This window comes from Streptomyces sp. 7R007 (assembly GCF_054850255.1).
Genome location: NZ_JBTWMV010000009.1, coordinates 222,754 through 274,670, shown reverse-complemented (window position 1 = coordinate 274,670; position 51,917 = coordinate 222,754). Strand labels below are relative to the sequence as shown.

The window sequence follows — 51,917 nt, the reverse complement described above, 5'->3', positions numbered from 1 at the left end:
CCCCTCCTCGCTGCTGCACTGGACCCGCCGCATGATCGAGATCCGCAAGCAGAACCCCGCCTTCGGACTCGGCTCGTACACCGAACTGCCGTCCTCCAACCCCGCGGTCCTGGCCTACCTGCGCGAGTACAAGGACGACCTCGTCCTGTGCGTGAACAACTTCTCCCGCTTCGCCCAGCCCACCGAGCTCGATCTGCGCGTCTACGACGGACGCCATCCGGTGGAGCTCATCGGCGGGGTGCGCTTCCCCGCCATCGGTGAACTGCCGTATCTGCTGACCCTCGGCGGCCACGGCTTCTACTGGTTCCGGCTCACCCGGGTCGCCTCCCGTATCGGTCGCCGGCATTGAGAGTGTGCCGGGGAAAGGACGCGTCACGATGACGAAGACCGTCTCCCTCCGCCAGAGAACCGCCGGCGCGACCGGGCCCATGGCCTCGCTGGCCGGGCTGTTGCGCGAGTGGCTGCCCCGGCAGCGCTGGTTCGCGGGCAAGGACCGGCCTGTCACGGACCTCGCCCTGCTCTCCATGACCGAGCTGTTCCCGGGCTGTCTGCACCTGCTGGTGCACGCCGGGCACTCCGGCGTGCCCGCGCCGGGCGGCGGCTCCCCGGCCGGCGACTGCTACCAGCTGCTGCTCGGCGTACGCGAGCACCTCACCCCCCGGCTCGGCCGGGCGCTGATCGGCACGGCCCAGGAGGGCCCGCTGGCCGGCCTGACGGTGTACGACGCCCTGCAGGACCCGCGCTCGGCCCAGCTGCTCCTGGAACGGCTGCGCCAGCCGGGCACCGCGGGCCCGCTGCGCTTCGAGACCGACCCGTCCGTCACCGTGCCCGCCGGGCTGGTCCCGCGCGTGCTGGACGCCGAGCAGTCCAACTCCTCACTGGTGTACGGCGACGAGTACATCCTGAAGGTCTTCAGGCGCATCCAGCCCGGCGTCAACCCGGACCTCGAAGTGCCGGGCGCGCTGGCCGCACAGGGCTGCGGACGGGTGCCGTCGCCGGTGGCGTGGTTCCGTACCACCCATCCGCAGGAGGCCACCCTGGGCGTCCTGCAGCCGTTCCTGCGGGACGCGTCCGACGGCTGGACGCTGGCCCTGCGGGCGCTCGCGTCCGGGGACGACTTCACCGCCGAGGCGCGTCAACTGGGCCGCGCCACCGCCGAGGTGCACCTCGCGCTGGCCTCCGCCTTCCCCTCGAAGCCGCACGGCGAGAGCGGGCGCACGGCGGCGGCGATGGCGCAGCGCCTGGACGCCGCCGCCCACTGCGTGCCGGCCCTGCGTCCGTACGTGCCGAGGCTGCGCACCGCGTTCGGCGCCCTGGTCGGCTGCGATCCGGGGCCGCCCGCGCAGCGCATCCACGGCGACCTGCACCTGGGCCAGGTGCTGCGGGCCGGCCGGGACTGGTTCGTCATCGACTTCGAGGGCGAGCCCTCGCGCCCGCTGGCCGAGCGGCGCGGCGCCCACTCCCCCGTGCGGGACATCGCCGGCATGCTGCGCTCCTTCGACTACGCGGCCCGCCAGCGCCGCCCCTGGCGCCCGGAGTGGGCCCGCCGCTGCCGGGAGGCCTACTGCGCGGGATACGCCTCCCGCGCCGGCTGGGACCCCCGCAAGAAGCACGGCCTGCTGCGCGCCTACGAAACGGACCGGGCCGTGTACGAGGTGCTGTACGAGGCCCGGCACCGTCCCGACTGGCTCCCTGTACCGATGGCGGCGATCGAGCGTCTCGCCGTGAGAGGAGGATGATGACCGTGGCTCTGCGTGAGAACACGCCGCCGGAGGTGGCCGGACCGGTTCCCTGCCGGGCGGCCCCGCCCCTGGACCCCGCCGACCGCGAGCGCCTGCTCGCCGGCCGGCACCACGATCCGCACGCCCTGCTGGGCGCCCACCCGGTCCCGGGCGGGATCGCCTTCCGGGCCCTGCGCCCCTACGCCCGCGCCGTGGGCGTCGTCGTCGGCGGACGGCGTCACGCGCTGATCTCCGAGGGCGACGGCCTGTTCAGCGGAGTGCTGCCGCTGGACGCCATCCCCGCCTACACCCTGCGGGTGACGTACGCGGAGGGCGAGCAGGAGACGGAGGACCCCTACCGCTTCCTGCCGGCGCTCGGCGAACTCGACCTGCACCTCATCCGCGAGGGCCGGCACGAGCAGCTGTGGAAGGCGCTGGGCGCCGAGCCGATGACCCACCAGGGCGTGACCGGCACCCGGTTCACCGTATGGGCGCCGAACGCCCAAGGGGTGCGGGTCGCCGGGGACTTCACCTTCTGGGACGGGACCGCGCTGCCCATGCGGTCGCTGGGCGCGTCGGGCGTGTGGGAGCTGTTCCTGCCGGGCATCGGCGAGGGCACCCGCTACAAGTTCGAGATCACCTCCCGCCACGGCGGCCGGTTCCTCAAGGCCGACCCGATGGCCCGCCGCACGGAGGAACCGCCCGCGACGGCCTCGGTGGTCACGGCCGCGCACCACGAGTGGGGCGACGCGGAGTGGATGGCGCGGCGCGGCGAGACCCCCGTGCACGAGGCGCCGTTCTCGGTGTACGAGGTGCATCTCCCGTCCTGGCGCCCGGGTCTGACGTACCGTCAACTGGCCGAGCAGCTGCCGCCCTACGTCAAGGACCTCGGCTTCACCCACGTCGAGCTGATGCCGCTGGCCGAGCACCCGTACGGTCCCTCCTGGGGTTACCAGGTGACGTCGTACTACGCGCCGACCGCCCGGCTCGGCACGCCCGACGACCTGCGGTACCTGATCGACGCGCTGCACCAGGCGGGCATCGGCGTGATCATGGACTGGGTGCCGGCCCACTTCCCCAAGGACGACTGGGCGCTGGCGCGCTTCGACGGGGACCCGCTGTACGAGCCCGGGGACTCGCGGCGGGCCGAGCATCCGGACTGGGGGACGTACGAGTTCGACTTCGGGCGCATCGAGGTGCGCAACTTCCTGGTCGCCAACGCCGTGTACTGGTGCGAGGAGTTCCACATCGACGGCCTGCGGGTGGACGCCGTGGCCTCGATGCTGTACCTCGACTACTCGCGCGACTCGGGCCAGTGGTCGCCGAACGTGTACGGGGGCCGTGAGGACCTGGACGCGGTGGCGTTCCTGCAGGAGATGAACGCGACCGTGTACCGGCGGGCACCGGGTGTGGTGACCATCGCCGAGGAGTCGACCGCCTGGGACGGGGTGACCCGGCCCACCGACAGCGGCGGACTCGGCTTCGGGCTGAAGTGGAACATGGGCTGGATGCACGACTCGCTCGGCTACATCGCGCACGAGCCGGTGCACCGCAAGTACCACCACAACGAGATGACGTTCTCGATGGTCTACGCCTACAGCGAGAACTACGTCCTGCCCATCTCCCACGACGAGGTCGTGCACGGCAAGCAGGCGCTGGTGTCGAAGATGCCCGGCGACTGGTGGCAGCAGCGCGCCAACCACCGCGCCTACCTGGGCTTCATGTGGTCCCACCCGGGCAAGCAACTCCTCTTCATGGGCCAGGAGTTCGCCCAGGGCGCCGAGTGGTCCGAGAAGCACGGCCCCGACTGGTGGCTGCTGGACCCACAGTACGCGGCCGAGGCGGACCACCGCGGGGTGCGGGACCTGGTCCGCGACCTCAACACCCTCTACCGGCGCACGCCGGCCCTGTGGCAGCGCGACACCTCGCCCGACGGTTTCCGCTGGGTGATCGGGGGCGCGGCCGAGGACAACGTCTTCGCCTTCCTCCGGTTCGCCGCCGACGGCAGCCCGCTGCTGGCGATCAGCAACCTCTCCCCCGTCGTACGCCACGACTACCGCGTCGGCGTCCCCGACGACGTACCCGCCTGGCAGGAGGTCCTCAACACCGACGCCGCCCGCTACGGCGGCAGCGACATCACCCACCCCGACCCCGTCAAGCCCGAGGACGGGCACCTCCTGCTCACCCTGCCGCCCCTGGCGACCGTCTGGCTCTGTCCCGCGTGATCACCCGGCAGGTGTTCGCCGGCCCCTTCCAGGGCAGTCGGAGTCATACATCTGCCAGGGGTCACAGGAGGGCGGCATCACGTGCGCACAGTCGGAGTGGAGGAGGAACTCCTCCTCGTCGACCCGGAGACGGGTGAACCACGGGCCCTGTCCGCCGCCGTACTCGCCCGCGCGGCGCACGACGGCCCGGAGGGGGAGCTCTTCGAGAAGGAGCTCCACAACCAGATGCTGGAGTTCGCCACCCATCCGCAGGCGCAGATGGCGGACCTCGGGGCGGAGATCGTGCGCTGCCGCAAGGAGGCCGCCCGGCACGCCGGCGAGATCGGCTGCGCCGTCGCCGCCCTCGCCACCTCGCCGCTGCCGGTCAGCCCGTCGGTCGGCGTCGGCCGGCGCTACCAGTGGATGGCGGAGGAGTACGGCATCGCCACCCGCGAACAACTCGTCCTCGGCTGTCACGTGCACGTCTCCGTCGAGTCGGACGAGGAGGCGGTCGCGGTCGTCGACCGGATCCGGCCGTGGCTGCCGGTGCTCGCCGCGCTGAGCGCCAACTCCCCGTTCTGGCAGGGCAAGGACACCTGCTACAGCAGCTACCGCAGCCGGGTCTGGCAGCGGTGGCCGTCGGCGGGCCCCACCGAGATGTTCGGCTCGGCCGAGCGCTACCACCGCACGGTCGCGGACATGGTCGCCACCGGCGTGATCCTCGACGAGAAGATGATCTACTTCGACGCGCGTCTGTCGCCGACCTACCCGACCGTCGAGATCCGCGTCGCCGACGTCTGTCTGCACGCCGACACCGCCCTGCTCATCGCCACGCTCGCCCGCGGCCTGGTGGAGACGGCCGCGCGGGAGTGGCGGGCGGGCCGCGAGCCGCTGGAGCACAGCGTGAGCCTGCTGCGGCTGGCCGCCTGGCGCGCCGCCCGCTCCGGCATCGAGGACGAGCTGCTGCACCCCGAGACGATGCGGCGCATGCCGGCCGACGCCGTGGTCCGCGCCCTCGTCGACCACGTCGGGGACGCCCTCGCCGACACCGGCGACCTCGACCGCGTCCGCGCCGACGTCGCCGCGCTGCTCGGGCGCGGCAACGGCGCCCGGGTGCAGCGCCGGCTCATGGAGCGCACCGGGAACCTGCACGAGGTCGTCGCCGAGTGCGTGCGCCTCACCCAGGAGTGAGGTGCGCCCACCGGCACGCTCACAGGATCAGCACGAGGGCGTAGGCCAGGAAGAACGCCGCGAACAGCACCACCAGGACGAGGATCAGCGTCAGCGGCCCTTTCCCCCAGCCCTTGGGGGGATTGTGCCGCTCCAGGGGGCCGGCCTCGGGCATGCTGCTCTCGGCGGGAGGCGTCTCACCAGGGGGAACACCACCGCCCGGCTCCAGTCCGGTGGTGCGTTCGGGCTCGGGATCGGGATTCACGTAACTCATGCCCACCGAGTCCCCCGAATGAGCCCGGATCACGAATGGGCCTAGTTGTCAGTTCCCGCCGCCGATCGCTCTCGCCTGGGCTAGATTCGAGCACCGCCGATAACAGTTCTCGTCGGCTGAGTCACACCCCGTACATGTCAGGAGCAGTGCAATGCGCGACTTCGCCCTCGCTCCGCCCACCGTCCCGCCCCTGACCGGCGGCCTCGCCGACAGCCTCTTCGACACGACGGCCGGAGATCTCACCCTTCCGCTGCTCGCCCGCCGCACCGCGCCCTCCGGCGCCTGGCAGGAGGTGACCGCGGTGGAGGTCCGCGACCAGGTGGTGGACCTGGCCAAGGGGCTGGTCGCCTCCGGGATCTCCCCCGGCCACCGCGTGGCGATCATGGCGCGCACCCGGTACGAGTGGACGGTGCTCAGCTACGCGCTGTGGGCCGTGGGCGCCGAGGTCGTGCCGATCTATCCCACCTCCTCCCGCGACCAGGTGGAGTGGATCCTGCGCGACGCGAGGTGCGTGGCGGTGGTGGTCGAGGACGAGCAGGCGGTGATGACGGTCGGCTCCGTGTGCGGGGCGCTGCCGCTGCTGCGGCACGTGTGGCAACTGGACGCCGGAGCCATGGACCAACTCGTCGAGCGGGGCCGCTTCATCCCGCTCACCACGGTCGACTCGCTGCGCCGCATCGTGCTGCCGGACTCCACCGCCGTCATCGCCTACACCTCCGGCACGACCGGCCGTCCCCTGGGCTGCGCGCTGACCCACCGCAGCCTGGCCAGCCCCTGCGACGTCATGCTCAAGGGCTGGCGGCACACGGTGGCCCCGCCCGGCCAGCAGCCGACCGTCCTCGCCTTCCTGCCCTTCTCCCATGTGTACGGGCTTCTGGTGCAGGGCCTGTGTGTCCGCGGCGGCATGATGATGGGGCACGAGCCCGACCTCAGCGAGGAGGCCCTGGCCTCGGCGCTGCGCTCGTTCAGACCCACCTACCTGTGCGCCGTGCCGTCGATCTTCGAGAAGATCTACAAGAACTTCCTGCGCGCCTCCCAGCAGGCGGGCCGCGGCGCGCTGTTCGAACGGGCCGCCGAGACGGCACGCGACTTCGCCATGGCGCTAGAACGCCAGCGGCTCGGCGAGGGCCCCGGCCCCGGCTTCGACCTGAGACTCCAACACGCCCTCTACGAGCGGACGGTGTACCGCAAACTGCGCGCCGCCCTCGGCGGCCGGGTGTGCCGGGCCACCTCCGGCGGCTCACCCCTCAGCCGCGAACTGTCCTTCTTCTACGAGGGCATCGGCATCTACGTCAACGACGGCTACGGCCTGACCGAGACCAGCGGCGGCATCACGGCGCAGCCGGTGGGCCGGGAGAAGTCCGGCACCGTCGGACAGGCGCTGCCGGGCACCGACATCATGGTCGCCGACGACGGGGAGATCCTGGTGCGCGGACCGTCGGTGTTCCAGGGCTACGTCAACGACGAGGCCGCGACCCGGGCCGCGCTGCGCGGCGGCTGGCTGGCCACCGGCGACCTGGGGCGGCTGGACTCCGAGGGCTATCTGACGATCACCGGCCGCAAGAAGGACATCGTCATCACCAGCAGCGGCAAGAGCGTCTCGCCGGCCGCCCTGGAGCAGCGGCTGCGGATGCACCCGCTGATCCACCAGGCGGTCGTCGTGGGCGACAACCGGCCCTGCGTGGGCGCGCTGATCACCCTCGACCCCGAGTTCCTGGCGTACTGGCGCGGCTCGCTGGCCCTGCAGAGCGACACGCCGAGCCGGGAGGCCCGGGAGGAGAACGCGCTGCGCGAGGAGATCACCCGTGCCGTGGCCGCCGCCAACAGCACCGTCTCGCGCTCGGAGTCGATCCGGGTCTTCCGGGTGCTGCCGGAGCCGTTCGACCTGTCCAACGGGCTGCTGACGCCGTCCATGAAGCTGCGCCGGGACGCGATCGTGAAGCACTACGCCCTCGAGATCGACGCGATGTACCAGGCACGCGCGCGTCCCTCGCGGCAGGGCGTGCCCGACGAGCTGTCCGCCTGGGACGACGCGGACAATGTCTTTCGCTGAGGGAGATCGTCCCACCCGGGATGAGTAGGGAGCCGCTGGTCGGGAACCGGGTAACAGCAGGGGCAAGTGAGCCATGACGACACCGCCGCCGACACAGGGCGGAAGGGAACATGACCACCGAACGGCGCAGGGACGGACAGCTGACTTCCGAGGACATTCCGCACCGCACCGTCCGTTTCGCGGGAGAGCCGCGCAACGTGACGGACGCACGGCTGCAGGCCGAGCGGTTCCTCGACGATCTCGCGCAGGCGACACCGCCCGCGGCGCAGGAGCACTGGGACGACGTACTGCTGGTCGTCTCCGAACTGGCGGCGAACGCCGTGCAGTACGCGCCCGGGCCGTTCGAGCTGCGGCTGCGCAGGACCTTCGACGGCGTGCACGTGGTGATGCACGACACCAACACCACACCGCCGGCGCCGCGTCCCTTCGACGCCCGCGGGGGCGGGGGCGGCATCGGCTGGCATCTGATCCACACGCTGTGCGACCAGGTCAGCGTGGTCACCCACGCCGACGGCAAGGACATCCACGTCTTCCTGCCCTGGTGAGCCCTCGTGGACGGGCGGCCGGTCAGCGCAGCGGGACGACCAGGCTGATGGTCTTGCCGCCGCCGGGGTGCCGGTCGATGGCGATGTCGCGCGCCAGGCGGATGATCAGCGGCCAGCCGTACCCGTTGCCGTGGTGCCCGACGGGCAACGCCCCGGACCCGTAGGCGACCCCGGGCACCACGTCGCTGTTGTCGCGCACGAGCAGCCGTACCCCCTCGGGAACCGGCACGACGTCGAAGCCCGCGAGACCGCCGCCGTGCCGGATCGCGTTGGTGACCAGCTCGGACACGACGAGCTGGAGGTCGATGACGGCCTCCTCGCTCACGGGGCGGCCGGGGGTCTCCCAGTGGTCGCCGACCACCGAGCGCGCGTAGGCGCGTGCCTGCGCCGCGCTCGTCACCGAAGGCGATGTCGATGTCCCGTCGTGGGTGCGGTGGTCGTCCGCGGGCGGGTGGTCGGCCTGCCTCACCGCTCGGTCACTGCCCGGGGCATGACCAGCGCTGCCTCGACGTCATCGGCGAGGACGAAGAACCCAGTGGTGCCTGTCACCTCAAACAGCCTTTCGATGATCTTGTGAAACGGTCCGGCCACCACCATCTCCGCGCCCAGTGCCCGGTGGGCCTGCTCCGCCTCCAGCAGGACGTGCAGGATGGCCGAGTCCGCGAAGGCGGCGCCGGAGAGGTCGACGACGGTACGCGAGGAAGCGGTGCGCGCCGCCGGGCCGAGGGCGGCCGCCAGCTGCGGTGCGCTCTCGGCGTCGACGTCACCGCTCACGCGTACCAGGACGACCTCCCGTCCGGCGTCTGTCACGGCGTGAGACGTGACGATCGTCTCCCCCTCGGTGGGCATGCGTGGTGTCCCGTTCGCTGCTCGGGCCGCGGCACGTCCGCGGCGCGTCGGTACGGATCGTCGGTCGCCCGGATCACGACGTGACGGACTTGCGCGGCGGAAGGTGCTGGTAGTACTCGCCGACGCTCGTCAGATACGCCGGGTCCAGGGTCTCGCTGTCGGTCCGGAACCGGGGCGCGGCCTTCACCTCCGCCTTGGTGCACGCCACGGTGATCGTCCGGTGCTCCGGGTCTATGACCTGTACGGTGCCGGCCGGCACGAGGACGCTCCGGCCGAAGACCCAGACACCGGTGTCGACCACCAGATGCCGCATCCCCGCGTGGTCGGCCTCGCGGTCCACATGCCCGATCGTGCCGTCGCTCGCGTCGACGGTGTAGCCGGTGAGGTCCACTCCCTCCTGATGGCCGGCGTCCGGTGCGTACGACCAGATTCTGCCGATGGTCACGCCGCTCCTTCCCTTCCCCCAGGGTCATGAGCCGCCGTGTCGCGAACGGTTCCGTCGACGTCCGCCGCGGCTCCACAGCAGCGGATACCCTGCTTGCCCGGTGACATTCGGCGGGCTTGACACACTCCTCAGCCGGTGCCGGGGCGGTCCTGGGCATCGGCGTCCTGGACGGAGGCGACGAGATGGTCATAGGTTCCCGTCAGGTCCAAGAGCCGGTCCAGGAAGGGCGGACGGTCCTCCAGGCGCAGCCGGCTGCCGCTGTCGTCGGCGCGGCGCCGCAGCAGCAGCAACAGCGCGGACAGGCCCCAGGAGTCGATGCAGCGCAGGCCGGAGAAGTCCAGGCGGAACAGACCGGCCGCCGGTGGCCCGGCGGCGTGCCGGGCGAGCAAGGGCGTCAGGGCGTCGACGAGTTCACCGTGTGAGGCGTGGTCCAGCTCGCCCTCGACATGGCGCCGGCCGGCACGCCGTGGCCCGGCAGCGGCGTGACGACGGCCGAGCCGACGCGCCCGGGGAAGTCGCCGGGCACGAGCCAGTCGGGGAGCGCGGCCGGGTCGATCCAGCGGGAGGGCACCGGCGGGAAGCCGCGCAGTGCCTCGCCGAGGCCGGGAACCGCGACCGGTTCCGCGGACACCACCCGGTGGACGCCGCGGCCGCTGGTCCGGCAGTGGGTGACGGGCAGCCCGCGTCCCCGGGCCGGCGCCACGACCACGGCGGCCTCCGCGAGGTGCTCGGCGGCCAGGGACGCGGTGACCTCCATGCAGCGTTCGAGGTTGAGGGAGGCGAGCAGGGCGCCGGAGGCGTCGGCGAGGAACGCCGTACGCCGGCGCTCGTCGTCGAGGGCCGTCTGCGCGGCACGGCGGTCGGTGTCGTCGACCAGCCACCAGATCACGTTCCCGTCCGCCGTACGCCGGGAGTGCGCCGCGAACGTACGGCCGCCGAGGCCGCCGTGGTGCGCCGGGGCGCTGCCGGGCCCGAGGGCGGCGGGGAGCGGCGCTTCACGCCGGTGCGCCTCGGCGATCCACGCCGGGGCGACGTCCGTCAGCCGCGCACCGGGCGTGGCGCTCGGCAGCAGCGCCGCCGCCGCGGGATTGAGGTCGATCACGTCGCCCTGCGGACCGGCGATGAGGACGGGACACGGCGCGGCCGTCCAGGCCTCGCCGTACAGCGCGCCGCTCAGGCCGGTGGGGGAATGGCGGGATGTGTCCACAAGCAAGGCGCGCCTCGACGCGCGCACCGCCTTCCGGTGGGAAACTGTTTCCGTCCGGCAACTCTCTCGTGCGGCGCACCGCGGAGGCAAGGGGCCCCGGTGAACCGGCCCGCCCGTCATCCGATGCGGGGACCGGGCGCATACGGTGCGGCTTCGGGGGTAAGCGCGGAGGCGCGGTGCATCACCAGGCACCCGACGTGCGGGCGACCACCCCGGACGCGCACTCATAGGAGGTACATGTGTCCCTTGCCCAGAACCCCCTGTCCGTAGACGTCTCCCTGCCCCGCGAGGACGTCGCGCTGATCACGGTGAAGGGTTACCTGGACATCGACACCGCGACGGAGTTCCAGCACCACCTGGCCAATCAGCTCCATCACGGGCGGCGGCACTTCCTCATCGACCTCTCGGACGTGCCCTTCATGGACTCCTCGGGCATGAACATCATCCTGCGGGTCTACCAGGAGGCGCGCGGTCTGCCCGGCAGCGTGCACATCATCTCGCCCACGCCCGCCGTGCGGCGGATCCTGGACCTGACGGGTGTGAGCATCACCGTGCCGGTGTCGCAGAGCGCCGAGGAGGCGCTGGCGCGCGTCGACCAACCGCACGAACCCGATACCGCGCCGACGGACGGGGGCGGCGCCTGACCCGCGCCCTCGCTCCGCCCCACGGCCGGATCCCAGGCCGTGCGGGCGGCGGCGTCCCCGCCGTCAAGTAGGCACGGCCGCGGCCGTTGCGCCCCGGCGACGGGCCCTGGCGCGGGCCGGCCGGCCGTGAGCGAGCTGTGTTCGTTCCCTCTCCGGCGGTGCGTTCGGGCATCCGTGCGGGCATGGTGGTCCTCGACGCGCTCGTCTGCCTGCCTCACCCGACTGGCGCCGGGCCGGTGGGCGCGGTGGGATCGATGTGGTGCTCGCAGCGATCCAGGGCAGGTGTAGGGCGTTGAACGACAGACCGCCTGGAGCCGCAGAAAGGGATGAACGACGTGACACGACCCAGGATCCTGGTGGTTGGCGCAGGCTTCGCCGGTGTGGAGTGCGTACGCCGGCTGGAGCGCAAACTCGCGCCCGACGAAGCCGACGTCACGCTGGTGACGCCGTTCGCCTACCAGCTCTACCTCCCCCTGCTGCCCCAGGTCGCCTCCGGTGTGCTGACGCCCCAGTCGATCGCGGTGTCGCTGCGCCGCAGCAAGAAGTACCGCACCCGGATCATCCCGGGCGGTGCCATCGGCGTGGACCTGAAGGCCAAGGTGTGCGTCATCCGCACCATCACCGACCAGATCGTCAACGAGCCGTACGACTACATCGTGCTGGCGCCCGGCAGCATCACCCGCACCTTCGACATCCCGGGGCTGACCGAGCACGCCTTCGGCATGAAGACCCTCGCCGAGGCGGCCTACATCCGCGACCACGTCATCTCCCAGCTCGACCTGGCCGACGCCAGCCAGGACCCGGCCGAGCGCGCCGCCCGGCTGCAGTTCGTGGTCGTCGGCGGCGGCTACGCCGGCACCGAGACCGCCGCCTGTCTGCAGAAGCTCACCCACGCCGCGGTCAAGCGCTACCCGCGCATCGACCCGTCGCTGATCAAGTGGCATCTCATCGACATCGCGCCGAAGCTGATGCCGGAGCTGGGCGACAAGCTGGGCCGCAGTGCGCAGGAGATCCTGGCCCGGCGCGGCATCGAGGTCTCGCTGGGCGTCTCCATCGAGAAGGCCGGCCCCGAGGAGGTCACCTTCACCGACGGCCGGGTGGTGCCCACCCGCACCCTGATCTGGACCGCCGGCGTGGTCGCCAGCCCGCTGATCGCCACGCTCGGCGCGGAAACGATTCGCGGGCGGCTCGCGGTGACCGCCGAGATGACCGTGCCCGGACACGACGGCGTCTTCGCGCTCGGCGACTCCGCCGCGGTGCCCGACAAGGCCAAGGACGACGAGAACGCCATCTGCCCGCCCACTGCGCAGCACGCCATGCGCCAGGGCAAGCAGGTCGCCGACAACGTCATCGCCACCCTGCGCGGCCAGGAGCTGGCCCCCTACGTCCACAAGGACCTGGGTCTGGTCGTCGACCTCGGCGGCACGGACGCCGTCTCCAAGCCGCTCGGCATCGAGCTGCGCGGGCTGCCCGCCCAGTTCGCCGCCCGCGGCTACCACTGGATGGCGCTGCGCACCAACGTCGCCAAGGTCCGCGTGGCGACGAACTGGACGCTCAACGCCATCGCCGGCGACGACTTCGTACGCACCGGCTTCCAGGCCCGCAAGGCCGCCAAGCTCAAGGACTTCGAGTTCACCGACGCCTACCTGACGCCGGAGGAGGTCCGGGCCCACGTCGAGGGGACCGCCCGCAAGCAGCTGTGAGGCCGCGTGTCATGCTGAGATCCGGATCATGACGTGAAGCGGGAGTGAGTACGGCGGCGTGAGGCAAGCGGGAGGGCCGGTCCTGGCACGGCTGCGGCATCGCGTCGCCGCCTCCGATCCCGGACTGCTGCGCCTGGCGGCGGGCCTGCGGACGGTGGGCGCCATCGCCCTCACGCTGGCCGTGCTCGCCCTGCTCGGGGCGAGCGTGCCGCATCTGGTGGGCGGCGCCATCGCGGCGATGGTCTCCACCTTCGCCATCCGGGAGAAACAGCGCGGCCGGCAGGCCGTCACCCTCGCCCTGGGGCTGCCGGTGGCGCTGGCCTCGCTCACCGTGGCCGCCCTGTTGCACACCCAGCGGGTGGCCGGCGACGTCTTCTTCGTCGTGCTCATCTTCGGCGCCGTCTACGCCCGCCGCTACGGCGACCGCGGCACGGCGCTGGGCCTGATGGGCTTCCAGGTCTACTTCCTGTCCCTGTTCGTCGGCGCCACCGCCTCGACCCTGCCGCAGCTGTACGGCGTCGTGGCCACCGCCTTCGCGTGCAGCGCCCTGGTGCGTTTCGTGCTCGTCCCCGAGACGCCCGCGGGCATCCTGGAGCGGCTGCGGGACGCCTTCCGGGCCCGGCTGGCGCAGCTGGTGTCGGCGCAGCTGGAGTTGCTCGACGCCGGGCCCGAGGACGTCGACAAGGCTCTGGAGGACGTCCGCGACGGCACCGCCCGGCTGCACGAGACGGCGCTGATGATCCAGGGGCGCCTGGAGGAGGGCACCGCCGACGAGGGCGTGGCGCGGCTGGTGCAGCGCCGGGTCGCCGACGCGGAGATCGCCGCCGAGCGCCTCGGCCTGCTGCTGCTCACCGCCCGCAGCGCCGAGCGGGCCGACACGCTCACCCTGCACCTGCCGGGCGCGCCCGCCCCCGCGGCCGGCCCCCTGCCCGCCCGCGACGAGGCGACGGACACGCTGCGCCGGGACCTTCAGGCCCTGCGCCTGCTGGTGCTGCGGCCGGTCGCCACGGCCGGCGGGACGGGACTGGCCCAGGTGCGCAACCGGCTGCTGGGCTACCGCGACGAGGAGAACCTGCCGAAGGCGCCGCGCGCCCTGCAGGACGTCTTCCGCGGCGTCGGCGAGGCCGCCCGCGCGGTCCTGGGCCTGCGCATCGCGCTCGACGGGCCGCAGGACGAATCCGACGACAGCCCCTCCACGACCCGGTCGCGGGAGGAGCTGGACGCGGAGGACGCGGCGATCGACGCCGGCGAGGAGACCGCCGAGAAGCCGGCCGGGCTGGAGCGGCCCACCACGCGCGCGGCCGTGCAGGTCGCGGTCGGCTCGTCGCTGGCCATCGTCGGCGGCGAGTTCCTCTCCAGCCAGCGCTGGTACTGGGCGGTGCTGACCTGCTGGATCGTGTTCATCAACACCGCCTCCACGGGCGAGATCCTGGTCAAGGGCTACCGCCGGCTGGTGGGCACCGTCCTCGGCGTCGTCGCCGGTCTGCTGCTGGCGGGCCTGGTCGGCCACCACACCTGGACGGCGTTCGCGCTGGTGCTGCTGTGCGTGTTCGCGATGTTCTACTCGGCGCCGCTGTCATACACGCTGATGTCCTTCTTCGTCACCGCGGCCCTGGGGCTGCTGTACACCCTGCTGCACACCTACAGCCTGTCGGTGCTGGTGCTGCGGGTGGAGGAGACGGCGCTGGGCGCGGCCTGCGGGGTGATCGCGGCGGCGTTCGTGCTGCCGGTGCGCACGGACCGGCGTACCAACGACCTCCTCGGCGCGGTGCTCGACCGGCTCGCGGAGGTCGCCGGGAGCGCCCTGGACCAGCTCAGCGGCGGGCCTCCGGTGGAGCTGCTGGACCAGGCGCGCGAGCTGGACCGGGCGCTGGCGGATCTGCGGGCCGCCACCCAGCCGCTGACACATCCCGTCACGCCCCTGCGGACCCGGCGCGACACCGCCCGCTACGTCGTCGCCCTGCTGGAGACCTGCGCCTACCATGCGCGTTCGCTGGCGGCCACGGCCGAGCTGCTGCCCACCCACCCCTCGATCGCGGCCGACCCCCGGCTGCGGCGGGCCGGGCGGCGCATCCTGCACAACATCGAGGCGGTCTCCGCGCGCGTCACCGACGAGGGCGCCGCCGTGGAGGTCGAGACGGGGCCGAGCATCGCCGCCCTGCTGGAGACGGACGGACCGGGCGTGTCGCGGTACGGGCGCATCACCGACCGGGTGCTCAGGCACCTGCAGCGGCTGGACGAGGCGGTGGTCGGTCTGGCGCGGCCGCTGCGGGTCCCGGTGGCGCAGCCGAAGCGGTGACCGCCGCACGCCGGCGCCTCAGAAGTCGGTGGGCAGCCCGCTCGCCTCGGCGATGCCGCGCAGTTCCTCGTTGTCGTGATGGCGTTCGCGGATGTAGTCGGCGATCTCGCCGAGCCGTACCGGGTCGGCGGCGGTGTCCGCGTCGGTGACCACCCTGACCGGTCCGGTCTCCTCCAGGGTGATCTCGACGACCTCGTTGTCCAGCCTGCCGGTGACGGCGGTCGCGATGACCAGGGCGGCCTCGTCGCGGATCTCCTGGGACAGTCCTTCGGTCCGCTCTCCGTCGAGGGCGAAGTCGAGCGCGGGCAGGCGTTCCTCGTCGATCGCCCGCAGGACCGGTTCCACGAGACCGAGCAGGGCCCGGTAGTCCTCCGCGTCCATCCGAGTGCGCAGAATGCCGAGGTACAGGTCCACGGGCCGGTGCTCCGGTGGCAGCTCGAATTCGTTCATTGGCTCCGTGTTCCCCCCTCCCGCCCGCTCTAGACCCGGTCGGCGCATTCCCGTCACGCACGCGAGAGGTACGGGCCCCGCGGCGGTGACGGGGCCCGTCGCCGGGCCGGGTGAGGCCGAGCGCGCGAGGCGCCTGGCGGGCGGGGCCTGTTCCGGATCCGTCCGGCCGCACGGCACCGAGCAAGACCGAGCGTCGTGGAGGTGCCGGCGACCGGCGTTCCGTGCGGCTAGACCCTGCGCCACCGGGCCATGGCGAAGGAGAACGCGCCGAAGAGGACCAGGCCGGCCGCGACGCAGACGAGCAGCCAGGGTCCGAGCGGGGTGTGCGCGAAGGAGCGCAGGGTGTCGTCCAGGCCCTTGGCCTTGTCGGGCCGGTAGTCGACGGCCGCGCGGACGGCGAAGGCGCCCGCCGCGGCGAACACCAGCCCGCGCGCCGCACCGCCGGCCACGCCCGTCACATCCGTCAGCCGTCGCGCCCAGGGCGCCATCTCGCCCCGCTTGAGCTGGTCGCGGTAGTCGCGGCGCAGCGCCCGCGCCCCGATCCACACGCCCGCCACCGTGATGCCGACGCCGGCCGCGCCGACCAGCCACTGCCCGGCGGGCAGGTCGAGGACGCGGGCGGTGACGTCGCGGGACTGGGCGTCGCTGGATCCGCCACCGCCACTGCCGCCGTGGGGTCCCGCGGCGAACGTCAGGACCGAGTAGGCGACGGTCGTGTAGAAGACGCAGCGCACGACCGCGAGCAGGCGTTTGCGGGCGCTGCGGCCGTCGCGTCCCACCGAGCCGAAGACCGCCTCCGACAGCCGCCACAGGGCCATGCCGACCAGCCCGATCCCGAGCGCCCACAACAGCACCGAGCCGAAGGGCTGCCCCGCGAGGGTGGCCAGGGCGCCGCCGCGATCGGCCTGCCGGTCGCCGTCGCCGAAGGCGATCTGCAGCGCCAGCACGCCGACCATGAGGTAGATCACGCCCCGCGCGGCCAGCCCGGCCCGGGCGGCGCCGGCCGTCATCGGGCCGCGAGCCGCCCGCTCCGCCTCGAACCGCCCCTGGTGTGCCATGGCGGTGGTGTTCACATCAGCCTCCCCCTGTACGGACGACCGGCCGCCGTCACGACGATCTGCTGCACGGGCCCCGGGGACGGCGACCCGGGGCGTGCGGTGGTGCGCGTTCGTGCGCTCACGGCGTCCGGAGCGGGGGGCCGGCCCGTGGCCGGCCCCCCGCTCCCCGGCGCGCGGTGGGCGTGCCGGGCCATGGTCAACTCGGGGAGGACTCGGTCAGCGGCGCGTCGGCGACGCGCCGCGACTCGGCGGCCAGCAGGCGCTGCGCGGTCTCCAGGGCATGTCTGACGTCACGCGTGCCGGTCGACACGCACAGCGTGTAGGCGACGTCCTGCGCCCGGCGACCGGTCCGGGCGGCACCCGCCGTGGACTCCTCGGCGCGCAGGATCTCGTACTCCTCGACGAGTGCGCGCAGGACGGCGGGGTGAGGGATCAGCATCTACGGGCTCCTTCTCTCAGGCCGCGGTGGTTCGTCCGCCGGCACTGCGCTTGCTCCCCCGCCGCTGCCCCAGCACCTCTTCGCGCACCTGGGCGCAGCTGCGGCTGATGAGACGGGAGACGTGCATCTGGGAGATGCCGAGCTGGTCGGCGATGCGGCTTTGCGTCATGTCCTCGAAGAACCGCATGTAGAGGATGGTGCGCTCCCGCTCGGGCAGCCGGCGCAGGCCCTCCTTGGCGGACTCGCGGTCGACGACGACGTCGTACGAGCTGTCCGGCCCGCCGAGGGTGTCGGCGAGGCTGTAGCCGTCGTCGTCGTTGGAGAGCTCGGCGTCCAGCGACAGGGTGCTGAAGCTCTCCAGGGCCTCCAGGCCGGTGCCGACCTCGTCCTCGGTGAGTCCGGTGTGGGCGGCGATGTCGGCGACGGAGGGTTCGGGGCTGCCCGGGGTCTGGGTCAGCTCGCGGCGGGCCACGCGCACCTTGTTGCGCAGTTCCTGGACCCGGCGGGGCACCCTGAGCGCCCACATGCGGTCCCGGAAGTGCCGCTTGACCTCGCCGGTGATGGTGGGGACGGCGTAGCTCTCGAAGGCACCGCGTGAGGGGTCGAACCGGTCGATGGCCTTGACCAGTCCGAGCGCCGCGACCTGGCGCAGGTCCTCCACGGACTCTCCGCGGTCGCGGAACCGTCCCGCGATCCGGTGAGCCATGGGCAGCCAGGCCGTGACGAGTTCGTCGCGGACAGCGTCCCGCTCGGGACCGTCCTCCAGGGTGGCGAGACGGGCGAAGAGATCGGCCGTCTCGGGGGCGTCGTCGTGTCGCCGCGCCGCGGAGGCGGTGGGCCGGTCGTTCGTGCTGGGACGGCTGGACGTGTCGATGAGCATGCGGAATCGCTCCTGAACGAGGGTTTCAGGGACTACCGCGGGAACGGAGGCCGCCCGGACCGCTGGGTGGCCCGGGGCAGCCGCACGGCTCCCGCTGGCGCGCCTCCGGTCCGAAGCACGAAACACCGCCTGCCCGGCGGTCGCGTTCACAAACGCCCCCGGGCGACGAAGTTCAGGAAAGCGGAACCAGGGCGGTGATGCGCTTGCCGCCGGCGGGCAGCTCCGACACCCGCACATCGCGGGCCAGCCGGCACACGATGGGCCAGCCGCGACCGCCGGGACGCTGGCGTCCTTGCGGGTCGACGGGTTCGACGGCCGTGGGCAGCTGGTCGCTGCGGTCGCTCACCGACACGCGCACGTCGGGCCCGACGACGTCGACGCGGAAGTCGGTGATCCCGCCGCCGTGCAGGATGGCGTTGGTGGTCAGTTCGGACACCACGAGCAGAGCGTCCGAGAGGGCGTCGGCGTCACAGCAGGTGTGGGTGGCACGGCAGCGCTCCGCCACGGCCTTTCTCACGGCCCTGCGCGCCTCGTCCGGTTTGCAGCCGCAGCGCCCGACGAATGACGGTTCGGGGGCGGAATCGGTCCTGTGCCTTTCGCACATCGCCTGGCTCCCTGGGGGGTGGAAACGTCCGTTGTCGTGATCGATGGGGAGGGAAGGAGGTCCGGCCCGGACGCTCACGTGCGCGGCTCCTCCCCCGCCGGCCCCGGGGCTGTCGCGTGGCGCCCCGCGCGCCCCGCGGACCTTCCTTATCCGGCTGACCTCCACGAGGCCGGACAAACCTCCCGGGCGACGGCATATCGCGGCCATTACGCCGCGAGAGGGGGGTACGCGGACTCCATGAGCGATGTCGTGGACTCGGACGAACTGCTGAGGCGCCTGCAGCGGGCGCGGGCCTGCGCGGAACAGGAACACCGGGCGTGGCGCACCCGCACCGGCGAGCTGCGGGCCGGCGATCCGCAGACGGCGCACGAGGCGGAGGTGCGGACGCTGGCCTACGAGGCGGTGCTGCGGGTGCTGGATGAGATCATCACCCCGGGCAGGCACGCACAGCCGAGCTGACCTGCCCGTTTTCACGGGCCCCGATCCAGGGAACCCGGGTGCGCATGACAGCCGATCACACGAGAGCACCCGTACTGGAAGCCCTGGTCGAATACCGCAGCCGCGGACGGCTGTCGTTCACCCCACCCGGGCACAAACAGGCCCGCGGGGCCGACCCGGAGGTGCGCAAGGTGCTCGGGGACGCGGTGTTCCTGGGCGACCTGCTGGCCTCCGGGGGACTGGACGACCGGCTCACGCGGGGTGAGGTGCTGCTGCGCGCCGAGAAGCTGATGGCCGACGCGGTCCACGCCGAGCACACGTTCTTCACCACCTGCGGCAGCTCCCTGTCGGTCAAGGCGGCGATGCTGTCGGTCGCCGGTCCGCACGAGAGGCTGCTGATCGGCCGGGACGCCCACAAGTCGGTGGTGTCGGGCCTGATCCTGTCCGGGATCGAGCCGGTGTGGGTCGAGCCGCGCTGGGACGCCGAGCGGCACCTCGCCCATCCGCCGACCGCCGAGGACTACGAGAACGCCTTCGCCGCCGCTCCGGACGCGAAGGGGGCGCTGGTCACCAGTCCGACGCCGTACGGCAGCTGCGCCGCGCTCGGGGAGATCGCCGAGGTCTGCCACCGGCGTTCGGTGCCGCTGATCGTGGACGAGGCGTGGGGTGCGCATCTGCCGTTCCATCCGGACCTGCCGACCTGGGCGATGGACTCGGGCGCGGACATCTGCGTGACGAGCATCCACAAGATGGGCAGCGGGCTGGAGCAGGGGTCCGTCTTCCACCTGCAGGGCGACCTGGTGCCGCCGGAGGTGCTGCAGACGCGGTCGGACCTGCTGGGCACGACCAGCCCGTCGGTGCTGATCTACGCGGGCCTGGACGGCTGGCGCCGGCAGATGGCGCTGCACGGCGAGGAGCTCATGGGCGGCGCCCTGGACCTCGCCCGGCGGGTGCGGGCGTCGATCGAGGAGATCGACGGGATGCACGTCAACGACGGGGCCGACTTCTGCGCCCCGGGGCTCGCGGACGACTTCGACCCGCTGCCCGTGATCATCGACCTGGACGGGCTCGGGATCAGCGGTTTCCAGGCCGCGGACTGGCTGCGCGAGCACCGCTCCGTCGACGCCCACCTCAACGACCACCGCCGTATCGGCACCCAGATCACGCACGGCGACGACGAGGAGACCGCCGGGGAGCTGCTTGCCGCGCTGAAGGACCTCGCCGCGGCCGCGCCCGGGCTGCGTCCGGCGCCGCGCATGGAGGTGCCGTCCCCGTCCGAGTTGCGGATGGACCAGGTACGGCTGCCGCGGGACGCCTTCTTCGGGCCTGCCGAGAACGTCCCGGCGGACGACGCCGCCGGCCGGATCGCGGCGGAGATGATCACGCCGTACCCGCCTGGAATCCCCGCCGTGCTGCCGGGCGAGCGGCTCACCGAGCCGGTGCTGCGCTACCTGCGCAGCGGCCTTGCCGCGGGCATGAACCTGCCCGACGCCACCGATCCCGACCTGAAGACGATCAGGGTGCTGGCGGACGACGCCCGGGCCGCGGAGTGAAACCGGTCACGTGACCCGGTTTCCGCTTCGCATGACGCGCCTGGATGGTTTACCGTTCACCCATACGTGGTGCCGGAGTGGACCGTACCGTCCTCCGCCGCCACCGCTTACGGCCCTGGCTGGCTTCCCCCGTCCAGCCAGGGCTTTTTCACGCCCTCCCGGCGCTGGGCCCGTTTTCCGCCGCGACTCCCGTCCGCCGAGGTGCCCGGCGCGCCCGCAGCGGCTGAAATGGGCGTAGGGAAAGACCGGAACCCACGCCGGCGAGGAGCCCCGTGCCATGACCAAAGCGATAAAACTGCTGACCGCCCTTCCCCCGCCCCAGCGCCAGCGTCTGATGGCCCTCGCCCGGGAGGTCTCCTTCCCGGAGGACACCCGGATCTTCGAGGCGGGCGGCAAGGCCGACCGCTTCTGGGTCATCCGCTCCGGCGCGGTCTCCCTGGACCAGCGCGTGAACTCGCTGCAACGCGTGACCGTGGCCAGCCTCGGCACCGGCGACCTGCTCGGCTGGTCCTGGCTGTTCCCGCCGCACGAGTGGGACTTCGGCGCGGAGGCCTTCAGCTTCGTGCGCGCCTACGAGTTCGACGCGGCGCAGGTGCTGCGGCTGTGCGAGGAGGACCCGCAGCTCGGGCTCATCCTGATGCGCAGCGTCGCCGAGATCCTCGCGCACCGGCTGGAGATGACGCGTGGCCGGCTCATGGAGCGGCTGGGTCCGCTGAGCGGAACCCGGAGTGACAGCCCCCGGCGCTGACACGACGCTGCCCGGTGGCATCCGTCCGGGCGGCCGCCACGAACACCAGGAGAGCGAACACCACGAGACCGGTACGTCAGCACGTCAGAAGGCATACGGGGGTGTGCATGTCGACCGTGAACCATGACGACTTATCGATCCCGGACCACTTGCCGGGCCCGGACCGCGTCTCGGTCCGCGTCGGCCGGGAGCGCGAACACGGGCTGCTGGAGGAGGCGTTGGACAGCGCGTGCCGGGGGCACGGGCGCGCGCTGCTGCTGAGCGGGGAGGACGGCAGCGGCAAGTCGCTGCTGATGCGGGAGGTGGCCCAGGCCGCGCACGGCCGGGGCATGCGGGTGCTGCTGGGCCGGGGCAGTCCGGTCGGCCCGGCCGTGCCGCTGCGGCCCCTGAGCGAGGCGCTCGCCGGCCTCTTCCGCGACGGCGCGGGCCCGGACGCGCGCTCCCTCGGCCCGTACCGCGCCGTCCTGGGCCGTCTGGTGCCCGAGTTCGGCGGCGCCGGCGCCCCGGGTCCGGCCGAGTCGCCCGTCCTGCTCGGCGAGTCCGTGCTGCGGCTGCTGTCCGCGGCCGCGACGGGCCCGGGCACCCTGCTGGTCCTGGAGGACCTCCAGGACACCGATCCCTCGACCGCGGCCGTGGTCGAGTACCTGGCCGACAACATCGCCGGACAGCGTCTGGCGCTGGTGGTCACCTTCCGTTCCGGTCCCGGCGCGCCCTGGGACCTGGCCCGCGCCCTGTCCCGGCGGCGCACGGCGACGCTGCTGAACCTGCACGGCCTGAACCGCTCGGAGGTGGGCCGGCTGGCGGCCTGCCGGCTGGGCGTCCCGGCCGACGGGGTGCCGCACGACGTCGTGGACCGGCTGCACCGGGACAGCGGCGGCAATCCCTTCGTCGCCGACGAGCTGCTGCGCACCCTCGTCGCCACCGGCACGCTGCTGACCGGCCCGCAGGGGTGCCGGCTGGTGCCGGGAGCGTCCCGCCCCGTGCCGCCGGCCGTCGAGCACGCCATCGACCGGCGCGCGGCACGGCTCGGCCCGGAGGGGCACCGGCTGCTGTCCGCCGCGGCGGTGATCGGCGAGCGGTTCCCCGTCTCGGTGCTGCGCCAGTCCTGGGGGATGTCCGAGGCGCGGCTGTTCGCGCAGTTGCGGGCCGCGGGCGCGGCCCGGCTGATCACGGCCGACGGCCGGGACAGCGACTGGTACGCCTTCCGCGGTGTGCTGACCTCGGCGGCGCTGCGGGGCCGGCTCACCCCGGCGGACCGGGCCGCGCTGGCCCGGCGGGCCGCCGAGGCGGTGGGCGAGCTGCATCCCGGGCTGCCGGGGCGCTGGTGCCGCTTCGCCGCCCAGCTGCGGCTGGCGGCCGACGACCGGCCCGGCGCGGCGGAGCTGTTCGCCACCGCCGGGCGCCGCGCGCTGTCGGCGGGGCACGTCCCGAGCGCCGTGGACCTCCTGGACCGGGCGTGGGAGCTGCTCGGCACCGCGGACGAACCGCGGCTGCGCGCGGACGTCCTCGACGACCTGCTGGCGGCGCTGGCGGAGCACGGCCGCATCGACCGCGCGCTGCGGCTGGCGGGCGCGGCGGAGGAGTCGGGCGGCCCCTGCCCGGCCTCGGCGGACGTGGCGCGCCTGCACGTCCGGCTGGCCTGGCTCTCGCACGCGGACGGCCGTACGGCCGCCGGGCTCGCCCACGTGGAGGCGGCACGCGGCGCGCTGGGCCCGGAGGCCGGCGACCGGCAGGGGGCCGCGCTCGACGCCGTCACGGCCCAGCTGACGCTCGACGCGCCGGAGCGGGCGCGAGGGCTCGCCGAGCGGGCGGCGGAGCAGGCCGAACGGGGCGGGCGGGCGGTCGTCGCCTGCCGGGCCTGGCGGGTGCGCGGTCAACTCGCCCTGCAACAGGGCCGGTCCGCGGAAGCGGCCCGCTGCTTCACCCGGATGCGGACCCTGGCGGAGCGGCACGAGCTGCCCCTCTGGCAGATGCACGCCATGCTCCAGCTCGCCGTCCACACCTGGCTGTCGGCCGGGCAGCGGGAGGCGCTGCTGCGGGTGCGGCGGAGGGCCCGGCACCTGGGGGCACGGTCCGTGCGCACCTCCGCGGACCTGCTGCTGGCGCTCGACCACGTGCTGCGCGGCGAGTACGCGGCCGCCCGGCGGCTGACCGATGCCTACCGGGCCACGCAGGAACGATCGGCCCTCGGCGGCGCCGACGCCCGCTGCCTGACGGCCGTACGCGCCGTCGCCGCCGCCCACCAGGGCCGGCGCGACACGCTCGACGGCATCCTGGCCGACGCCGGTCTCCGCGCGCCCTCGCCGTGGGCGCCGCTCACCCAGGGACTGGCCGGGGCGGTGTGCGCCCTGCTGGAGGAGGACCGTGAACGCGCCCGCCGCGAGCTGGAGCGGGCGGCGGCCCTGGACGCCGTCTGCCCGGCGCCGTACCCGCTGACCGGACGTCACGGTCTGGCCCTGCTGCTGGAGGCACTCGCCCCGGACACCGGTCCGCACACCGACGAGGAGGCGGCCGAGGCGGACCGGCTGCGCTGGAACCGGCACTTCGCGCTGCTGGCCCGGGCCGTCCGGCTGGGCCGGCTCGGGCGCGGCGCGGAGGCGGCCGTCGCCGTGCGGGAGGCGGCGACGGCCGCGGCGCCGTATCCGATGGCCGCCCGGCTCGGCCTGCGCCTGGTCGCCGAGGCGGCCCAGGCCGACGGCTGGGGCGATCCGGTGACCTGGCTGCGGGAGGCGGAGCAGTACTTCCACGACGCGGGCGTGCCGGCCGTGGCCCAGGCGTGCCGGGGGCTGCTGCGCCGCGCCGGCGCCGTGGTGCCGCAACGGGCGGCCGGGCAGGTCCCACGGGAGTTACGCGTCCTGGGGGTCACGCCACGGGAGTACGAGGTGCTGCGGCTGCTGGCGGACCGGCCCGACAACCGGACGCTGGCCGCGCGGCTGTTCATCTCGCCGCGCACGGTCGAGAAACACGTCGCGAGCCTGCTGACCAAGACCGGCCGGCCCAACCGCGCCGCCCTCGGCACCTATGCGGCGCAGGTCGGGCAGACGGAGTGATGGCCCGGCGAGCGCTCAGGCGTCCGCCAGGGTCTTCTCCAGCCAGCTGACCACCGTCGCCGCGGCCTCGTCCGGCGCGGGCATGGTGATGCCGGCCGCGTTCTCCTTGCGCCACAGCTCGAACACCACCTGCTCCTGGGGTTCGACGACCGTGTGACCGTCGGCCCGCAGGGTCGCCACGTGCCGGCGCACGGGCGCCTTGGCCCACATGGTGCGGTTCATGTTCGGCAGGAACAGCGCCGGGCGGTCGGCGGCCAGCAGCACCGTCTGCGCCGGTGTCGCCGCCAGGCCCAGCGCCGCCGACGCCAGTGTGTTCGCCGTGGCCGGCAGCACCACGACGGCGGCCGAACGCTTCGCCACCTCCACCGGATTGAGGGCGGGGTCGTCGCTGGTGTACGCCTCGTCGGCGTACCAGGCGACGACCTGGGGCTGGACGAACCGTACGGCGTCCCCGGTGAGGAGCACCCGCAGGCTCAGGCCGATCTCCTGGCGCAACCACGTCAGATAGACCGGAAGTTGACTCGCCGCGCTGGAACCGCAGGCGATGACTGACAGGGCGTCGTCTCGCATGACCTCCACCCTGTCCACACCGCCCGCCGCCCGCATGGGGGCGCCACCCCCATCCGCGGCCCGCGGCCGGCGCCGGAATATGGGGGCCGTCTCCCCATGCCCCGCGGCCGGGCGGATGCCAGTGTCGTCCATCGAGCCGCCCGCCCGGCGGCGCACACGACCGGCACGAGACCACGGGGAGGTGAAACCCATGAAGAAGATCACCGTTCGCAAGACCGGTTCGATCCGGCTCACGTCGTCCGCGTCGGCCTACACGTTCGTCGGCTGCTGACGTCCTCGGTCCGTGCCCCCGGCCGCCGCACCGCGGTCACCGGAGGCACGGACCCTTCGCTTCCGCATCCCGTTCCGTCCCGCCGAGGAGGCTCGCGACGCCATGCCGGCCCTCGAGTTCCACCCGCTGACCTTCGTCGACGAGCACGACGGCGTCGTCGTCGGACGCCCCGACACCGAGTCCTACGCCGTGCTCCCGCACGACGGCGCGGCGCTGCTGCGCCAGCTCGCCGCCGGCCGGCCCGCCGACGAGGCGGCGCACTGGTACCGCGGCGAGTACGGCGAGAGCGTCGACATCGGCGACTTCGTGGCCACCCTGCGCGAGCTGGGCTTCGTCCGGGAGGGACCGGACACCGCGTCCGAGCCGTCCCCCTCCCCGGCTCCGCTACGGCTGCGGCGCCTCGGCATCCTGGTGTTCTCCGCACCGGCCTGGGGCTGTTACGCGGCCCTGGTCATCGCGTGCGCCGCCCTGATGATGACCGATCCCGGAGTGCGTCCGCGCCCGGACAACGTGTTCTTCACGTCCTCCCTCGTCGCCGTCCAGCTGTCGCTGGCGTTCGTGCAGGCCCCGGCCGTCGCCTGGCACGAGTCCTTCCACGTCCTGGCCGGACGCCGGCTCGGGCTGCCGACCCGGCTGACCGTGAGCCGGCGGCTGTTCTTCATCGTCGTCGAGGCACACCTCGACGGCCTGTACAGCGTGCCGCGCAGGCGGCGCCACCTGCCGTTCCTCGCCGGGATGGTCGCCGACGTGCTGCTGTTCGCCGCGCTGACCGTGCTGGCGGCCGTGGGACCCGGGTGGGCGGCCGGGTTCGCGCTCGCCGTCGCCTACACCGTGCTGCTGCGGCTCGCCTGGCAGTTCTACGTCTTCCTGCGCACCGATCTGTACTACGTGCTCACCACCCTCCTCGGCTGCACCGACCTGCACGGCGCCACCTCGGCCTGTCTGCGGCGCAAGCTGAGCCGGCTGCCCGGTGTCCGGCCGCCCGCCGACGACACGGACTCCACCTGGTCGCAGCGCGACCGCCTGATGGCGCCCTGGTTCGCGCTGCTCACCGTCGGCGGCGTCGGCTTCCTGCTGGCGACGGCCGCCCTCGCCTTCGTCCCCCTGCTGGTGGGGTTCGTGACGCGGCTCGGCCCGGCGCTCGCCGACGGCGCGGCGGGCGGCGCCCGGTTCTGGGACTCGGCCACCTCACTCGGCCTGTTCGCCCTGGAGTTCGCCCTGCTGATCCTGATCTCCCGCCGCGAGGCGTCGCGTTCCGCCTCCGACCCACGATGAAGGAAGGCCCCATGAACACCCACCTGTGGCGCTCCGGCCCGGACGTGCCGGGCGACGCACCGGCGGACGTGACGGTCGGCTGCCACCGCCGGCTGCGCGGACCGTACACCGGCGCGGGCACCCTGGCCCGCGCCCTGGTCCCCGGCGCCTACGCGCGCTGGCCGGAACTCGTGCGCCTCCACGCCATCGAGATCCTCTCGACCGCCCCCGAGCTCAAGGACCGCATCGGAGCCTCGCCGCAGACCCTCACCTCCCTCGCCGTCCCCGAGGAACGCACGCGGATCTACGCCGCCGCGCGCACCCGGCGGCTGGCCCACGGGCTGGTCGAGTTCCTGCACGCGTACGCGGCCCTGCGCGACCGCGGACCACTGACCCTGGCCTTCACCGACGTCGACGAAGCCGACCCCACCGACCAGGAGTTCCTCGCCATCCTGCTGCGCCGCAGCCAGGGCCTGCCGCTCGCGGTCACCGTCGGCACCCGGGGCGGGACCTTGTCCGAGGAGCTGGAGTCGGCGCTGGAGCAGTACGCCACCCGCGCAACCCCCGCCCCTCCCCCGGTCGCCGCCGCCCGCGGCGACCGCGACGAGACGGGGCTGCTGAACGCCTACATCGACTCCGACGGCACCTCCGACGACCCCGACGAGCGGTCCGCCTACCAGGCCGCCGACCCCGCCGTGCGGGCCGCGCTGCACGACCGGCGCGCCGCGCGGCTGCTGGGCGAGGGCGACTGGAGCCTGCGGCTCGGTGCGGTGCCGTACCACCTGGAGCACGGCAGCGATCCCGCGGGGGCCGGCGGGGACGCCCTGCACGAGGCCGTGTACTACGCGGCCGGACTGGGGTTCTGGCCCGCCGTGCTCGACTACGCCCGGCGCGCCCGGGCCGTCGTCGACCCCGAACAGGCCGAACGGTACTGGGACTTCTGCGGCAAGATGGCCTCGGCGTACGGGCTGCTGGGCCGCACCCGCGAGGCCGAGAGGCTGTACGTGGAGGTGCGCGGCCGCTATCCCCTGCCGATGGCCCAGATGTTCACCGGTTACGCCCTGGCCATGCTCTACACCCGTATGCACCCGCCGGAGCTGCGCGACCACCACCTCGCGAAGGCCTACCTCAGCAACACGATCACGCTGGCCTCGCTGCTGCCCGACGCCGAACAGCGCGCCTTCCACTGGGCGTTCCAGCGCAACGGGATGGCGCTGGTGGAGATGCACCTGGGCAACCTGCCCGAGGCCCTGCGCCTGGTGACGTCGGCGCTGGAACACCTCGACGCGGAGCTGCCGGCCGACCGGCACCGGCTGCACCGCTCGGTGCTGGTGCACAACCGGGGGCGGGTGTACGCGGCGCTGGGCCGGCTGCCCGAGGCGCTGGCCGACCTGACGACGGTGATCGGGCTGGACCCCAACTACCCCGACTACTACTTCGACCGCGCGGACATGCTGCACAGGCTCGGCGAGGACACCGCCGCGCTCGCGGACTACGACACCGCGCTCGCGCTCGGTCCGCCGTTCTGGGAGGTGCACTTCAACCGGGCCGACCTGCGGGCCGCGACGGGCGACACCGAGGGCGCGCTCGCCGACCTGCGCCGTGTGGTGGAGCTGGAGCCCACCGAACTCGACGCCCGGGTCAACCTGGTGGGCCTGCTGCTGGAGACCGGGCGGCCGGAGGAGGCGGCGCCGCTGGTGCGGGAGGGCCTCCGACTCGCCCCGTCCGACGCGCGGTTGCTCCTGGCGCGAGGCCAACTCGCCTGGGAGGCCGGGCACACCGAGTCCGCCCGCCGCGACTTCGACCTGGCCCTGTCCGCCGACCCCGACTGCGTCCCGGCGCTGGCCGCCCGCGCCGGGCTCGCCTTCGAGGCGGGCGACCTGGCCGGCGCACTGCGCGACCTCAACCACGCCGTCGAGACCGACCCCGCCGATCCCGACCTGCGCTACAACCGCGGCTACGTCCACCAGACCGCCGGTGCCCTGCGCGCCGCGGTCGACGACTACACCACCGCGCTGGCCCTCCCCGGAGCCGACCCGGCCGACCTGCTGAGCCGACGGGCGCACTGCTACCGGGAGTTGGGCGAGGAGGAGGCAGCACAGGCCGACCTGAAGACGGCGGCGGCAACGGCCATGACCACGGAGTTGCACGAAGCGCCCTCGGAAGAGCCGCCGCCAGATGGAGAGACCGCCGGGGCCAGGACCGTGGGCGGCCCGGCCGGCGACGCAGCGGCGTCGGTCGAGGAAACCGCCGTGGCCAAGTCCCCACACCAGGCACCTGCCAGGGCCACCAGCTCCACCGAGCCGACGACCCCGGACAAGGAAACCGCCAGGGCCAAGTCCCCACACCAGGCCGCTGCCGGGACCACCAGCTCCACCGAGCCGACGGCCCCGGACGAAGAGACCACCGGGGCCAAGTCCCCACACCAGGCCGCTGCCGGGGACAGGGGCTCCGGCGAGGCGGCGGCCTCGGACGAGGAGACCGCCGGGGCCAAGTCCCCGCGCGCGGCTGTTGCCGGGGACAGGGGCTCCGGTGGGGCGGTGGCGTGGGGCGAGTCTGTCGTCCGGGCCTCGGTGTCCCGTGAGGCGGCCGAGGAAACGGCGCCGTCAGGCGGTGCGGGCGTCGGCTCCGCGTCCTCGGGTGGCCGGCGCAGCTCCGGCTCCGGGGCTGGAGGCGACGGCGCTTCCGAAGCCCCGCTCTCCGCCGGTGTCCCGCGATGACGGCCTTTCACGTGCCGTCGGGGGCGGTCGTGCCGGGGCAGGGGGCCGACGGGCCGCAGGGTCTCGTCGTCCCGGACGAAACGGACGACTTCCATCGCTTCATGCGGATGTGGGCCACCGGCATCGCCGTCGTCACCACCCGGCGTCGAGGACGGTCCGTCGGCTGTACGGTGACCGCGTTCACCTCGGTGTCGCTGCGGCCCGCGCTGCTGCTGGTCTCGCTGGCGAACCGCAGCCGTACCCTCGCGGCGGTGCGGGCGCGGGGCGCGTTCGGGCTCAACGTGCTCGCGGGCGATCAGGCCGCCCTCGCCGGTCACTTCGCCACCGCGCCCGGCGACCGGTTCGCGACGGTCCCGCACCGGATCGTCGGCGGCGTGCCCCTGCTGGACGCGGCGCTGGGGACGGCCGTGTGCCAGGTGGAGCGGGCCTGGGCCGTGGCCGATCACACCCTCGTGCTCGGCCGCCCGGGCCGTTACGGGGGCCGCCGCGACGCCGTACCCCTCATCCGCTTCGACGGCGCCAGCACACCGCTGCCCGCCGACCGGCGCTGAGCCGCCCGCCGCCGCGGTGCCTCAGATCCGGTAGCGGCGCAGTGCCGGCACCGCGGCGGCCAGGACCAGCATCACCGCCACGACCAGCAGCCCGCCGCCCGCGACGGCGGTGCGGGTGCCGAAGGCCGAACCCGCCGTGCCGTGCAGGACGTCGGCGAGCCGGGGGCCGCCCGCGACGACGACCGTGAAGACGCCCTGCATCCGGCCGCGCATCTCGTCGGTGGCGGCGGAGAGCAGGATCGCCCCGCGGAAGACCATCGAGACCATGTCGGCGACCCCGGCCGCCGCCAGGAAGGCCGCCGCGATCCACAGGTTGCGGCTCAGCCCGAACCCGGCGATCGCCGCGCCCCAGGCGACGACCGCGCCGATCACCATCCAGCCGTGCCGGCGGGCCCGGGAGAACGTCCCGGAGAACAGCCCGCCCAGCACCGCGCCGATGGGGATCGCCGCGAACAGCAGGCCGAGGGCGAGCCCTTCGCCGTAGGGACGGAACGTCTCGGCGGCGAGCTGCGGGAACAGGGCGCGGGGCATGCCGAGGACCATGGCGATGATGTCGGCCAGGAAGGAGAGCAGCAGCACCTTGTGGCGGGCGATGTAGCGGAAGCCGGCCGCGATCTCCCGCACGCCCGCGCGCCGCGCCGCCGCCCCGGCCAGGGGCGGCAGGGAGGGCAGCCGGTAGACCGCCCACACGGTGACGCACAGCGCGAGCGCGTCGATCAGGTACAGCTCCGGCAGGCCGATGACCGGGATGAGCGCGCCCGCCAGCAGGGGGCCGACGACCTGGCCGGTCTGCATGACGGTCGAGCCGAGCGCGTTGGCGGCGGGCAGCTGCTGCTCGGGCACCAGACGGGCGATGGAGGCGTTGCGGGCGGGGGCGTTCAGGCCCCAGAACGCCTGTTGCAGGGCGAGCAGCACCATCAGGACGGCGACCGAGTCCAGGGAGGTGACGGCCTGGACCCAGAACAGCAGCGAGGTGACGGCGATGCCGGTGTTGGTCACCAGCAGCAGCTTGCGCCGGTCGACGCTGTCGGCGATCGCCCCGCCCCACACGGCGAAGACCATCAGCGGCAGCAGTCCGGCCAGGCTCGCGTAGCCGACCCAGGCCGAGGAGCCGGTGATGTCGTAGATCTGCTTCGGCACGGCGACCGCGGTCAGCTGGCTGCCGACGGCCGTGACGATCGTGGAGGACCACAGCCGGCGATAGGGCGGGATGCGCAGCGGACGGGTGTCCATCGCCCAGCGACGCCAGCCGCGCCGGGGCGGCTCCGCCTCGGCCGGGGCCGGCGTCTGCGGTTCGGTGCTGCTCTCGCTGGTGTCCACGGGCTTCCTGGTTGCTAGATACATCTTTCGGGTCCAGGTTCACTATCCCACCACCAGCGGGGAGTTCGGGACGCGCGGTCTCGGATGCCGGGACTCACACCCCCGTCGCGAGTGTGACGCCGAGCACGATCATCGTCGCGGCGACCAGCCCGTCCAGGACCCGCCAGGCGGCGGGCCGGGCCAGGAAGCGGCCGAGCAGCCGGGCGCCGAAGCCGAGCGCGGCGAACCAGCACAGGCTGGCGAGGGCGGCGCCCAGGCCGAAGGTCCAGCGCAGCGGGCCGCGGTCGGCGGCGAGCGAGCCGAGCAGGAACACGGTGTCGAGGTAGACGTGCGGGTTGAGCCAGGTCATCGCCAGGCAGGTCAGGACGGCCCGCCTGCGGGAGCCGGCCGCCTCGCCCTCCGTGCCCAGTGCGCCGCCGCTCGGCCGCAGCACCCGGCGCGCGGCGAGCAGGCCGTAGCAGATCAGGAACGCCCCGCCGATCCAGCCCACCGCCGTCAGCGCCCCCGGCCACGCCACCACCACCGCGCCGACCCCGCCCACCCCCAGGGTGATCAGGACGGCGTCGGACAGGGCGCAGATGCCGACGACGGCCAGCACGGCGTCGCGGCGCGCCCCCTGGCGCAGGACGAAGGCGTTCTGGGCGCCGATGGCGACGATGAGGGAGAGGCCGGTGCCGAATCCTGCGGCCGCGGCGGTCAGGGCGTTGGTCATGCCATCGACGCTACGGAGACGATCACTGCGCGTACAGCTAAAGATTCTTAGGTATCATTAGCCCTTGTGAAGTCCGAGCTGACTGAGCTTCCCCTCGACCAGGTGCGGACGCTGCTGGCGGTGGTGGACGAGGGCACCTTCGACGCGGCGGCCGCGGCGCTGCACGTGACACCGTCGGCGGTCAGTCAGCGGGTGAAGGCGCTGGAGCAGCGCACGGGCCGGGTGCTGCTGATGCGCACCAAGCCGGTGCGGCCGACCGAGTCGGGCGAGGTGGTCGTGCGGTTCGCCCGGCAGCTGGCCCGGCTGGAGCGCGACGCCCGCGCCGAGCTCGGCATGAGCTCGGCCGGAGAGCCCACCCGGGTGTCGATCGCGGTGAACGCCGACTCCCTGGCCACCTGGCTGCTGCCGGCGCTCACGCGCGTACGGCACGAGCCCCGGCTCTGTTTCGAGCTGCGCCGCGAGGACGAGACGCGCACCGCGACGCTGCTCCGCGAGGGCCTGGTGATGGCCGCGGTGACCTCCTCGCCCGAGCCGGTCACCGGCTGCTCGGTACGCGCCCTGGGCCGGATGCGCTACGTCCCGGTCGCCCACCCGGACTTCGTGCGCGAGCATCTCGGCGGGCCACTGCCGCAGGCGCTCGCCACGGCGCCGACGGTGGCCTTCGACCGCAGCGACGACCTCCAGGACGCCTTCGTGCGCCGGCTGCGGCACGGCAGCGGCGGCGCGAGCGCGGTACGGCACTTCGTGCCCACCTCCGAGGGGTTCGCCGCGTCGGTGGCGGCGGGCCTCGGCTGGGGGCTGGTGCCCGAGGTGCAGGCCGAACCGCTGCTGCGGTCCGGACACCTGGTGCGCCTCTGCGAGGACCGCACGCTCGACGTCCCGCTGTACTGGCAGCAGTGGAAACTGGACTCCCCCGCCCTGGCGGCCGTCGCCGAGGCGGTCACGCAGGCGGCGCGGCAGGCGCTGCGCGGGACCGCCCGCCCTTCCTGAGCTGGGCCTGCGCGCTGTCCAGGAGCATCTCCAGCGCCGTCGGATAGGCGCTGTCGACCATGTGGGCGGCCAGCAGTGGTGCCGCCTCGGCGATGCGGGGGTGGGTGCTGCTCGGCAGGCGGGCGTAGGTCGAGCGCCACATGTCCTCGTCCGCGCGCAGGGCCGCGCTCGGCAGGGCCAGGGAGGCGGCGTCGAGGGCGGCGAAGGCCAGGGTCTGGTCGATGAAGGCGTGGTAGATGCGCACGGTGTCCGGCAGCGGGAAGCCCGCGGTGCGCAGGATGTCCAGGACGGCCTCGTCGGCGGCCAGTTCGTTGGCCCGGCCGGTGACCCGGCTCGTCGTCAGCACCGCGGCCTGCGGGTGGGCGAGGTAGGCGGCGTGGATGCGCAGGCCGACGGCGCGCAGGTCGGCTCGCCACCGTCCGGTCGGCCGCCAGCCGTCGAGGGCCTGGCCGATGAGCGCGTCGCCGATGGCCAGGATCAGGTCGTCCATGCCGCGGAAGTAGCGGTAGAGCGTGCTGGGGTCGGCGTCCAGGGCCAGGCCGAGCCGGCGGGCGGTCAGGCCGGTGCTGCCGTGCTCGCGCAGCAGGCGCAGCGCCGTCTCGACGATCAGCCGCTCCGACAGCACCGTGCCGCTCCTGGTCGGCCTGCGCCGGCGCCGCTTCTCCTCGGGCACCACCGGTTTGGGCACCGCACCCACCCCACTCTCCCCTTATGCCAACGCCATTGACCTTACGTGAGCCGACGGCGTTGTATCGGCGGCGGGGCCCCACGTCCGTAGACCTTCTGCCGAGGGAGTACCTGTCATGCGTGTCCTGCTCGTGGGCGCCGGTGGTGTGGGCACCGCCGTCACCCGGATCGCGGCCCGTCGTCCGTTCTTCGAGGCGATGGTCGTCGCCGACTACGACCCCGCCCGGGCCGAGGCGGCGGTCGCGGCGCTCGGCGGCGACGCCCGCTTCCGGGCCGAGCGCGTCGACGCCGGTGACGAGGCGGCCGTCACCGCCCTGCTGCGCCGGCACGCCTGTGACGTGCTGCTCAACGCCACCGACCCGCGCTTCGTGCTGCCGCTGTTCCGGGCGGCCCGGTCCGCCGGCGCCTCGTATGTCGACATGGCGATGTCGCTGTCGCATCCGCACCCCGAGCGCCCCTACCAGGAGTGCGGGGTCAAGCTCGGCGACGACCAGTTCGCGCAGGCCGAGGAGTGGGAGAAGGCGGGGGCGCTGGCGCTGGTCGGCATGGGCGTGGAGCCGGGCCTGTCGGACGTCTTCGCCCGGCACGCCGCCGACGAGCTCTTCGACGACATCGAGGAGATCGGCGTCCGCGACGGCGCGAACCTCACCGTCGACGGCTACGACTTCGCGCCCTCCTTCAGCATCTGGACCACGATCGAGGAGTGCCTCAACCCACCCGTCGTCTACGAGGCCGGCCGCGGCTGGTTCACCACCGAGCCGTTCAGCGAGCCGGAGGTGTTCGACTTCCCCGAGGGCATCGGTCCCGTCGAGTGCGTGAACGTGGAGCACGAGGAGGTGCTGCTGGTCCCGCGCTGGGTCGACGCGCGCCGTGTCACCTTCAAGTACGGCCTGGGCCGCGAGTTCATCGACACGCTGCGGACGCTGCACCTGCTGGGCCTGGACCGCACCGACCCGGTGACCGTGCCGAGCGCCGCCGGCCCGGTCGCCGTCTCGCCCCGGGACGTCGTCGCCGCCTGTCTGCCCGACCCGGCGACCCTGGGCGAACGGATGCACGGCAAGACCTGCGCGGGCACGTGGGTGCGCGGCACCAAGGACGGCAGGCCGCGCGAGGTGTACCTGTACCACGTGGTCGACAACCAGTGGTCCATGAAGGAGTACGGCAGCCAGGCCGTGGTCTGGCAGACCGCGGTCAACCCGGTCGTCGCCCTCGAACTCCTCGCCACCGGCGCCTGGTCCGGCTCCGGCGTCCTCGGCCCCGAGGCGTTCCCCGCCCGCCCCTTCCTGGACCTGCTCACCGCGTACGGCTCCCCGTGGGGCATGCGCGAGCAGTGAGCCCGTTCCGAGCGGACTGCGTAGTTTCACTTGCGCATCGACAGGTGACCCGGAAACGAGTAAGCCATTCGCGAGGGCACGTACGACTTCGATCGCAGGTGACTATTGATGGACAACTGGCGAGACCAGGCCGCGTGCCGCAACGAGGATCCCGACCTCTTCTTCCCGATCGGCACCTCCGGCCCCGCGTTGCTGCAGACCGAACAGGCGAAGGCGGTGTGCGGGCGGTGCCCGGTGCGGGAGGAGTGTCTGGGCTGGGCCCTGGACCACGGCGAGATCCTGGGCGTGTGGGGCGGCACCAGCGAGATGGAACGGCGGGCCCTGCAGCGCCGTCGGCGCCTCGCGGCCCGCAACGGGTAGCCCGTTCACCCGCCGGGGGGCGCCGCGGCCGGCAGCCGCAGCGTGAAGACCGCGCCGGCGCCGGGTTCGCTCGCCGCCTCGGCCGTTCCTCCGTGCGCCGCGACCAGGTGGCGCACGATCGACAGGCCCAGACCACTGCCGCCGGTGCGCCGGCTGCGTGACTTCTCGGCACGCCAGAACCGCTCGAAGACGTGCGGCAGGTCCTCCGGCGCGATGCCCGTGCCGGTGTCGGCGACGGTGAACACCACCTCGTCGCCGTCCCGGCGGGCGGCCAGGATGACCGTCCCCTGCGGCGGGGTGTGCCGCAGGGCGTTGGAGACCAGGTTGCCGAGCACCTGCCGCATCCGCACCGGGTCGGCGTCGAGCCGGCAGTCGCCCTCCGTCTCGGTGCGCAGGGCGACTTCGGCGGTGTCGGCGGCGACGCGGTGGGCGGCGGCGACCTGGTCGAGCAGGTCGCCGGCGCGCACCGGCTCGGGGTGCAGGCGCAAGGTGCCCGCGTCGGCGGCGGCGAGGTCCTGCAGGTCGTCGATGATGCGCTGGAGCACCACCGCCTCGTCGTGCAGGGAGGACAGCAGCGCCGGATCGGGGGCGACGACACCGTCCCGGGTCACCTCCAGCCAGCCGCGGATGTTGGTGAGGGGGCTGCGCAGTTCGTGGGCGATGTCGCTGACCATGGCCTTGCGCTGCGCTTCCAGCCGTTCTCTGCGCTCGGCCAGGTCGTTGAAGGCCTCCGCCAGGATGCCCGTCTCGTCCCGGGTGGTCACCGGTACCCGGGTGTGCAGTTCCGGCGGCTGCTGGGCCGCTTCGGTCAGCGCGCGCAGCGGACGCACCAGCCGGGTGGCGGCCACCGCCGTCACCGCGACCGTCACGGCGAGGACCAGACCGACGACTCCGACGATCTTCGCCTTGTTGGCCGGGGACATGTCGAAGCGGGGCGGCGTGGTGTCGTCGCCGCCGAGGTACAGGTCGGCCACCGGGGCGACATAGGGGTCGAGCTGGGCGCGCAGGGCCGCGTCGGCGCACCCCCGCGCGGTGTTCAGGGCGTGTTCGTCGCCCGCCTTCTCGTACTTGGCGATGACGTACCGGCTCAACGGGTTGCGGCCGGTCGGGTTGAGGAACAGCACCAGCGGCGCGTCGAGGCTCAGGCCGTGCTGGTGCATGCAGGTGCGGGCGGACGCGGTCAGCGCGTCCAGGGCCTTCTTCTCGGTGCGCACGGGGGTGCTGAGCCCGTAGCCGCACTCCTCGGCCAGGTAGTCCGTGCCGTCGCCGCCGTCCGAGTTCAGCAGGACGGGACGGCCGCTCGGGGTGTGCTCGATCTTGACGTCGACGCCGAAGCGGGCGTCGCAGGACCGCAGTTTCTCGGCGATCGCGTCCAGCTGCGTGCGCTCGCCCGCGGTGAGCCGGTACGGGCCCACCGCACGCGGGTCGACGCCGCTGAGCTGGGCGCCGGGCTGGGTGTAGGTGTCGGTGTGCAGGGGGTCGACGGTGGCCGCGGCGCCCAGGGGCAGGGCGGTGCCCTTGGCCGCCGAGTCGGCGATGAGGGTGCGGTCGGTGGTGGTGAGCGCTATGCGCCGCCCGGTCTGCGCGGCGAGGCTGCGCACGAGGGGCCGCACCCCCTTCCAGTCGGGGTGGGTGGCCGCGTACCCGCTGAGCCTGGCCAGGATGCGCAGGTCGTCGGCGAGGTCCTGGCCCTGTTCCTCGCGCAGCGCGCGGGTGGTGGTCTCCACCGCCAGCCAGGTGGTCGCGGCCACCGAGCACACCGCGATGAGCGCCGACGCGAACAGCAGCCGGACCAGCAGGCGTTTGCGCAGCGGGATCCGCCGCTTCACGGCCGGCCGCCGCTGAGCTTGTAGCCCACGCCGAACACGGTCAGCAGCCGCACCGGACGGCGTGGGTCGGCCTCGATCTTCTTGCGCAGGTTCATGATGTGGACGTCGACGGCCCGCTCGGTCGACGCCCGGTCCAGCCCGCGGGTGCACTGCAGCAACTGGCGCCGGGTGAACACCCGTTCCGGCTCCCCCGCCATCGCCAGCAGGATCTGGAACTCGGCCGGCGTGCACTCCACCGGCGTCCCGTCGCAGCGCACCTCGTGCCGCACCGGGTCGACGGCGAGGCCCGCTGCCCGCACGACGGGGTCCTCCCGGCCGCCCGCCGCGCGCCCGCTGCGCCGCAGCACCGTGCGGATACGGGCCATCAGCTCGCGGGGACTGTAGGGCTTGGTGATGTAGTCGTCCGCGCCCAGCTCCAGGCCGAGCAGGACGTCGTCTTCGTCGGAGCGGGCGGTGAGCATCAGCACCGGGAGGTCCTCGTCGCCGCCGCGCAGCACCCGGCAGACTCCGAAGCCGTCGATCACCGGCAGCATCAGGTCCAGCACCACCAGGTCGGGCCGCAGGCTGCGGGCGGCGGCCAGGGCGGCCGCGCCGTCGTGGACCACGGTCGCGGTGTGGCCCTCCGCCAGCAGGGAGCGGCGGATGAGCTCGGCCTGCATCTCGTCGTCCTCGGCGACCAGTACATGTGCGCACACTTGGCGGATCCTAAGCGGCTCAGCGGGCCAGGGAGGCGGCGTCGCCCATGACCACGACGGGATGGCGGGCGGGGTCCAGGGCGCGCAGCAGGTCCTTCATGTGCTGTTCGGAGACGCTCACGCAGCCGTGCGTGGGGCCGCCGTGGTCGACGTGGATCCATATGCCGCCGCCGCGTCCCGCGCCCATCGGGCGGGTCCAGTCCAGGGGCGAAGTGCCGGGCCGGCGGTTGTAGTTGATGGCGATCACGTAGTCGAAGGAGCCCGCGAGGGGCTCGCCCTCGAAACCCGTGCCCGGCGAGGTGAAGCCGGAGGACTGGGTGTACGGCAGCCGGCTGCCGGGGTCGCGCAGCAGTCCCCCGGCGTCGGTCAGACCGTAGACGCCGATCGGTGAGCGCAGGTCGCCGGCCTCGTGGTGGTCGCTCCAGCCCTTGAGGGCGTTGTGGGCCGGCCAGCTCGCGCCGGCCTGCCAGCCGGCCGTGGTGCGCTGGTACAGCACGACCGTGGACACCGGCGAGTTCCTGCTCTTTCCGGTGACCACGACGGCCTGGCGGGCGTCGGCCGGGATCCGCGCCAGGGTCTTCGGCCCCAGCCCGGGCAGGTTCTCGGGGGCGGCCTGGACCGACAGCAGCGGCGAGGGTGAGGCGGTGGGGGTGCTCGTGGGCGCTGTCGTGGCGTCGGTGGGGCGGCCCGTCGACGCCACGGCCCCGCCGCCGCACCCCGTCAGCAGGACGGAGGCGGCGAGCAGGGCGAGGGCACGGGGTCTGGCAGCGATCATGAATCGACCTTGACCGACACTTGTGAGGAACTGGTCAGGTTTTACGCCTTGTTCGGCTTGCCCTGAGCGTAGAGCCAGGTCTGGAACAGGCTGTCCAGATCCTTGCCCGACTGCCTTTCCGCGAGGTGAACGAATTGTGCGGTCGTGCCGTGTCCGTCGCGGCGCTCGGCCGCCCAGGCGCGCAGGATGCGGAAGAACACCGGGTCCCCCACGGCCTTGCGCAGTGCGTGCAGGGCCATGGCGCCGCGCGCGTAGACGGGGGTGCCGAAGATGTTCGCGCCGCTGCCCGGGTCGCCGGGCGGGAACGCCCACAGGTCGTCGGTCGCCGCGCGGGCGTAGAGCGTGTCGAAGGTCTTCTGGGCGCTCGGCCCGCCGTGCTGTTCGCTGTAGAGCCACTCGGCGTACGTCGCGAAGCCCTCGTTGAGCCAGATGTCCTTCCAGGTGGTGAGGGAGACGGAGTCCCCGAACCACTGGTGGGCGTTCTCGTGGACGAGGGTGCCCAGATCGGGCGCGGAGTCGTACAGCGGGCGGGACTGGGTCTCCAGCGCGTATCCCACGTCCGGAGCGTGGTCCACGATCGATCCGGCCGCCCGGTAGGGGTAGGGCCCGAAGACCTTGCTCTCCCAGGCCAGCACGGACGGCAGCTTCTTCAGCACGGGCGCGGCGGCGGACGCCTCGCGGGGGTCGACGGCGTTGTAGACGCGGATGCCGTCGCCGGTGGTGTACCGCTCCACCTTGAACTTCCCGACGGTCGCGGTGGCCAGGTAGGCGGCCATGGGCTCGCTCTGGCGCCAGTGGAAGGTGGTGTGCCCGTGCGCGGTCCGCTGCCCGAGCAGCAGGCCGTTGGAGACGGCGGTGCGTCCCTTGGGCACGGTGATCGTGATGTCGTACGACGCCTTGTCCCGGGGGTGGTTGTTCGCGGGGAACCAGGTCATGGCGCCCTGCGGCTCTCCGGCGACGAACGCGCCGTCGTCGGTGGTGATCCAGCCGTCGGCCGAACCGTCGGGGTCGGTGACCTGCCGGGGGGTGCCGTCGTAGGTGACGGTGACGCGGAACGGCTCGCCGGGGCGCAGCGCACGGCGCGGGGTGACGACGAGTTCCTGTCCGTCGCGGTGGAAGCCGGCCGGGGCGTGGCCGACGCGCACGCTCCTGACCGTCAGGCCCTTGAGGTCGAGGTCGAAGCGGCCGAGCCACTGGGTGGCCCGGGCGGTCAGGACGGCAATGCCGTCGAGGTGGCGGGTGCCGGTGTCGTAACGGAGCGTCAGACCGTAGTGGCGGACGTGGTAGCCGCCGTTGCCGGCGAGCGGGAAGTACGGATCGCCGACACCGGGCGAGCCGTTGCCGGGTGAACCGGCGCCGGTGGCCACGGCGGTGCCCGCGCCGGCGAGCAGGGCGGCGAGGGCGACGGGGACGGTCACGGCCGGGACGGCTCGTCGGACGGTCTGTCGACGGGATTGCCTCACGTGCGCTCCTTGGGGGGTGGCTGGTGATCAATCGGCCCCCAGGCTAGGGGCGCGACGGCGGGGATTCCTCCTCCTTCCGGCCAAGTCACCCAGCGTCACCCGGCGCCGCCGCACTACGCTCGGCAGCACCCGCCCTCCGCAGAAAGGCCCGATCGTGAGCGTTCGCGTGCGTCGCGTCTACGAACCCCCCGAGCCGGACGACGGCGTGCGCGTCCTGGTCGACCGGCTGTGGCCACGCGGTGTGTCCAAGGACGCGGCGCACGTCGACGAGTGGCCCAAGGGCCTGACCCCGTCGACCGAGCTGCGCCGCTGGTACCACGCGGGCGAGGGCTCGTTCGAGGAGTTCGCCGAGCGGTACGAGGCGGAGCTGGCCGAGCCGGAGGCCGCCGAACTCCTCGACCACGTCAGGCGGTTGGCGGCCGAGGGGACGGTCACCCTGCTCACCTCGGCGAAGTCGGTCGAGGAGTCTCACGCGGCGGTGCTGCTCCGGCTGCTGCAAACGCGGTCGAGGTAGCTCCCGGTGACGGCCAGCGCCGTTGCCATGATGCTCAGTTGCGGGTTGACCTCCGGGCAGGACGGCAGGACCGAGGCGTCCGCGACGAGGACGCCGTGGACGCCGCGCAGCCGTCCCTCGGGGTCGGCGGGGGCCCGCTGCGCATCCGCGCCCGCGGCGGCCGTGCCCGTGGGGTGGAAGGCGGACAGGTGCAGGTCGCGGGGGGTGATCCCGGCCAGTACGGCGTCGAGTTCGCCGAGCGTGCGGGCCCGCGGCGCGCGGGGGACGCCGGTGAGGACCTCGTGGGCGCCGGCGGCGAACAGCAGCCGGCCCATGGCGCGTACCGCCGTCACCAGCCGGGCACCGTCGGCCGGGTCGAGGGCGTAGCGGACGAGCGCGCGGCCCCGGCCGAGGACGCGGCCCGACGGCCGGTCGGCGATCATGGCGCCGAGGACGGCGAGCCGGTCGGCCCCCTCCAGCTCTCGGCGCAGGGCGCGGCCCAGGCCCGGCAGGACGAAGCTGCTCATGCCCGGGGGGCTCGCGGTGGCCTCGATCAGGATGCCCCGGTCGTGCAGTTCCTCGACCCCCACGCTCTGCAGGACGCCCTGCCAGGAGGTGACCGGCTCGGTGAAGCGGCCGGCGACGCTGGTGGCCGGGTGGACGCTGAGGTTGCGGCCCAGGCGGGGGTGGCCGCCCAGGCCGGAGCGGCGCAGCAGCAGCGGGGTGTGCAGGGCTCCGGCGGCGGTGACGACGAGCGGCGCGAGGACTTCCAGCTCCGTTCCGTCGGCCCGCCGTGCCAGGACGCCCGCCGCGCGGGGCGGTCCCGGCCGGTCGCGGTCGACCAGGATCCGCCGGGCACGGGCGCCGGTGACGATGCGCGCTCCGTGGGCGCACGCGTCGGGCAGCACCGACAGGTGCACCGCCTGTTTGGCGCCGGTGGGGCAGCCCACGACGCACTGGCAGGAACCCTTGCAGCCGGGGGCGTTGCGCCGCAGCGGTCCGGCCCGCCAGCCGAGCTTCTCGGCCCCGGCCAGCGCGAGGAGGCCGTTGGCGCCGAGGACGTCGAGGGGCTGGGGGGCCACCGTGAGGGTGCGCTCGATCTCGTCCAGCCCGGCTTCCAGGCCCTCGGCGAGCCGGAAGCCGTGCCGGCGGCTCCAGCGGTCCAGGACGTGGGCCGGAGTGCGGTAGCAGGTGCCGGAGTTGACGACGGTCGTGCCGCCGACCGCGCGGCCGACGGGCAGCAGGAGGGGCGGGTCGCCCAGGGCGACGGTCGCGCCTGCGTCGCGGTAGAGGTCGGTGAAGCGGTCCAGGGGGGCGCGGCGGCTGAAGGAGGCGGTGGTGTGGTGCTCGCCCTCCTCCAGCACGACCACGTCGAGTCCGGCGCGGGCGAGGGTGCGGGCCGCCACTGCTCCCCCGGCGCCGGAACCGACGACCACGGCGTCCGCGGTGGCCCGCGCGGGCCACTGGCCGGCCGGGACGCAGGCCAGGGGCGGGTCCTCGGGGGCGGCGGGTGCCGGTGCCGTCGGCGTGCGCTCGGTGGCGGCGGCGAGCAGCACGGGGAGCTTCAGCAGGTCGAGTGCCGGGACGAGCGCGGGGCGGGCGGCGAGTGAGGCGAGCACCCGCTCGCGCTCGTCCGGGGTGAGGCCGGCGAGACGGCGGCCGCTGTGCAGGACGGCGTAGGCGTCCACGGCGAGGAGACCGGCGCGCACCGCGGCGTTCACGGGGCCGGGCAGCCCGGCCAGGAAGGCGTCCAGCCGGCCGGGCACCCGTCCGGGCCAGTCCTCCTCGCCGGTGTCGGCGAGGAGCGCGGCGACCGGTCCCGGGGCGGTCACCGGTCCCCCACCTCGGCGTGGGCGGTGCCCTGGAGGCTCCACTCGGCCTCGGTGCGCCAGCGGCCCCACCACCGCTGCAGCAGGATCGTGGCGTCGGCGGCCTCGCTGTTGCGGCACACCGCCAGGGCGCCGTCCGGGTCGCGGTAGTCGAGGGTGAGGGTGCGCTCGGCGGGCTGGCGGACCTCCACGCGCAGCCGGCGCAGCAGGGTGCGGCCGGTCACCGTCCAGGCGGGCAGGCCGATGCGGGCGCGGAACCGGCCGATGCCGAGCAGCCCGACCGCCGAGCGCTCCGCCCGGCGCGGCCAGAGGCGGTCGCGGTGGCGCAGGCGCAGGAAGACCAGCGGGGGCAGCCGTCGCAGTCCGGGCCGGGTCGACACCGCCGCGACGACCTCCAGGACGTCCCCGCCGCCGAGGTCGGCGTGCAGCCAGGCCCAACGGCGGGCGTTGCCCCGGCCGTTGATGCGGGCGGAGGCTCCGGGGGCACCGCGCAGGGCGAGGGTGCGCTCCCCGTCGTGGAAGGTGCCGTCGTAGGTGGCCCGGGCCGCCGGGAGCATGTGGGCGGCCGGCAGCAGGGGGTGCCGCCAGGACCAGCGCGGGAAGGTGAACAGCGGTCCGGCGAGGGGCCGTTCGGTGAGGTCCCAGCGGAAGTCGCCGGCGCTTCCGGACAGTCTGCCGGGGGCGGCGACGACACCGCCGGCGCCGAAGCCGTCGGTGGGGTTCGTCCAGGGGGCCGGTCCGAAACGGGCGTGGCGGACCTCGGCGCCGGGCGGGAAGGCGGCGGCCCAGCCGTGGGTGAAGGGCGCGGTTCCGTCGGCGGGGGCGACGAGTTCGTGGTGCAGCCAGAGACCGGTGCCGGTGGCGGGGTCGGTCAGGGTGGTGTACCAGACCTCGGTGTGTCCGGCGCCGCCGTCCCAGCGTGGGGCGAGGAAGCGGGCGGGCTCCTGACGGCGGGGGAAGCGGAAACCGAGCAGGAAGGGCACCAGCCGGGTGGCGAGGGGGAAGCGGAGGGTGCCCCGGCCGACCGTCACGCCGTCCTCGTACAGGGTGAACGGCAGCACGGTCATCGACCTCACCGGGCGACGCGGGGTGACCGACTTCCAGCCGTCCAGGGTGAGGGTGCGGCCGTCGGCGGCGAAGGTCAGGCGGTAGCGGATGCGGCGGCGGGCGAGCGGGGAGATTTCCAACTCGCCGGTGGCGAGGGGGTCGTCGGCCAGCCCGGCGATGCGGATCCGGCCGGTCAGCCGGGCGGGGGTGGTGCGGTGCGGGCGCAGCACCTCGCCGGCTTCGGCCCGCAGGTCCAGGCGGATCCGGCGCGGGGGGTGAGCGCCGTCGAGCCGGACCGTGCCCAGCATCGTCTCGGTGAACGTGGTGCCCCTCACGCCGGCCCCTCCAGCATGATCCGCTCGGTGTCGCGCAGATAGGCGTCCGCCGCGGCGTGCGCCCGGCCGCCGTCCGCCGACGCCACCGCCTCCACGACCGGGGCGAGCCGCCGGTGGGCGGTCTCGGCGTCGGTGAACGGCCCGCGCAGGGCGGCACGCACGGGCAGGTAGGCGTTGAAGAGGGTGTTGGTGAGCAGGACGTAGACCCGGTTGCCGGTCGCCCGGGCGAGGGCGCGGTGCACCTCCACGTCGGCCAGCTGCACCTCGTCGGGGCTGGCCGCCTCCCGTACGGCGGCCAACCGGGCGCGCAGTTCGGCCAGTTGGGCGCGGGTGGCCCGGGCCGCGGCCCGCTCGGCGATCAACGCGCCGACGGAGCGCCGCACTTCGAAGATCTCGCGCACCCAGGACGCGTCGTGGCGCACCAGCATCGGCAGCAGGTCCGCGCCGCCCAGCCGGGCGAAGTCCCGCACCCGGGTGCCGACGCCGTGCCGGGTCTCCAGCAGGCCGGCCTGCACCAGACGCCCGAAGGCGTGCTTGAGGGTGGTGCGGGTGACGCCGTATCCGTCGGCGAGGCTGCGCTCGGGGGGCAGATAGCTGCCGGCCGGGTGCCGGCCGGCCAGGATGTCCTCCCGCAGCCGGGCCTCCAGGACGTCCACGATCGTCTCGCGGGGCAGTGCCTCCACGGTGCCTCCTCGTACGGAGCGGAGTGGATGAGTGGCTCAGCCACTGAACCAGCACGCCCGCCCGAAGGGCAACCCCCTTGCAGCAACGCGTTGTTCGTTCGGGAAACACCGTGAGGGCGGCCCGCCGCACGCGGCGCCGCCCCCACGAGCGCTGTCCGGATCAGGCGGTCTGGCGCGCCGCCGCCCGTCCCGCCGCCCGCCCCGAGAAGAGGCAGCCGCCGAGGAAGGTGCCCTCCAGCGCGTTGTAGCCGTGGACGCCGCCGCCGCCGAAGCCGGCCACCTCGCCGGCCGCGTACAGCCCGGCGATCGGCTCGCCGTCGGTGCCCAGGGCGCGCGAGTCGAGGTCGGTCTGGATGCCGCCGAGCGTCTTGCGGGTGAGGATGTGCAGCTTGACGCCGATGAGCGGGCCGGCCTCCGGGTCGAGGATGCGGTGCGGGGTGGCGACGCGGCCGAGGCGGTCGCCGATGTAGCGGCGGGCGTTGCGGATGCCCTGCACCTGGCTGTCCTTGCTGTACGGGTTGGCCAGTTGCAGGTCGCGGGCCTCGATCTGGCGGCGGATCTCGGCCGCGTCGAGCAGCGGCTTGTCCGTCAGGTCGTTCATCTTCGCGACGAGCTGCTCCAGGGTGGGGGCGGTCACGAAGTCGGCGCCCTTGCGCAGGAAGGCGTCCACCGGGCCCGGGGCGCCCTTGCCGAGGCGGTTCTTCAGCACCGCGGCCTTGTCCTTGGCGGTGATGTCGGGGTTCTGCTCGGAGCCGGAGAGCGCGAACTCCTTCTCGATGATCTTCTGGGTGAGGATGAACCAGGAGTGGTCGTGGCCGGCGATGTCCTCGGTGGTGCGCAGGTACTTGAGCGTGTTGAGGGTGTCGTAGCCCGGCAGGCACGGGTCCGGCAGGCGGCGGCCCAGCGCGTCGAACCACATCGAGGACGGGCCGGGCAGGATGCGGATGCCGTGGCCGGGCCAGATCGGGTCCCAGTTCTGCAGGCCCTCGGTGTAGTGCCACATGCGGTCGCGGTTGACCAGGCGGACGCCGGCCTCGGCGCTGATGTCGAGCATGCGGCCGTCGACGTAGGCGGGCACGCCGGTGACCATCTCGGCGGGCGGGGTGCCCAGCCGCTGCGGCCAGTAGCGGCGCACGATGTCGTGGTCGGCGCCGATGCCGCCGGTGGTGACGATCACGGCCTGGGCGGTGAGCTCGAAGTCGCCGACGCGGTCGCGGTTGGAGGCGACACCGCGGGGCGAGCGGTCCTCGGCGAGGACCGTGCCGCGCACACCGCGGGCGGTGCCGTCCTCGATGACCAGTTCGTCGACCCGGTGGCGGTGGTGGAAGGTGAGCAGTCCGTCGCGGGCCGCCTGCCGGGCGGAGTTCACGAAGGGCTCCACCACGCCGGTGCCGGTGCCCCAGGCGACGTGGAAGCGCGGTACGGAGTTGCCGTGTCCGTCGGCGCGCAGGTCGCCGCGTTCGGCCCAGCCGACCGTCGGCAGGAACTTGATGCCGTGCCCTTCCAGCCAGGACCGCTTCTCCCCGGCCGCCCACTCGACGTAGGCGCGCGCCCAGCGCACCGCCCAGGAGTCCTCGTCCGCGACCCGGTCGAACTGCGCGCTGCCCTGCCAGTCGTTCCAGGCCAGGTCGAAGGAGTCCTTGATGCCGAGCCGGCGCTGCTCCGGGGAGTCGACGAGGAACAGGCCGCCGAAGGACCAGAACGCCTGGCCGCCGAGGTTGGCGGCGTTCTCCTGGTCGACCAGGGCGACGCGCCGTCCCCTGCTGGTGAGTTCGTGCGCGGCGACCAGGCCCGCGAGGCCCGCTCCGACGACGATGACGTCCGCATCCATGGCGACCGTTCCCTTTCTCAGTGGCCTCGTTGGGGGGTGCCGCTGCCGTCGGTCAGCAGGGCGGTGAGCAGTTGCTTCAGCCAGACCCGGGCGTGGTCGACGTCCTTGTCCAGCAGGAGTTGGGTGGTGACCCCGTCGTAGGCGGCGACCACGGCGTGCGCCGCTCCGTCGATGTCGCCGAGTACGGCGGGCGGGCGGGCGAAGCCCCGGGCGCGGGCCAGGCGGGCCGCGATCGCGCCGCGCAGCCGGGCCCGGTGCTCCAGCAGGGTCTCGGCCACCCGGGGATCGCGGGCCGCGTGCACCAGGAAGTCCGTCTTCACCAGCAGCCAGTCCACGTCCAGCAGGAGCACCTCGGTGACCCGGTCCACGGAGGCCGGCACGTCGAGGTCGGGTCCGTCGAGGGCGAGCGCGTCGGCGACCTGCTCGGCGATCAGGTCGGCGCGCTGGCGGTAGAGGGCGAAGAACAGCTCGTCCAGGCTGGCGAAGTTGGAGTAGAAGGCGCCCCTGCTGTAGCCGGCGGCGTCGCACACCTCCTCGATCGAGACGCGCCCGAACCCCTTGGCGGCGAACACGGCGAACGCGGCGTCGAGCAGGTTGGCCCGCGTGCGGACCCGGCGCCTGGTCACGCGCCGTGCCGTCTGTTCAGCCACCACGGTCAGCCCTCCGTTCGATACGTGAATGTATCCGATACACCGATGTATCGAAAGCCCGCGTGGCAGGCCGGAAGAGCTCGGGTACCGGCTGGAATTCGGTTGGAACACATTTTCGAATCGGGGGTACGCTGGAACCATGACCACGCACCTCCAGGGCTCTCTCTTCGATCAGACCGACCAGCTGCGCCTCGGCCCCCTCGACGGGATCCGCCGGACCAGGCTGGGCTTCGGCGCCTGGATCGACGTACTGCCCGGATGGCTCACCGGCTCGGACGACCTGTTCGAACAGCTGGCCGCCGAGGTCCCCTGGCGGGCCGAGCGACGCACGATGTACGACCAGGTCGTCGACGTACCCCGGCTGCTCGCGTTCTACGGCGCCGACGACCCGCTGCCGCACCCGGTCCTGGCCGAGGCGCGCGCGGCCCTGTCCGCGCACTACGCCGCCGAGCTGGGCGAGCCGTTCGCCACGGCCGGGCTGTGCTACTACCGCGACGGCCGGGACAGCGTGGCCTGGCACGGCGACCGCATCGGACGCGGCGCGCGCGAGGACACGATGGTCGCCATCCTCTCGGTGGGCGCCTCCCGCGACCTGCTGCTGCGCCCGGCGCGCGGCGGCGAGACGGTACGCCGGCCGCTGGGGCACGGCGACCTGATCGTGATGGGCGGCTCCTGCCAGCGGACCTGGGAGCACTGCGTACCGAAGACCACCCGGGCCGCGGGACCACGCATCAGCGTGCAGTTCCGCCCGCACGGTGTGCGCTGAGGCGGAGAGGCGGCCGCTTCGGGCGCACCCGGGGGCTGCCTCCGGCGGACGGTGCCGGAGGCAGCCCTTTTTCGCGGAAACCGGCCCTTTTTCGCGGGAACCGGCGTGGAGTCAAGCCTCTCACGCGAGCCGAGGTTGACGTGGACCCGATGGTTCCGTACCCCCCGGGGTCTGCTTTGCTGGGTGCATGCGGGCAGACGTGCGGCAAGTCACCGACGGCATCCACCTGGTGCACGGCAGCGACACCAACTGGGTGATCCTCACCGAGGGCGACGAGGTCACGCTGATCGACACCGGCTACCCGGGCGACCGGGAGCAGCTCCTCGCCTCGCTCGCGGCGGTGGGCGCCGCGCCGGAGGCGGTCGCGGCCGTCCTGGTCACCCACGCGCACAACGACCATCTCGGCTCGGCCGAGTACCTGCGCACCGCCTACGGCACGCCCGTCTACCTGCACGAGGCCGAAGTACCGCACGCCCGGCGGGACTTCCTGCACCAGGTGGGCGTCGTCCAGGTCGCCCGCAACAGCTGGCGCCCCGGCGTGCTGCCCTGGGCCCTGCGCGCCCTGCGCTCCGGCGGCACCGCGCACGTCCCCGTCACCGCTCCCGAGCCGTTCCCGGCGCCGGGCGCGCTCGACCTGCCCGGCCGGCCCGTGCCCGTGCCCACGCCCGGCCACACCGACGGGCACGCCGCCTTCCACCTCCCGCACGCGGGCGTGGTGATCAGCGGCGACGCCCTGGGCACCGGGCACCCCACCTCGCGGGTCCGGGGACCGCAGCTGCTGCCCCCGATGTTCGACCACGAACGCGCCCGCGCCCTGGCCTCCCTCGACGTCCTGGCCGGCCTCGACGGCGACCTCCTGCTGCCCGGACACGGGCCCGCGCACCGCGGTCCGGTACGGGAAGCGGCACTTCAGGCCAAGGAGCGCGCCCTCTAAGGTGAGGTGACGATCACCGCGAGACGAGGACGACCGCCCCATGGCCCTGCAGATCAGCGCGACGAACCCGGAGCACCCCGCGCTCCTGCTCGAACTGCCGTGGCACCTGCCCCTGGAACGGTGGCCCGAGGAAGTCCTGGTCCCGCTGCCGCGCGGCATCTCCCGCCACGTCGTGCGCTACGCGCGCGCCGGCGACGAGGTGATCGCCGTCAAGGAACTCGCCGAACGGCCCGCGCTGCGCGAGTACGAACTGCTGCGCGACCTGGACCGGCTGTCCATCCCTGCCGTCGACCCCCTCGCCGTGGTCACCGGCCGCACCGACGAGGCGGGCGACCCGCTGGAGTCCGTCCTGGTCACCCGGCACCTGCGCGGATCGCAGCCGTACCGCTCGATGTTCGAGACGACCATGCGCCCGGCCACCATGCACCGACTCATGGACGCGCTCGCCGTACTGCTGGTCCGCCTGCACCTGGCCGGGTTCGTCTGGGGCGACTGCTCGCTGTCCAACACCCTCTTCCGGCGCGACGCGGGCGCCTACGCCGCCTACCTCGTGGACGCCGAGACCGGCGACCTGCACCCGCAGCTGAGCACCGGGCAGCGCGAGTACGACCTGGAGCTGGCCCGCGTGAACATCAGCGGCGAACTGCTCGACCTGGAGGCCTCCGGGGCGCTGCACCCCTCGGTCGACCCGATCGAGTTCGGCACCGAGATCTGCGCCCGCTACAGCGGCCTGTGGGACGAGCTGACCCGCACCTCGGTGTACCCGGCGGGCAAGTACCACTACATAGAGCGCCGGATACGCCGTCTGAACGACCTCGGCTTCGACGTCGCCGAGATGCAGATCGGCCACTCTTCCAACGGCGACACCGTCACCTTCGTGCCCAAGGTCGTCGACGCCGGCCACCACCAGCGCCAGCTGCTGCGCCTGACCGGCCTGGACGCCGAGGAGAACCAGGCCCGCCGGCTGCTCAACGACCTGGAGAGCTGGATGGCCACCCAGGACGACTACGCCCCGGGCGACCCCCTCGCCGCCCGCCCCGAGGTGCTCGCCCACCGCTGGGTACGGGACGTCTTCCGGCCCACCGTCCGGGCGGTGCCGCCGGAGCTGCGCGGCACCATGGACCCGGCGGAGATCTACCACGAGCTGCTCGAACACCGCTGGTACCTGTCCGAGCGCGCCCAGCACGACATCGGCCTGGACACGGCGGTCAAGGACTACATCGCCAACGTGCTGCCCAAGGCGCGCGAGAGCCTGGAGCCGGTCACCCCTGAGTGACCAAGGGGTGCGGGACCACGGCCACCGGGCACGGGGCGTGATGCAGCACCCCGTGCGCCACCGAGCCGATCCGGGCGCCCACGGCCGTCCGGTGCGCCCGCCGGCCGACGACCATCAGCTGGGCCCGCGCCGCCAGCGACAGCAGCACCTGCCCCGCGCTGCCCATCTCGACGTGCTCGACCACCGGCACGTCCGGGAAGCGCTCCCGCCACGGCTCCAGCGCCGCCGCGAGCCCCTTCTTCTCGTACGGCTCCAGGCCCCCGGCCTGGTCCAGCAGTTGCAGCGAGCCCGGGCTGTAGGCGAAGACGGGCGGCAGCGTCCAGGCCCGCACGGCCCGCACCGTGGCGCCCCGGGCGGCGGCCGTCTCGAACGCGAACCGCAGCGTCTCGGCGCTGTCCTCCGGCTCGCCCTGCTGACCGACGACGACCTCCCGCCCGGCCGCCTCGGCCGCCGGCTGGTCCCCCGCCCGCACCAGCACCACCGGCCGCTTCGCCTCGGCGACCACCTGCTGGCCCACGGAGCCCAGCAGGAACCCGACGACCGGGCCGTGCCCGCGCGAGCCCAGCACCAGCATCTCGGCGTCCGCCGCGGCGTCGACCAGCGTGTCCACGGCCCCGCCCGCCACGATGTCCGTGCTCACCGCGAGCTCCGCGTGGCGTGAGGTGACGCCGCGGACGGCCTCCTCGACCGCCTCCCGCACCCACCCGGCCTGCGTCTCGGCGTCGGCCGCCTCGATCCCTTCGTACGGCTCGTAGCGCCAGGCGTGCACCACCCGCAGCGCCACGTCCCGCCGCACCGCCTCCCGTGCCGCCCAGCCCAGCGCGGCGAGCGACTCCTCGCTGCCGTCGACCCCTGCCATGATCGGGCCCGTCATCGCCTGTTCCCCTTCGCCGCTTCACCACGCTGTCCTTCGAGCGTCGTGCGTCCAACTTATTGCCTCGTCCGGCGCGGCCAGTCTTCACTAGGCTGCGTTCATGACCTTGGAATGGGAGCAAGTGATCGTGGACGCGGCGGACCCGGCCGCGCTCGGACGGTGGTGGGCCGAGGCGCTCGGCTGGGTCGTGGTGGCCGACGAGCCGGACGAGTTCGAGATCCGGCCCGAGAAGGACCGCATGCCCGGCCTGCTCTTCGTGCCCGTTCCCGAGCGCAAGACCGTCAAGAACCGCCTCCACCTGGACTTCCGGCCCGTCGACCAGGAGGCCGAGGTCGCCCGGCTGCTCGCCCTCGGCGCACAGCGCGCGGACATCGGTCAGGGCGAGCAGAGCTGGGTGACGCTCAGGGACCCCGAGGGCAACGAGTTCTGCGTGCTGGGCGCCCGCCGCGCCTGAGAACCGCGCCTCGCGGGCACGGCGGGGCGAAGCGGGGCGATCGAACATACGATGGGCGCAAGCCGGCACGGCGTCGGGGGCGCCGGACCGTGAACCCGAACCCGGGGTGGGAGACGTATGGCACAGGCGTCCGACGCAGCGCGGACCGTCATCATGACCGTGGACGACGATCCGGGAGTCTCCCGGGCCGTCGCCCGTGACCTCAGGCGCCGCTACGGCGAGTCGTACCGCATCGTGCGCGCCGAGTCCGGCGAGTCCGCGCTGGAGGCGCTGCGGGAGCTGAAGCTGCGCGGTGACCTGGTGGCCGTGATCCTCGCGGACTACCGCATGCCGCAGATGAACGGCATCGAGTTCCTGGAGCAGGCCCTGGACGTGTATCCGGGGGCGCGCCGGGTGCTGCTGACGGCGTACGCGGACACCAACGCGGCGATCGACGCGATCAACGTCGTCGACCTCGACCACTACCTGCTCAAGCCGTGGGACCCGCCGGAGGAGAAGCTCTACCCGGTCCTGGACGACCTGCTGGAGGCGTGGCGGTGCAGCGACTTCCGGCCGGTGCCCAGCACCAAGGTGGTCGGGCACCGCTGGTCGGCGCGCTCCTCGGACGTACGGGAGTTCCTGGCCCGCAACCAGGTGCCCTACCGCTGGTACTCGGCCGACGAGCCCGAGGGGCAGCGGCTGCTGAAGGCGGCCGGGCAGGACGGGCAGCGGCTGCCGCTGGTGATCACCCCGGAGGGGACGGCCCTGGTCGAGCCGGAGGCGCCGGAGCTGGCCGCGCAGGTCGGGCTCGCCACCACGCCGGCGGCCGACTTCTACGACCTCGTCGTCATCGGCGGCGGGCCCGCCGGACTCGGCGCGGCCGTCTACGGCGCCTCGGAGG

The 51,917-nt window shown here is 73.7% G+C and carries 50 protein-coding genes (1 of these 50 running past the window's edge); 25 read left to right on the top strand and 25 right to left on the bottom strand.

Annotated features, from left to right (window positions below; all coding sequences use genetic code 11):
* The 4 genes from ACYF6T_RS15295 to ACYF6T_RS15280 all read left to right on the top strand — a co-directional run.
* The coding region (locus ACYF6T_RS15295) for an alpha-glucosidase C-terminal domain-containing protein (protein WP_461696682.1) at positions 1-349 on the top strand (349 nt) is incomplete at its 5' end.
* Positions 350-377: 28 nt separating this feature from the next.
* Entirely contained in the window at positions 378-1,739 is a 1,362-nt protein-coding gene (locus ACYF6T_RS15290; RefSeq protein ID WP_461696681.1) for a maltokinase N-terminal cap-like domain-containing protein, read from the top strand.
* A 5-nt stretch (positions 1,740-1,744) separates the two neighbouring features.
* On the top strand, positions 1,745-3,946 hold the full coding sequence (gene glgB, locus ACYF6T_RS15285) for a 1,4-alpha-glucan branching enzyme (protein WP_461696679.1): 2,202 nt from the start codon (positions 1,745-1,747) through the stop codon (positions 3,944-3,946).
* An 81-nt stretch (positions 3,947-4,027) separates the two neighbouring features.
* A complete protein-coding gene (locus ACYF6T_RS15280; RefSeq protein ID WP_461696678.1) occupies positions 4,028-5,116 on the top strand; it encodes a glutamate--cysteine ligase 2 in 1,089 nt (362 codons plus the stop codon).
* Between the two features lie 19 nt (positions 5,117-5,135).
* Here the strand turns inward: ACYF6T_RS15280 and ACYF6T_RS15275 are convergent, their stop codons facing one another.
* Positions 5,136-5,369 (bottom strand): DUF6480 family protein, encoded by a 234-nt coding sequence (locus tag ACYF6T_RS15275; protein WP_461696677.1) that lies wholly within the window; start codon positions 5,367-5,369, stop codon positions 5,136-5,138.
* 151 nt (positions 5,370-5,520) lie between these two features.
* On the opposite strand from ACYF6T_RS15275, the gene ACYF6T_RS15270 reads away from it, so the two are divergent.
* Together ACYF6T_RS15270 and ACYF6T_RS15265 are read left to right on the top strand one after the other, a co-directional pair.
* Positions 5,521-7,422, top strand: a complete 1,902-nt coding sequence (locus ACYF6T_RS15270) for an AMP-dependent synthetase/ligase (protein ID WP_461696675.1) — start codon at positions 5,521-5,523, stop codon at positions 7,420-7,422.
* A 110-nt stretch (positions 7,423-7,532) separates the two neighbouring features.
* Complete coding sequence (locus tag ACYF6T_RS15265) at positions 7,533-7,967, top strand: ATP-binding protein (RefSeq protein WP_461696674.1); 435 nt, start codon at positions 7,533-7,535, stop codon at positions 7,965-7,967.
* A gap of 22 nt (positions 7,968-7,989) precedes the next feature.
* On the opposite strand, the gene ACYF6T_RS15260 is transcribed toward ACYF6T_RS15265, so the two are convergent.
* From ACYF6T_RS15260 to ACYF6T_RS15240, 5 genes are all read right to left on the bottom strand, one after another.
* Positions 7,990-8,367, bottom strand: a complete 378-nt coding sequence (locus ACYF6T_RS15260) for an ATP-binding protein (protein ID WP_461696673.1) — start codon at positions 8,365-8,367, stop codon at positions 7,990-7,992.
* Positions 8,368-8,432: 65 nt separating this feature from the next.
* Entirely contained in the window at positions 8,433-8,777 is a 345-nt protein-coding gene (locus ACYF6T_RS15255; protein WP_461696672.1) for an STAS domain-containing protein, read from the bottom strand.
* A gap of 112 nt (positions 8,778-8,889) precedes the next feature.
* Positions 8,890-9,261 carry a PRC-barrel domain containing protein gene (locus ACYF6T_RS15250; RefSeq protein ID WP_461696671.1) on the bottom strand — a complete coding sequence of 124 codons (372 nt, stop codon included), beginning with the start codon at positions 9,259-9,261 and terminating at the stop codon, positions 8,890-8,892.
* Positions 9,262-9,389: 128 nt separating this feature from the next.
* Positions 9,390-9,650, bottom strand: coding sequence for an STAS domain-containing protein (locus ACYF6T_RS15245; protein ID WP_461696670.1), 261 nt, complete (start codon positions 9,648-9,650; stop codon positions 9,390-9,392).
* Between the two features lie 5 nt (positions 9,651-9,655).
* Positions 9,656-10,468 carry a hypothetical protein gene (locus ACYF6T_RS15240; protein WP_461696669.1) on the bottom strand — a complete coding sequence of 271 codons (813 nt, stop codon included), beginning with the start codon at positions 10,466-10,468 and terminating at the stop codon, positions 9,656-9,658.
* 239 nt (positions 10,469-10,707) lie between these two features.
* Between ACYF6T_RS15240 and ACYF6T_RS15235 the strand changes: the two genes are divergently transcribed.
* The 3 genes from ACYF6T_RS15235 to ACYF6T_RS15225 all read left to right on the top strand — a co-directional run bounded on the left by ACYF6T_RS15235 (position 10,708) and on the right by ACYF6T_RS15225 (position 15,114).
* Positions 10,708-11,112, top strand: coding sequence for an STAS domain-containing protein (locus tag ACYF6T_RS15235; protein ID WP_461696667.1), 405 nt, complete (start codon positions 10,708-10,710; stop codon positions 11,110-11,112).
* 326 nt (positions 11,113-11,438) lie between these two features.
* Positions 11,439-12,815: an NAD(P)/FAD-dependent oxidoreductase gene (locus tag ACYF6T_RS15230; RefSeq protein WP_461696666.1), complete on the top strand. Its 1,377-nt coding sequence runs from the start codon at positions 11,439-11,441 to the stop codon at positions 12,813-12,815.
* A 58-nt stretch (positions 12,816-12,873) separates the two neighbouring features.
* Positions 12,874-15,114, top strand: a complete 2,241-nt coding sequence (locus ACYF6T_RS15225; protein WP_461696665.1) for an FUSC family protein — start codon at positions 12,874-12,876, stop codon at positions 15,112-15,114.
* A gap of 18 nt (positions 15,115-15,132) precedes the next feature.
* Here ACYF6T_RS15225 and ACYF6T_RS15220 read toward each other — a convergent pair whose 3' ends face one another.
* The 5 genes from ACYF6T_RS15220 to ACYF6T_RS15200 all read right to left on the bottom strand — a co-directional run bounded on the left by ACYF6T_RS15220 (position 15,133) and on the right by ACYF6T_RS15200 (position 18,545).
* Positions 15,133-15,564 (bottom strand): hypothetical protein, encoded by a 432-nt coding sequence (locus ACYF6T_RS15220; protein WP_461696664.1) that lies wholly within the window; start codon positions 15,562-15,564, stop codon positions 15,133-15,135.
* Between the two features lie 227 nt (positions 15,565-15,791).
* Positions 15,792-16,637: a DUF1206 domain-containing protein gene (locus tag ACYF6T_RS15215; protein WP_461696663.1), complete on the bottom strand. Its 846-nt coding sequence runs from the start codon at positions 16,635-16,637 to the stop codon at positions 15,792-15,794.
* 181 nt (positions 16,638-16,818) lie between these two features.
* Positions 16,819-17,061 (bottom strand): DUF5133 domain-containing protein, encoded by a 243-nt coding sequence (locus tag ACYF6T_RS15210; protein ID WP_461696662.1) that lies wholly within the window; start codon positions 17,059-17,061, stop codon positions 16,819-16,821.
* A 16-nt stretch (positions 17,062-17,077) separates the two neighbouring features.
* Entirely contained in the window at positions 17,078-17,941 is an 864-nt protein-coding gene (locus ACYF6T_RS15205) for a SigB/SigF/SigG family RNA polymerase sigma factor (protein ID WP_461696660.1), read from the bottom strand.
* A gap of 172 nt (positions 17,942-18,113) precedes the next feature.
* Positions 18,114-18,545 (bottom strand): ATP-binding protein, encoded by a 432-nt coding sequence (locus tag ACYF6T_RS15200; protein ID WP_461696659.1) that lies wholly within the window; start codon positions 18,543-18,545, stop codon positions 18,114-18,116.
* Positions 18,546-18,782: 237 nt separating this feature from the next.
* Between ACYF6T_RS15200 and ACYF6T_RS15195 the strand changes: the two genes are divergently transcribed.
* From ACYF6T_RS15195 to ACYF6T_RS15180, 4 genes are all read left to right on the top strand, one after another.
* On the top strand, positions 18,783-19,004 hold the full coding sequence (locus ACYF6T_RS15195) for a hypothetical protein (protein ID WP_461696658.1): 222 nt from the start codon (positions 18,783-18,785) through the stop codon (positions 19,002-19,004).
* A gap of 44 nt (positions 19,005-19,048) precedes the next feature.
* The gene (locus tag ACYF6T_RS15190; protein WP_461696657.1) at positions 19,049-20,536 is read left to right on the top strand and encodes an aminotransferase class I/II-fold pyridoxal phosphate-dependent enzyme; all 1,488 of its coding nucleotides are present in this window, start codon (positions 19,049-19,051) and stop codon (positions 20,534-20,536) included.
* A 277-nt stretch (positions 20,537-20,813) separates the two neighbouring features.
* Positions 20,814-21,284, top strand: coding sequence for a cyclic nucleotide-binding domain-containing protein (locus ACYF6T_RS15185; RefSeq protein ID WP_461696656.1), 471 nt, complete (start codon positions 20,814-20,816; stop codon positions 21,282-21,284).
* A 107-nt stretch (positions 21,285-21,391) separates the two neighbouring features.
* The gene (locus ACYF6T_RS15180; protein ID WP_461696655.1) at positions 21,392-24,334 is read left to right on the top strand and encodes an ATP-binding protein; all 2,943 of its coding nucleotides are present in this window, start codon (positions 21,392-21,394) and stop codon (positions 24,332-24,334) included.
* A gap of 15 nt (positions 24,335-24,349) precedes the next feature.
* Here ACYF6T_RS15180 and ACYF6T_RS15175 read toward each other — a convergent pair whose 3' ends face one another.
* Positions 24,350-24,904, bottom strand: a complete 555-nt coding sequence (locus tag ACYF6T_RS15175) for a flavoprotein (RefSeq protein WP_461696654.1) — start codon at positions 24,902-24,904, stop codon at positions 24,350-24,352.
* Positions 24,905-25,277: 373 nt separating this feature from the next.
* On the opposite strand from ACYF6T_RS15175, the gene ACYF6T_RS15170 reads away from it, so the two are divergent.
* From ACYF6T_RS15170 to ACYF6T_RS15160, 3 genes are read left to right on the top strand one after another with little or no spacing between them, the layout of a single operon-like run.
* Positions 25,278-26,450, top strand: coding sequence for a hypothetical protein (locus ACYF6T_RS15170; protein WP_461696653.1), 1,173 nt, complete (start codon positions 25,278-25,280; stop codon positions 26,448-26,450).
* An 11-nt stretch (positions 26,451-26,461) separates the two neighbouring features.
* Complete coding sequence (locus ACYF6T_RS15165) at positions 26,462-29,149, top strand: tetratricopeptide repeat protein (RefSeq protein ID WP_461696651.1); 2,688 nt, start codon at positions 26,462-26,464, stop codon at positions 29,147-29,149.
* The gene (locus ACYF6T_RS15160; RefSeq protein ID WP_461696649.1) at positions 29,146-29,700 is read left to right on the top strand and encodes a flavin reductase family protein; all 555 of its coding nucleotides are present in this window, start codon (positions 29,146-29,148) and stop codon (positions 29,698-29,700) included. Before ACYF6T_RS15165 ends, ACYF6T_RS15160 begins: the two co-directional genes overlap by 4 nt.
* Before the next feature lie 21 nt (positions 29,701-29,721).
* Here the strand turns inward: ACYF6T_RS15160 and ACYF6T_RS15155 are convergent, their stop codons facing one another.
* Both ACYF6T_RS15155 and ACYF6T_RS15150 read right to left on the bottom strand, forming a co-directional pair.
* Positions 29,722-31,020 carry an MFS transporter gene (locus tag ACYF6T_RS15155; protein WP_461696648.1) on the bottom strand — a complete coding sequence of 433 codons (1,299 nt, stop codon included), beginning with the start codon at positions 31,018-31,020 and terminating at the stop codon, positions 29,722-29,724.
* Between the two features lie 94 nt (positions 31,021-31,114).
* Complete coding sequence (locus tag ACYF6T_RS15150; RefSeq protein WP_461696647.1) at positions 31,115-31,732, bottom strand: LysE/ArgO family amino acid transporter; 618 nt, start codon at positions 31,730-31,732, stop codon at positions 31,115-31,117.
* A 66-nt stretch (positions 31,733-31,798) separates the two neighbouring features.
* Here ACYF6T_RS15150 and ACYF6T_RS15145 point away from each other — a divergent pair, with 66 nt between their 5' ends.
* Positions 31,799-32,722, top strand: a complete 924-nt coding sequence (locus ACYF6T_RS15145; protein ID WP_461696646.1) for a LysR family transcriptional regulator ArgP — start codon at positions 31,799-31,801, stop codon at positions 32,720-32,722.
* On the opposite strand, the gene ACYF6T_RS15140 is transcribed toward ACYF6T_RS15145, so the two are convergent.
* A complete protein-coding gene (locus tag ACYF6T_RS15140; RefSeq protein ID WP_461696644.1) occupies positions 32,673-33,410 on the bottom strand; it encodes a TetR/AcrR family transcriptional regulator in 738 nt (245 codons plus the stop codon). The two genes, ACYF6T_RS15145 and ACYF6T_RS15140, sit on opposite strands and share 50 nt — an antisense overlap.
* Before the next feature lie 115 nt (positions 33,411-33,525).
* Here ACYF6T_RS15140 and ACYF6T_RS15135 point away from each other — a divergent pair, with 115 nt between their 5' ends.
* Entirely contained in the window at positions 33,526-34,743 is a 1,218-nt protein-coding gene (locus tag ACYF6T_RS15135) for a saccharopine dehydrogenase family protein (protein ID WP_461696642.1), read from the top strand.
* A 108-nt stretch (positions 34,744-34,851) separates the two neighbouring features.
* A complete protein-coding gene (locus ACYF6T_RS15130) occupies positions 34,852-35,103 on the top strand; it encodes a WhiB family transcriptional regulator (protein WP_461696641.1) in 252 nt (83 codons plus the stop codon).
* A 5-nt stretch (positions 35,104-35,108) separates the two neighbouring features.
* Here ACYF6T_RS15130 and ACYF6T_RS15125 read toward each other — a convergent pair whose 3' ends face one another.
* From ACYF6T_RS15125 to ACYF6T_RS15110, 4 genes are read right to left on the bottom strand one after another with little or no spacing between them, the layout of a single operon-like run.
* Positions 35,109-36,932 carry a sensor histidine kinase gene (locus ACYF6T_RS15125; protein WP_461696639.1) on the bottom strand — a complete coding sequence of 608 codons (1,824 nt, stop codon included), beginning with the start codon at positions 36,930-36,932 and terminating at the stop codon, positions 35,109-35,111.
* Complete coding sequence (locus ACYF6T_RS15120; protein WP_461696638.1) at positions 36,929-37,627, bottom strand: response regulator transcription factor; 699 nt, start codon at positions 37,625-37,627, stop codon at positions 36,929-36,931. Before ACYF6T_RS15120 ends, ACYF6T_RS15125 begins: the two co-directional genes overlap by 4 nt.
* Before the next feature lie 19 nt (positions 37,628-37,646).
* Complete coding sequence (locus ACYF6T_RS15115; RefSeq protein WP_461696636.1) at positions 37,647-38,402, bottom strand: L,D-transpeptidase family protein; 756 nt, start codon at positions 38,400-38,402, stop codon at positions 37,647-37,649.
* Between the two features lie 41 nt (positions 38,403-38,443).
* On the bottom strand, positions 38,444-39,865 hold the full coding sequence (locus ACYF6T_RS15110; protein ID WP_461696634.1) for a M1 family metallopeptidase: 1,422 nt from the start codon (positions 39,863-39,865) through the stop codon (positions 38,444-38,446).
* Between the two features lie 154 nt (positions 39,866-40,019).
* Between ACYF6T_RS15110 and ACYF6T_RS15105 the strand changes: the two genes are divergently transcribed.
* Positions 40,020-40,379: a DUF488 domain-containing protein gene (locus ACYF6T_RS15105; RefSeq protein ID WP_461696633.1), complete on the top strand. Its 360-nt coding sequence runs from the start codon at positions 40,020-40,022 to the stop codon at positions 40,377-40,379.
* Here the strand turns inward: ACYF6T_RS15105 and ACYF6T_RS15100 are convergent.
* From ACYF6T_RS15100 to ACYF6T_RS15080, 5 genes are all read right to left on the bottom strand, one after another.
* Positions 40,334-42,190 (bottom strand): GMC family oxidoreductase N-terminal domain-containing protein, encoded by a 1,857-nt coding sequence (locus ACYF6T_RS15100; RefSeq protein ID WP_461696631.1) that lies wholly within the window; start codon positions 42,188-42,190, stop codon positions 40,334-40,336. The genes ACYF6T_RS15105 and ACYF6T_RS15100 overlap by 46 nt on opposite strands.
* Positions 42,187-43,569, bottom strand: coding sequence for a hypothetical protein (locus tag ACYF6T_RS15095; RefSeq protein ID WP_461696630.1), 1,383 nt, complete (start codon positions 43,567-43,569; stop codon positions 42,187-42,189). Before ACYF6T_RS15095 ends, ACYF6T_RS15100 begins: the two co-directional genes overlap by 4 nt.
* Positions 43,566-44,252 carry a FadR/GntR family transcriptional regulator gene (locus ACYF6T_RS15090; protein WP_461696629.1) on the bottom strand — a complete coding sequence of 229 codons (687 nt, stop codon included), beginning with the start codon at positions 44,250-44,252 and terminating at the stop codon, positions 43,566-43,568. Before ACYF6T_RS15090 ends, ACYF6T_RS15095 begins: the two co-directional genes overlap by 4 nt.
* 160 nt (positions 44,253-44,412) lie before the next feature.
* Positions 44,413-46,083: an FAD-binding dehydrogenase gene (locus ACYF6T_RS15085; RefSeq protein ID WP_461696628.1), complete on the bottom strand. Its 1,671-nt coding sequence runs from the start codon at positions 46,081-46,083 to the stop codon at positions 44,413-44,415.
* Positions 46,084-46,100: 17 nt separating this feature from the next.
* Positions 46,101-46,736: a TetR/AcrR family transcriptional regulator gene (locus tag ACYF6T_RS15080; RefSeq protein WP_461696627.1), complete on the bottom strand. Its 636-nt coding sequence runs from the start codon at positions 46,734-46,736 to the stop codon at positions 46,101-46,103.
* A gap of 136 nt (positions 46,737-46,872) precedes the next feature.
* Between ACYF6T_RS15080 and ACYF6T_RS15075 the strand changes: the two genes are divergently transcribed.
* The 3 genes from ACYF6T_RS15075 (at position 46,873) to ACYF6T_RS15065 (ending at position 49,709) form a co-directional block, all read left to right on the top strand.
* The gene (locus ACYF6T_RS15075) at positions 46,873-47,499 is read left to right on the top strand and encodes an alpha-ketoglutarate-dependent dioxygenase AlkB (protein ID WP_461696626.1); all 627 of its coding nucleotides are present in this window, start codon (positions 46,873-46,875) and stop codon (positions 47,497-47,499) included.
* A gap of 187 nt (positions 47,500-47,686) precedes the next feature.
* The gene (locus tag ACYF6T_RS15070; RefSeq protein ID WP_461696625.1) at positions 47,687-48,433 is read left to right on the top strand and encodes an MBL fold metallo-hydrolase; all 747 of its coding nucleotides are present in this window, start codon (positions 47,687-47,689) and stop codon (positions 48,431-48,433) included.
* Between the two features lie 40 nt (positions 48,434-48,473).
* Positions 48,474-49,709, top strand: coding sequence for a DUF4032 domain-containing protein (locus ACYF6T_RS15065; RefSeq protein ID WP_461696624.1), 1,236 nt, complete (start codon positions 48,474-48,476; stop codon positions 49,707-49,709).
* On the opposite strand, the gene ACYF6T_RS15060 is transcribed toward ACYF6T_RS15065, so the two are convergent.
* A complete protein-coding gene (locus ACYF6T_RS15060) occupies positions 49,696-50,583 on the bottom strand; it encodes a universal stress protein (protein ID WP_461696623.1) in 888 nt (295 codons plus the stop codon). The two genes, ACYF6T_RS15065 and ACYF6T_RS15060, sit on opposite strands and share 14 nt — an antisense overlap.
* A gap of 100 nt (positions 50,584-50,683) precedes the next feature.
* On the opposite strand from ACYF6T_RS15060, the gene ACYF6T_RS15055 reads away from it, so the two are divergent.
* Together ACYF6T_RS15055 and ACYF6T_RS15050 are read left to right on the top strand one after the other, a co-directional pair.
* Complete coding sequence (locus ACYF6T_RS15055) at positions 50,684-51,037, top strand: VOC family protein (RefSeq protein ID WP_461696622.1); 354 nt, start codon at positions 50,684-50,686, stop codon at positions 51,035-51,037.
* Between the two features lie 117 nt (positions 51,038-51,154).
* Positions 51,155-51,917, top strand: partial view of an NAD(P)/FAD-dependent oxidoreductase gene (locus ACYF6T_RS15050; protein ID WP_461696621.1) — the 5' end (the start) only. It continues 914 nt past the right edge of the window; 763 of the gene's 1,677 nt are visible here — the first part of the coding sequence; it begins with the start codon at positions 51,155-51,157; its stop codon lies beyond the right edge, outside the window.

Bases quoted from the DNA above. Each gene is read 5' to 3' on its own strand.
- ACYF6T_RS15290 (WP_461696681.1), top strand. From the start codon at position 378: ATGACGAAGACCGTCTCCCTCCGCCAGAGAACCGCCGGCGCGACCGGG.
- ACYF6T_RS15275 (WP_461696677.1), bottom strand. From the start codon at position 5,369: ATGAGTTACGTGAATCCCGATCCCGAGCCCGAACGCACCACCGGACTG.
- ACYF6T_RS15270 (WP_461696675.1), top strand. From the start codon at position 5,521: ATGCGCGACTTCGCCCTCGCTCCGCCCACCGTCCCGCCCCTGACCGGC.
- ACYF6T_RS15265 (WP_461696674.1), top strand. From the start codon at position 7,533: ATGACCACCGAACGGCGCAGGGACGGACAGCTGACTTCCGAGGACATT.
- ACYF6T_RS15230 (WP_461696666.1), top strand. From the start codon at position 11,439: ATGAACGACGTGACACGACCCAGGATCCTGGTGGTTGGCGCAGGCTTC.
- ACYF6T_RS15220 (WP_461696664.1), bottom strand. From the start codon at position 15,564: ATGAACGAATTCGAGCTGCCACCGGAGCACCGGCCCGTGGACCTGTAC.
- ACYF6T_RS15210 (WP_461696662.1), bottom strand. From the start codon at position 17,061: ATGCTGATCCCTCACCCCGCCGTCCTGCGCGCACTCGTCGAGGAGTAC.
- ACYF6T_RS15205 (WP_461696660.1), bottom strand. From the start codon at position 17,941: ATGCTCATCGACACGTCCAGCCGTCCCAGCACGAACGACCGGCCCACC.
- ACYF6T_RS15200 (WP_461696659.1), bottom strand. From the start codon at position 18,545: ATGTGCGAAAGGCACAGGACCGATTCCGCCCCCGAACCGTCATTCGTC.
- ACYF6T_RS15195 (WP_461696658.1), top strand. From the start codon at position 18,783: ATGAGCGATGTCGTGGACTCGGACGAACTGCTGAGGCGCCTGCAGCGG.
- ACYF6T_RS15190 (WP_461696657.1), top strand. From the start codon at position 19,049: ATGACAGCCGATCACACGAGAGCACCCGTACTGGAAGCCCTGGTCGAA.
- ACYF6T_RS15185 (WP_461696656.1), top strand. From the start codon at position 20,814: ATGACCAAAGCGATAAAACTGCTGACCGCCCTTCCCCCGCCCCAGCGC.
- ACYF6T_RS15180 (WP_461696655.1), top strand. From the start codon at position 21,392: ATGTCGACCGTGAACCATGACGACTTATCGATCCCGGACCACTTGCCG.
- ACYF6T_RS15175 (WP_461696654.1), bottom strand. From the start codon at position 24,904: ATGCGAGACGACGCCCTGTCAGTCATCGCCTGCGGTTCCAGCGCGGCG.
- ACYF6T_RS15170 (WP_461696653.1), top strand. From the start codon at position 25,278: ATGCCGGCCCTCGAGTTCCACCCGCTGACCTTCGTCGACGAGCACGAC.
- ACYF6T_RS15165 (WP_461696651.1), top strand. From the start codon at position 26,462: ATGAACACCCACCTGTGGCGCTCCGGCCCGGACGTGCCGGGCGACGCA.
- ACYF6T_RS15160 (WP_461696649.1), top strand. From the start codon at position 29,146: ATGACGGCCTTTCACGTGCCGTCGGGGGCGGTCGTGCCGGGGCAGGGG.
- ACYF6T_RS15150 (WP_461696647.1), bottom strand. From the start codon at position 31,732: ATGACCAACGCCCTGACCGCCGCGGCCGCAGGATTCGGCACCGGCCTC.
- ACYF6T_RS15135 (WP_461696642.1), top strand. From the start codon at position 33,526: ATGCGTGTCCTGCTCGTGGGCGCCGGTGGTGTGGGCACCGCCGTCACC.
- ACYF6T_RS15130 (WP_461696641.1), top strand. From the start codon at position 34,852: ATGGACAACTGGCGAGACCAGGCCGCGTGCCGCAACGAGGATCCCGAC.
- ACYF6T_RS15115 (WP_461696636.1), bottom strand. From the start codon at position 38,402: ATGATCGCTGCCAGACCCCGTGCCCTCGCCCTGCTCGCCGCCTCCGTC.
- ACYF6T_RS15085 (WP_461696628.1), bottom strand. From the start codon at position 46,083: ATGGATGCGGACGTCATCGTCGTCGGAGCGGGCCTCGCGGGCCTGGTC.
- ACYF6T_RS15075 (WP_461696626.1), top strand. From the start codon at position 46,873: ATGACCACGCACCTCCAGGGCTCTCTCTTCGATCAGACCGACCAGCTG.
- ACYF6T_RS15070 (WP_461696625.1), top strand. From the start codon at position 47,687: ATGCGGGCAGACGTGCGGCAAGTCACCGACGGCATCCACCTGGTGCAC.
- ACYF6T_RS15065 (WP_461696624.1), top strand. From the start codon at position 48,474: ATGGCCCTGCAGATCAGCGCGACGAACCCGGAGCACCCCGCGCTCCTG.
- ACYF6T_RS15060 (WP_461696623.1), bottom strand. From the start codon at position 50,583: ATGACGGGCCCGATCATGGCAGGGGTCGACGGCAGCGAGGAGTCGCTC.
- ACYF6T_RS15055 (WP_461696622.1), top strand. From the start codon at position 50,684: ATGACCTTGGAATGGGAGCAAGTGATCGTGGACGCGGCGGACCCGGCC.